The 57671-nt window shown below is 64.3% G+C and carries 50 protein-coding genes, 6 tRNA genes, 2 pseudogenes and 1 other annotated feature (2 of these 59 cut by a window edge); of the genes and pseudogenes, 8 read left to right on the top strand and 50 right to left on the bottom strand.

Features of this window, described 5'->3' with window-relative positions:
• A protein-coding gene (locus NUV99_01985) for a TSCPD domain-containing protein (GenBank protein ID MCR4418902.1) crosses the window boundary here: on the bottom strand, positions 1 to 1745 show its 5' portion. 1648 nt of this gene lie to the left of the window's left edge; the window shows 1745 of its 3393 coding nt (coding positions 1–1745); the start codon lies at positions 1743 to 1745; the stop codon falls past the left edge of the window.
• The gene (locus NUV99_01980) at positions 1684 to 2115 is read right to left on the bottom strand and encodes a hypothetical protein (GenBank protein MCR4418901.1); all 432 of its coding nucleotides are present in this window, start codon (positions 2113 to 2115) and stop codon (positions 1684 to 1686) included. The genes NUV99_01985 and NUV99_01980 overlap by 62 nt, the downstream gene beginning before the upstream one ends.
• A 132-nt stretch (positions 2116 to 2247) precedes the next feature.
• Here NUV99_01980 and NUV99_01975 point away from each other — a divergent pair, with 132 nt between their 5' ends.
• The gene (locus NUV99_01975; GenBank protein MCR4418900.1) at positions 2248 to 2736 is read left to right on the top strand and encodes a DUF523 domain-containing protein; all 489 of its coding nucleotides are present in this window, start codon (positions 2248 to 2250) and stop codon (positions 2734 to 2736) included.
• A gap of 61 nt (positions 2737 to 2797) precedes the next feature.
• Here the strand turns inward: NUV99_01975 and NUV99_01970 are convergent, their stop codons facing one another.
• From NUV99_01970 to fusA, 11 genes are all read right to left on the bottom strand, one after another.
• A complete protein-coding gene (locus NUV99_01970; protein MCR4418899.1) occupies positions 2798 to 4555 on the bottom strand; it encodes an ABC-ATPase domain-containing protein in 1758 nt (585 codons plus the stop codon).
• A 76-nt stretch (positions 4556 to 4631) separates the two neighbouring features.
• Positions 4632 to 5588 carry a D-alanine--D-alanine ligase gene (locus NUV99_01965; GenBank protein ID MCR4418898.1) on the bottom strand — a complete coding sequence of 319 codons (957 nt, stop codon included), beginning with the start codon at positions 5586 to 5588 and terminating at the stop codon, positions 4632 to 4634.
• Between the two features lie 25 nt (positions 5589 to 5613).
• On the bottom strand, positions 5614 to 7593 hold the full coding sequence (locus NUV99_01960; GenBank protein ID MCR4418897.1) for a DUF5693 family protein: 1980 nt from the start codon (positions 7591 to 7593) through the stop codon (positions 5614 to 5616).
• A gap of 182 nt (positions 7594 to 7775) precedes the next feature.
• Entirely contained in the window at positions 7776 to 10931 is a 3156-nt protein-coding gene (locus tag NUV99_01955) for a type I restriction endonuclease subunit R (protein ID MCR4418896.1), read from the bottom strand.
• Positions 10928 to 12637, bottom strand: coding sequence for an AAA family ATPase (locus tag NUV99_01950; protein ID MCR4418895.1), 1710 nt, complete (start codon positions 12635 to 12637; stop codon positions 10928 to 10930). Before NUV99_01950 ends, NUV99_01955 begins: the two co-directional genes overlap by 4 nt.
• 148 nt (positions 12638 to 12785) lie before the next feature.
• Positions 12786 to 14087: a restriction endonuclease subunit S gene (locus NUV99_01945; protein MCR4418894.1), complete on the bottom strand. Its 1302-nt coding sequence runs from the start codon at positions 14085 to 14087 to the stop codon at positions 12786 to 12788.
• A 10-nt stretch (positions 14088 to 14097) separates the two neighbouring features.
• A complete protein-coding gene (locus NUV99_01940) occupies positions 14098 to 15588 on the bottom strand; it encodes a type I restriction-modification system subunit M (protein ID MCR4418893.1) in 1491 nt (496 codons plus the stop codon).
• A gap of 430 nt (positions 15589 to 16018) precedes the next feature.
• The gene (locus NUV99_01935; protein MCR4418892.1) at positions 16019 to 16240 is read right to left on the bottom strand and encodes a type II toxin-antitoxin system HicA family toxin; all 222 of its coding nucleotides are present in this window, start codon (positions 16238 to 16240) and stop codon (positions 16019 to 16021) included.
• Between the two features lie 7 nt (positions 16241 to 16247).
• On the bottom strand, positions 16248 to 16475 hold the full coding sequence (locus NUV99_01930; protein MCR4418891.1) for a type II toxin-antitoxin system HicB family antitoxin: 228 nt from the start codon (positions 16473 to 16475) through the stop codon (positions 16248 to 16250).
• Between the two features lie 374 nt (positions 16476 to 16849).
• Positions 16850 to 16925, bottom strand: a tRNA-Trp gene (locus NUV99_01925).
• A 194-nt stretch (positions 16926 to 17119) separates the two neighbouring features.
• Positions 17120 to 19174, bottom strand: coding sequence for an elongation factor G (fusA, locus tag NUV99_01920; protein MCR4418890.1), 2055 nt, complete (start codon positions 19172 to 19174; stop codon positions 17120 to 17122).
• Between the two features lie 151 nt (positions 19175 to 19325).
• On the opposite strand from fusA, the gene NUV99_01915 reads away from it, so the two are divergent.
• On the top strand, positions 19326 to 20879 hold the full coding sequence (locus NUV99_01915; GenBank protein ID MCR4418889.1) for a polysaccharide biosynthesis protein: 1554 nt from the start codon (positions 19326 to 19328) through the stop codon (positions 20877 to 20879).
• Positions 20880 to 20906: 27 nt separating this feature from the next.
• On the opposite strand, the pseudogene surE reads toward NUV99_01915, so the two are convergent.
• From surE to NUV99_01895, 4 genes and pseudogenes are all read right to left on the bottom strand, one after another.
• Positions 20907 to 21653, bottom strand: a pseudogene (gene surE, locus NUV99_01910) (5'/3'-nucleotidase SurE).
• An 11-nt stretch (positions 21654 to 21664) separates the two neighbouring features.
• Positions 21665 to 22231 (bottom strand): GTP cyclohydrolase I FolE, encoded by a 567-nt coding sequence (gene folE, locus NUV99_01905; GenBank protein MCR4418888.1) that lies wholly within the window; start codon positions 22229 to 22231, stop codon positions 21665 to 21667.
• Between the two features lie 76 nt (positions 22232 to 22307).
• Complete coding sequence (locus NUV99_01900) at positions 22308 to 22757, bottom strand: transcriptional repressor (GenBank protein ID MCR4418887.1); 450 nt, start codon at positions 22755 to 22757, stop codon at positions 22308 to 22310.
• An 89-nt stretch (positions 22758 to 22846) separates the two neighbouring features.
• Positions 22847 to 23806, bottom strand: a complete 960-nt coding sequence (locus NUV99_01895; GenBank protein MCR4418886.1) for an acyl-CoA dehydratase activase — start codon at positions 23804 to 23806, stop codon at positions 22847 to 22849.
• 130 nt (positions 23807 to 23936) lie between these two features.
• Here NUV99_01895 and NUV99_01890 point away from each other — a divergent pair, with 130 nt between their 5' ends.
• Positions 23937 to 24317, top strand: a complete 381-nt coding sequence (locus NUV99_01890; GenBank protein ID MCR4418885.1) for a TIGR04086 family membrane protein — start codon at positions 23937 to 23939, stop codon at positions 24315 to 24317.
• Between the two features lies 1 nt (position 24318).
• Here NUV99_01890 and NUV99_01885 read toward each other — a convergent pair whose 3' ends face one another.
• From NUV99_01885 to NUV99_01825, 13 genes are all read right to left on the bottom strand, one after another.
• Positions 24319 to 25119, bottom strand: coding sequence for a hypothetical protein (locus tag NUV99_01885; GenBank protein MCR4418884.1), 801 nt, complete (start codon positions 25117 to 25119; stop codon positions 24319 to 24321).
• 202 nt (positions 25120 to 25321) lie between these two features.
• Positions 25322 to 26863, bottom strand: a complete 1542-nt coding sequence (locus NUV99_01880; GenBank protein ID MCR4418883.1) for an acyl-CoA carboxylase subunit beta — start codon at positions 26861 to 26863, stop codon at positions 25322 to 25324.
• Between the two features lie 73 nt (positions 26864 to 26936).
• Positions 26937 to 27947: a thiamine-phosphate kinase gene (gene thiL, locus NUV99_01875; GenBank protein MCR4418882.1), complete on the bottom strand. Its 1011-nt coding sequence runs from the start codon at positions 27945 to 27947 to the stop codon at positions 26937 to 26939.
• A complete protein-coding gene (locus tag NUV99_01870; GenBank protein MCR4418881.1) occupies positions 27919 to 28842 on the bottom strand; it encodes a quinate 5-dehydrogenase in 924 nt (307 codons plus the stop codon). The genes thiL and NUV99_01870 overlap by 29 nt, the downstream gene beginning before the upstream one ends.
• Complete coding sequence (locus tag NUV99_01865; protein ID MCR4418880.1) at positions 28839 to 29231, bottom strand: secondary thiamine-phosphate synthase enzyme YjbQ; 393 nt, start codon at positions 29229 to 29231, stop codon at positions 28839 to 28841. Before NUV99_01865 ends, NUV99_01870 begins: the two co-directional genes overlap by 4 nt.
• 21 nt (positions 29232 to 29252) lie before the next feature.
• Complete coding sequence (locus tag NUV99_01860; GenBank protein ID MCR4418879.1) at positions 29253 to 29894, bottom strand: DUF3786 domain-containing protein; 642 nt, start codon at positions 29892 to 29894, stop codon at positions 29253 to 29255.
• Positions 29884 to 30438 carry a flavin reductase family protein gene (locus NUV99_01855; protein ID MCR4418878.1) on the bottom strand — a complete coding sequence of 185 codons (555 nt, stop codon included), beginning with the start codon at positions 30436 to 30438 and terminating at the stop codon, positions 29884 to 29886. Before NUV99_01855 ends, NUV99_01860 begins: the two co-directional genes overlap by 11 nt.
• 148 nt (positions 30439 to 30586) lie before the next feature.
• Complete coding sequence (locus NUV99_01850) at positions 30587 to 31033, bottom strand: (deoxy)nucleoside triphosphate pyrophosphohydrolase (protein MCR4418877.1); 447 nt, start codon at positions 31031 to 31033, stop codon at positions 30587 to 30589.
• A 468-nt stretch (positions 31034 to 31501) separates the two neighbouring features.
• Positions 31502 to 31577, bottom strand: a tRNA-Lys gene (locus NUV99_01845).
• A gap of 18 nt (positions 31578 to 31595) precedes the next feature.
• Positions 31596 to 31670 (bottom strand) — tRNA-Arg (locus tag NUV99_01840).
• A gap of 97 nt (positions 31671 to 31767) precedes the next feature.
• Positions 31768 to 32013 (bottom strand): hypothetical protein, encoded by a 246-nt coding sequence (locus NUV99_01835; GenBank protein MCR4418876.1) that lies wholly within the window; start codon positions 32011 to 32013, stop codon positions 31768 to 31770.
• Between the two features lie 67 nt (positions 32014 to 32080).
• The gene (locus tag NUV99_01830) at positions 32081 to 32887 is read right to left on the bottom strand and encodes an ATP-binding protein (GenBank protein MCR4418875.1); all 807 of its coding nucleotides are present in this window, start codon (positions 32885 to 32887) and stop codon (positions 32081 to 32083) included.
• Positions 32888 to 32902: 15 nt separating this feature from the next.
• The gene (locus tag NUV99_01825; protein ID MCR4418874.1) at positions 32903 to 33631 is read right to left on the bottom strand and encodes a DnaD domain protein; all 729 of its coding nucleotides are present in this window, start codon (positions 33629 to 33631) and stop codon (positions 32903 to 32905) included.
• Between the two features lie 115 nt (positions 33632 to 33746).
• Between NUV99_01825 and NUV99_01820 the strand changes: the two genes are divergently transcribed.
• Entirely contained in the window at positions 33747 to 34637 is an 891-nt protein-coding gene (locus tag NUV99_01820; protein ID MCR4418873.1) for an Asp23/Gls24 family envelope stress response protein, read from the top strand.
• Here NUV99_01820 and NUV99_01815 read toward each other — a convergent pair.
• The 15 genes from NUV99_01815 to NUV99_01745 all read right to left on the bottom strand — a co-directional run bounded on the left by NUV99_01815 (position 34561) and on the right by NUV99_01745 (position 53775).
• Positions 34561 to 35757, bottom strand: a complete 1197-nt coding sequence (locus NUV99_01815) for an aminotransferase class I/II-fold pyridoxal phosphate-dependent enzyme (protein ID MCR4418872.1) — start codon at positions 35755 to 35757, stop codon at positions 34561 to 34563. The two genes, NUV99_01820 and NUV99_01815, sit on opposite strands and share 77 nt — an antisense overlap.
• Positions 35754 to 36236 (bottom strand): Lrp/AsnC family transcriptional regulator, encoded by a 483-nt coding sequence (locus NUV99_01810; GenBank protein MCR4418871.1) that lies wholly within the window; start codon positions 36234 to 36236, stop codon positions 35754 to 35756. The genes NUV99_01815 and NUV99_01810 overlap by 4 nt, the downstream gene beginning before the upstream one ends.
• Positions 36237 to 36273: 37 nt before the next feature.
• Positions 36274 to 36484 (bottom strand) — a binding site (T-box leader).
• Between the two features lie 166 nt (positions 36485 to 36650).
• Positions 36651 to 37352: a hypothetical protein gene (locus NUV99_01805; GenBank protein MCR4418870.1), complete on the bottom strand. Its 702-nt coding sequence runs from the start codon at positions 37350 to 37352 to the stop codon at positions 36651 to 36653.
• A gap of 74 nt (positions 37353 to 37426) precedes the next feature.
• On the bottom strand, positions 37427 to 38338 hold the full coding sequence (locus NUV99_01800; protein MCR4418869.1) for a methylenetetrahydrofolate reductase: 912 nt from the start codon (positions 38336 to 38338) through the stop codon (positions 37427 to 37429).
• A 2-nt stretch (positions 38339 to 38340) separates the two neighbouring features.
• A complete protein-coding gene (locus NUV99_01795; GenBank protein ID MCR4418868.1) occupies positions 38341 to 39012 on the bottom strand; it encodes a methylenetetrahydrofolate reductase C-terminal domain-containing protein in 672 nt (223 codons plus the stop codon).
• A 32-nt stretch (positions 39013 to 39044) separates the two neighbouring features.
• Positions 39045 to 39485, bottom strand: a complete 441-nt coding sequence (locus NUV99_01790; protein ID MCR4418867.1) for a hydrogenase iron-sulfur subunit — start codon at positions 39483 to 39485, stop codon at positions 39045 to 39047.
• Between the two features lie 16 nt (positions 39486 to 39501).
• On the bottom strand, positions 39502 to 43899 hold the full coding sequence (locus NUV99_01785; GenBank protein ID MCR4418866.1) for an FAD-dependent oxidoreductase: 4398 nt from the start codon (positions 43897 to 43899) through the stop codon (positions 39502 to 39504).
• A 49-nt stretch (positions 43900 to 43948) separates the two neighbouring features.
• Entirely contained in the window at positions 43949 to 44821 is an 873-nt protein-coding gene (locus NUV99_01780) for a CoB--CoM heterodisulfide reductase iron-sulfur subunit B family protein (GenBank protein ID MCR4418865.1), read from the bottom strand.
• Positions 44808 to 45416 (bottom strand): 4Fe-4S dicluster domain-containing protein, encoded by a 609-nt coding sequence (locus NUV99_01775; GenBank protein MCR4418864.1) that lies wholly within the window; start codon positions 45414 to 45416, stop codon positions 44808 to 44810. The genes NUV99_01780 and NUV99_01775 overlap by 14 nt, the downstream gene beginning before the upstream one ends.
• 85 nt (positions 45417 to 45501) lie before the next feature.
• On the bottom strand, positions 45502 to 46290 hold the full coding sequence (locus tag NUV99_01770; GenBank protein MCR4418863.1) for a methyltetrahydrofolate cobalamin methyltransferase: 789 nt from the start codon (positions 46288 to 46290) through the stop codon (positions 45502 to 45504).
• A 20-nt stretch (positions 46291 to 46310) separates the two neighbouring features.
• Positions 46311 to 47282 (bottom strand): acetyl-CoA decarbonylase/synthase complex subunit delta, encoded by a 972-nt coding sequence (locus NUV99_01765; GenBank protein MCR4418862.1) that lies wholly within the window; start codon positions 47280 to 47282, stop codon positions 46311 to 46313.
• Positions 47283 to 47335: 53 nt separating this feature from the next.
• Positions 47336 to 48673, bottom strand: coding sequence for an acetyl-CoA decarbonylase/synthase complex subunit gamma (gene acsC, locus NUV99_01760; GenBank protein ID MCR4418861.1), 1338 nt, complete (start codon positions 48671 to 48673; stop codon positions 47336 to 47338).
• A 29-nt stretch (positions 48674 to 48702) separates the two neighbouring features.
• On the bottom strand, positions 48703 to 50895 hold the full coding sequence (acsB, locus tag NUV99_01755) for an acetyl-CoA decarbonylase/synthase complex subunit alpha/beta (protein MCR4418860.1): 2193 nt from the start codon (positions 50893 to 50895) through the stop codon (positions 48703 to 48705).
• A 21-nt stretch (positions 50896 to 50916) separates the two neighbouring features.
• The gene (gene cooS, locus NUV99_01750; GenBank protein ID MCR4418859.1) at positions 50917 to 52941 is read right to left on the bottom strand and encodes an anaerobic carbon-monoxide dehydrogenase catalytic subunit; all 2025 of its coding nucleotides are present in this window, start codon (positions 52939 to 52941) and stop codon (positions 50917 to 50919) included.
• A 57-nt stretch (positions 52942 to 52998) separates the two neighbouring features.
• On the bottom strand, positions 52999 to 53775 hold the full coding sequence (locus tag NUV99_01745) for an AAA family ATPase (GenBank protein MCR4418858.1): 777 nt from the start codon (positions 53773 to 53775) through the stop codon (positions 52999 to 53001).
• 545 nt (positions 53776 to 54320) lie between these two features.
• Between NUV99_01745 and NUV99_01740 the strand changes: the two genes are divergently transcribed.
• Positions 54321 to 54397 (top strand) — tRNA-Pro (locus NUV99_01740).
• 1 nt (position 54398) lies between these two features.
• Positions 54399 to 54473, top strand: a tRNA-Thr gene (locus NUV99_01735).
• A 113-nt stretch (positions 54474 to 54586) separates the two neighbouring features.
• On the opposite strand, the gene NUV99_01730 is transcribed toward NUV99_01735, so the two are convergent.
• The 3 genes from NUV99_01730 to NUV99_01720 all read right to left on the bottom strand — a co-directional run bounded on the left by NUV99_01730 (position 54587) and on the right by NUV99_01720 (position 55228).
• Positions 54587 to 54802 (bottom strand): type II toxin-antitoxin system HicB family antitoxin, encoded by a 216-nt coding sequence (locus tag NUV99_01730; protein ID MCR4418857.1) that lies wholly within the window; start codon positions 54800 to 54802, stop codon positions 54587 to 54589.
• Between the two features lies 1 nt (position 54803).
• A complete protein-coding gene (locus NUV99_01725; GenBank protein ID MCR4418856.1) occupies positions 54804 to 54971 on the bottom strand; it encodes a type II toxin-antitoxin system HicA family toxin in 168 nt (55 codons plus the stop codon).
• A gap of 169 nt (positions 54972 to 55140) precedes the next feature.
• Positions 55141 to 55228 (bottom strand) — tRNA-Leu (locus NUV99_01720).
• A 206-nt stretch (positions 55229 to 55434) separates the two neighbouring features.
• Between NUV99_01720 and NUV99_01715 the strand changes: the two genes are divergently transcribed.
• Positions 55435 to 56412, top strand: a complete 978-nt coding sequence (locus NUV99_01715; protein MCR4418855.1) for a hypothetical protein — start codon at positions 55435 to 55437, stop codon at positions 56410 to 56412.
• Here NUV99_01715 and NUV99_01710 read toward each other — a convergent pair.
• Entirely contained in the window at positions 56405 to 56578 is a 174-nt protein-coding gene (locus tag NUV99_01710; GenBank protein MCR4418854.1) for an amidohydrolase family protein, read from the bottom strand. The genes NUV99_01715 and NUV99_01710 overlap by 8 nt on opposite strands.
• A gap of 293 nt (positions 56579 to 56871) precedes the next feature.
• Between NUV99_01710 and NUV99_01705 the strand changes: the two are divergent.
• Positions 56872 to 57457: pseudogene (locus tag NUV99_01705) on the top strand (DUF1614 domain-containing protein).
• 24 nt (positions 57458 to 57481) lie between these two features.
• Here the strand turns inward: NUV99_01705 and NUV99_01700 are convergent.
• A protein-coding gene (locus NUV99_01700) for an acylphosphatase (protein ID MCR4418853.1) crosses the window boundary here: on the bottom strand, positions 57482 to 57671 show its 3' portion. It continues 95 nt past the right edge of the window; the window shows 190 of its 285 coding nt (coding positions 96–285); its start codon lies beyond the right edge, outside the window; its stop codon occupies positions 57482 to 57484.

Raw genomic sequence — 57671 nt, 5'->3', positions numbered from 1 at the left:
CGTGCCGCAAAGGCAGCCAGGTTATCCCCTGAGATAACCAGTTCATGCTGGGCCTTTGCGTCATAATCGCGCTTGCCTCCCTTGCCATCCGGCATGGGTCTTGCGCCGACCGGACGTCGTTCCTCATATACGGTGCTCACAATCCCCAGGCGAAGGAGCATACGCTGGACGGCCTTGAGAAGCTCAAGGTTGCTTTGAGCAAGACGAATACTAGCGCCTTTTTCCTGACTTCCCTGCACCGAGCCGTCGCTGTCGAAGAGGCCACGCAAGAAACCCCGGTAACCCTCGGATGAGGCGCGTTCTATTTCCCGGGTAACCGTCTTCTTGCCCGGGCGCAGGCCCATGCGCTCGGCCAGCGTCTTCAGAGGCGCGGATTTAAGGCGGAATTCACTGCGCCCGGAAATCGGAAACCAGCCGCGAAAGCCGGAACGGTGAGGCAGGTTCACAGCATAGCTCAAGGCCAGTTCCATAATTGAGCCCGCGCCACTCTCTGAGGTCAAGCCGGGCACTGCCTGTTCTCTTGCCCAAACCGAAAGAACGGCGGTGTCCTCTTTCAGTACCCCGTCCCCCACCAGGAGGCCGAGTAGGTACCCTTCGCCCTCGGTAAGTTCGCCGGGCCAGCCCGCCAGGGACCGGTGGTTATGCAGGAGTATCTGGTCGCCGGGCTTCAGCTCCTTGACCGGTACCCACTCGTAACTGATACGGTAGCGGGTGCGGTCAACTACGCGCAAGAGCCGGTGGTCTGAGGTCAGGCGCAGGCTATAACCTTCCCGGGTACGTAGCCTCACGACCGGTTTTACCGCCGTGCGGAAAAAGCCTTCCCTGCCCGAGCGGTAAGCTGCCCCATTAACCACCGCCTCAAAGGGACGGCCCACCAGCTCGCACACCTGGCGGGGGCCTTCACTGGTGGTTACCCACGTATCCCCGGTCACGCAGGGGTTGGTGGCCTCGATCTCGCCCAGTTCGGGGGTGGGGTTGCCCTCGTTCAGCCGGTCCAGGAACACTATGCCCGGCTCGCCGTTGGCCCAGGCATGCTCAACGATGAGGTCGAACACCTCACGGGCTTTCAGCCGGTCGTATACCCGCCCGTTGAACTTGAGCTCGTAGTAGTCGTCGTTTTCCAGCGCCTGCATGAATTCCCCGGTGAGGGCAACCGAGATGTTAAAGTTGGTCAGTTCCCGGTTATCCCGCTTGCTTCGAATGAACTCCAGAACGTCCGGGTGGTCCACCCGCAGCATGCCCATGTTGGCACCGCGGCGCGTGCCCCCCTGCTTTATGGCCTCGGTGGCGGCGTTGAAGACCTTCATGAAGGAAACCGGGCCCGATGCCACCCCGCCGGTGCTGCGCACCGGGCTGTTCTTGGGGCGCAGCCGGGAGAAGCTGAAGCCCGTGCCGCCGCCGGACTTATGTATGAGGGCGGCGTCCTTGAGCGCGGTAAAAATCTCTTCCATGCTATCCCCTACCGGGAGGACAAAGCAGGCGGAAAGCTGCCCCAGTTCCCTACCGGCGTTCATGAGGGTGGGGCTGTTGGGCAGGAAGTCGAGTTCGGTCATCAGCGTGTAGAACTTGTCTTCGATCGCGGCCAGTTCTGCTTCGCCAATGTCCGGCCGGAATATGCGCTCGGCGGCCGCCACCGCCCGGGCTACCCTCCGGAACATCTCCTCGGGCGTTTCCACCAGCCGGTTATTCTCTCTCCTTAAGTAGCGCTTCTCCAATATAGTAAGTGCGTTGGGCGTAAGCTTCATACCTGCTCGTCCTCCTCGCCTTTACCGCCATTCCCGCCACTCTCACCGCAGCCGCCATCGCCAGGACAGCGAGACCCGCCCGCAACAACGAGTCTGCCCAATCCGGGCCTGAACCCCACCCTATCCCGGCTGCGGCCAGTTCTCCCGCCGCCGCCAGGCCCATTGCCGCCAGGGCTACCCGCTCGGCCGGGTAGGAAAAGCGGATCCCGCGTGCCTTCGCCTGCGCCACCGAGCAGCCGGCAAAGACCGCTACCACCCAGCCCACGGTTCCCAGCACCCGTTCTCCTTGCGGCCAATAGGGAAGAACTGCCGCTTCCCCCGCCGCCCAACCTATGGCTATAATAAGCATGGTGATCAGTCCGGCACGCACGGGGCGTGGTCTTCGCTGACTGGAAAATAACGTCATATCCGGTCACCTTTGGTCAATAATTGGATGCTGCCCCGCCCTTGTGCACAAGCTTTTCCACTTTTCCACAGTCAAGAACCAAGCGAGGGCAAAATCGTGACTACACTGATCGTCAGCGCCTGCCTGCTGGGCTACCCCTGCCGCTACGACGGTCGCGCCCGCCCCTCCCCGGAAGTGCGGGCCCTGGCGGAAACTGCAGGTTTGCGCTGTCTTCCCCTATGCCCCGAGCTGCTCGCCCGTCTGCCCGTGCCGAGGCCTCCGGCCGAAATAGCCGGGGGCGACGGGCACCAGGTGCTGGACGGCTGCGCCCGGGTGGTCAACGCCGCCGGCCAGGATCTGACCGGCGCCTTTCTCACTGCGGCCGACCGCACTCTGCGGATGGTCCGCATCTTCAGACCCGGCGCGGCGATAATGAAGGAGCGCAGCCCTTCCTGCGGCAAGACCTGCGTCTACGACGGCACCTTCCGCGGCATTCTCCGCCCCGGGCCGGGCGTTACCACCGCCGCCCTGCTGCGCCGGGGCGTGCCGGTGTTCACCGAGGAGGAAATCCCCGCCCTAAGGGAGCAACTGGCCCTCTGGCGTTAGGCCTGTCGGCCGCGCTCCGACCTCGCCCCTGCGCCTCCCGGCGTCCGCCGGCCACCCCTAACTATTCGCCACCGGCCGCCTCCTTCCTTCTCCCCTCCCCGTCCGCGACCGCCACCCGCAGCGAGCGGAGCCGGTTCACGGCTGCGGCCAGTTCGAAGGGCCGGGGCCGGGCCAGGTCACCCGGAGGGCCGTTCCGGCGAGAGGAGAGCACCTCCAGGCCGTACCGGTCCACGTCCGCCATTACCCGGGCCACGGCCTGGGCCAGGGTGAGCCGGCCGGCGTATTTCTGCGCGAGATAAAGCATGGCGGCGGCGATGGCCCGCGTCTGGGCGGGGTCCACCAGTTGCTCCACGTACTGGAGGAGCACGGTCTCCTCTCCGAAACGGATGCTGTGCAGACCCTTGGCCTCTACCTTTACCTTTCCGTGGCGCAGGGGATGGAAGCCTTCCGGCAGAGGGATTCGCGCCGGCACCGAGCCGAAGCCGGCCCCGCCTTCGGGCTGTCGTCGGGTCGGATATTCCCGCACGACTTCTCTTGCCCGTGCGGTGACGTCCCGAGGCCGGTATTCGTCCATCATGATTACGGTATCGGCCACGTCCAGGTAGTCTCCGGAGCCCCCGACGACCAGGATGCTGGAAACGCCCCGTTCCCGGTATAGCTGGCGCACCTTGTCCAGGAAAGGAGTGATCGGCTCCTTCTCTTTGACCACCAGCCGCTGCATGCGCTCGTCCCGGATCATGAAGTTGGTGGCGCTGGTGTCCTCGTCGATGAGCAGGAGTTTCGCCCCCAGTTCCAGAGCCTCCATGATGTTGGCCGCCTGCGAGGTGCTGCCGCTGGCTTCTTCGGTGCTGAAGCGCCGGGTGTCCTGCCCGAAGGGGAGGTTGCGGATGAAGGGGCTGATGTCCACCTTCTCCACCCGCCGGCCGTCCTCGGCGCGGATCTTTACCGCCTCGGCCACGGTAACGACCCACTCGCGGCCGTCGCCGGGAATGTGGTTATAGACGCCCCTTTCCAGGGCGCGGAGCAGGGTAGACTTGCCGTGGTAGCCGCCACCCACGATCAGGGTGACTCCCGCCGGGATTCCCATGCCCCGCACCCGGCCGTGGTTGGGCGTTTGGAACTCCACCGTCAGGCCGGGCGGGGGCGCGAAGGGCACCGCCTTCTCCCGCGGCATGGGGGCATCGCTGATACCCGACCGCCGGGGGAGAACAGCCCCCTCGCCCACGAAGGCCACCAGGCCCAGGTGGGGCAACTCGCGGCGGATGTACTCCTGGTCCTCGTAGAGCGCCACGTGTTCGGCCAGGGCCTGGCCGTCGAGGGCAGAATACAGGAGCGAGCCCCGCACTATAGCCGGAAGCTCCTCGAAAAACATGGCCCTGGCCTCGCGGGCCAGAACCGTGCGCCCGGCCGCAGGAAGACCCAGGAAAAGCCTCGCCTCAAGCCATTCCTCGTCTATGGCCACCGCCGTCCGTTCCAGGACCTCCTGCCCGCCCTCGTCTATGGCTATGAGCCCGCTGTGTCCCGTACCCCGGTGCCCTTTGGCCAGCTTCCTGATTGCCGCGGCGACCTGCCGGGCCAGGAAATCCGCAGTGGCAACCCTCCGCTCCCGGCCGTCCAGCAGGTGGGGTGGCAGCCGGTGCTTGTCCCTGCCCAGCCTCACCCGCACCCGGGAAGGGCCGGCAAAGGGGTCGCCCTGAACGTGGTCGATGAAAAGCTCGAAATCCGGAAAGGCGTAGGCCCCGGCCAGACTCTGGTAGGCCTTGTAGGCCCGCCCGTCTATGGCCCCCAGCCTTTCCGACAAGCGCTCCGCTCCTTGCAAGGCAACTCCTCCCGGTCTAAGGCGGCCTCCGGAGCCGGGGCCGCCTCCAAACCTAGTTTTCCCGGCCCCGCCTTGATTATCTTTGCGCTCTTCTTTCCAGGGCCAGCTCCACCAACTCGGCCACCAGATCGGGAAATTCAATTCCCGCCGCCCGGGCGGAGTCCGGCACCAGGCTGGTCTCCGTAAACCCGGGCACGGTGTTAACCTCCAGGATCATGGGCCGGCCGGTTTCATCGAGCTTGAAATCTATGCGGGCGCACCCGGCGCAGCCCAGGAGCCGGTAGGCGGCCAGGGCCAGTTCCTCTACCTCCCTCTGCAGCGCGGGCTCCACCCGGGGGGGGATGATGTGCCGGCTCCCGCCCGGCGTGTACTTGGCCTCGTAGTCGTAGCACCCCTTGGCCGGCAGGATCTCGATTAGAGGCAGCACGCGCGGCTGCCGGTTGCCGAGCACCGGTGCGGTGAGTTCCACCCCCGGCAGGTGTTTCTCCACCAGCACCTCGGGGCCCTCGGCCAGGCCGTGGAGCAGGGCCGTCGCGGTTTCTTCAACCGTGCCCGCCCAGTACACCCCGATGCTCGAGCCCCCCTCGGGTACCTTCACCACCAGGCGACCCCTGAATTGTACCAGCAGTTCGGCCGCCAGTTCCGCTACCCGTCCCGGCTCCAGTTCATCCGCGCGAACTACCCGGAAGGCGGCCGTAGGCAGGCCGGCCTGCAGCAGCACGCGCTTGGTCATGATCTTGTCCATGGCCAGGGCGCTGGCCAGCACCCCGGAACCGGTGTAGGGAAGGTCCAAGAGCTCGAGCAGCCCCTGCACGGTTCCGTCTTCGCCGAAGCGGCCGTGAAGGGCGATGAAGACCACGTCCGGCCGGTCTTGCAGCAACTCCCTTATGAAGTCTCCCCCGGCGTCTATCTTCCAGGCCGTGTAGCCCTTCTGCAGCAGGGCCCGGTAGACCGCCTCCCCGCTGCGCAGGGAGACCTCGCGCTCGGAGGAGCGTCCTCCCAGCAGTACCGCCACCCGCAAACCGTTTCCCACGCTTCGCGCCCTCCCCAGATCATTCCTATGGCTTTTCCGGGGTACAAATACCGCCCTCGGTTCCTCCCCTGCGGGCCCGGTGCCTCCTGTAGCCTTCGAGGAGGCAGATCAGGATCAACCCTGCTATGGCCCCCAGCCAGAGCCCGTGCGCCGTGCGCAGAAGGCTCACCGCGAGGGGCGTGTGCACGTGGGCGAAGGTGTTGACCACCGAGGCCTGCCCGATGCTCCCGGCCGCCCACAGCAGCCAGTACCGCCGCGGCCGACCCAGTCGATAGCTGAGAAGCAGCAGGGGATGCCCCAGAAGGAATTCCTTGGTGCGCGGCCGCACCAGCAACAGTTGGTCCAGGTACTGGCGCAAGGCTCTCTCCCAGGAGGAAACGAAGGCCGTGCCCTCGTTTCCGGTGCGCATCAGGTAAACGTATCCCGCCAGCGCCAGCACCACCAGCGCCACTAGGGCCAGCCAGCTGACCGGCGAGGCCAGGCGCCGCCGGAGTTCTTCCCGGCTCCCCGGCCCCCAGAGCGCCGCCGCCACGAGTACCGGGGGCGCGAGGTGGGCCACCTTGGTCCCCAGGAACTGGTCCACGGCGAGCATGAACCCCACCTCGCCCAGCAGCCCCACCACCAGGGCGGCACCGACCAGGGAAAGCGCAGCCGTTACGGCGAAACGGCCGAGCGCCTGCGGGACCGAGCACGGTTCCTCGCGGCGCCAGAGCAGGACGCCCAGGGTCGGGAAGGAGATGGCGGCCACGGCCGCCGCCGCCTGCCGCGCGAGGACAGAGTCGGCGCGGAGGAGCAGCAGGTAGCCGGCAAGGCCGAGAGCAGAGAGGCCGATCAGCATCCGGCCTCTAAGACCCAGCTCGCGCAGGAGCAGTACCGCCGCCGCCCAGGCTCCCAGGCCGATGAGGCCGAAGAGCGCCCCCGGCAGCGGGAAGGGGGTAAAGGGACGCGGATCGCCCGGGGCAAGGCCCTGCGCCGCCAGGCCCTCTTTGAGAAACTCCAGATACCTTCTTGCCGAGGCCGCGGCGTCGGAGGATGCCATACCCCCCTCTGCCGCCAAGGCAAAGCGCACCACCAGGATGCGCACGTTACGCTCTCCTGCGGCCAGGCCGAACCGGGCCACGGCCTGCGCCGGCGAAAGGGTCTCGGCCTCCTCGGCCCGGATGCTGTGCAGGCGGACGGCCCGTTTTCCGGTGAGCTTCACCAGGGAGGCCAGTCCCTGCTGCTGGGTGAACTCGATAATGGCCACCGGCACGTCCAGCTCCTGGACCCCCCGGCCCAGGTCGGACACAAAGCGCGGGTAACCGGGAACCCGGTCTCCGTCGAAGGCAAGGGCAGAAAGATCATCCCTATGTGGGTACAGTTCTTCCAGGGTGGCGCGGACGGAGGCCGCATCCGCCGCCGGCCAGGGCCGCAGCTGCGGTATCACCTTTACGCCGGCCCGTTCTACTTCCTCCCAGGGGAAACCGGCGAGACCTATGCCCACCTTGAGCGCGGAGAGGTCCGACTTGGTCCATGAAAGCTCCACCAGAGAAAACTCCCCTGCCGGCAAGAGGCGTACCGAGCCGCCGGGAAGCCTGCGCCCCAGCTGCGCGGCCACTTCCTCGGCCACGCGGGGAGCGTCAAAGACCAGGTAGGAGTAATCCGGCCGCAGTTGGGCTGCTGCTTCGGGCTCCAGGTAGGGCGCGGCCGCCAACTCCCGGCCCAGCCGGAGCCAGACGGGGTAAATCCCCCACAGTAGTTCCCCGTCCAGTTCCGATACTAAGGGCTCCTTTACCAGGATCGCCCCTGCCCCGGCCTCCCGCAGGCTTGCCAGCAACTCCGCCCGGGGAACCCCCAAGGCGCGGCTCAAAAGGCTTACCTGTCCGAAGTCCAGCGCCACCTGCACCGTACGATTTGCCTGCTCCGAGCGGTAGCGGCCCGCAGCCACCACAAGCGACAGCACGACCGCCAGGATCACCAGTCCTACCAGAACGCGCTTTGCTACCCGCAGAACCCGGGAACTCAAGAGGCTTCACCCTTCTCAGAGACCTTCTTCAAACGCTCTGCACATAAGTATACCACGACCTGGCGGGCGCTCGAGGGACATTATCCGTAAACAGACAGATCCAGCCCCTCCGCCGGTCCCTTTCTGCGGAAACTCATCGGAATCCTGCTGCTAAGGGCAAGAACCCGCTTTGGTGGGGAGAACTAGTCCCGTGCCCAGGCCTCGGAGAGAGCTTCGGCCTGCTCCAGCACGGTTTCCGTGGCTTTGTCCTGTTTATCAGGTGGGTAGCCGTACTTGCGCAAAATGCGCTTGACAATAACACGCAGGCCGGCGCGGACGTTCTCGCGCGTGGTCCAGTCGATGCTTACATTGTTGCGCACGGCAACGGTAAGTTCGCGAGCAAGGGTACACAGGGTTTCGTCACCGAGGACCCTGGCGGCGTTACCGTTGGTTACCAGAGCATCGTAGAAGGCCAACTCCTCGTCGGTGAGGCCTAGTTGTTCGCCACGTTCGTTTGCGCGGCGCATTTCTCTGGCCAAGGCAATGAGCTCTTCGATTACCTGCGCTGCTTCTATAACGCGATTCTGGTAACCACGGATGGCCCGCTCAAGCATCGCCGCAAAGGAGCGCGCCTGTACCAGGTTCTTGCGACTCCGCGCCCTGATCTCACCGGAAATGAGCTTGCGCAGCAATTCGACGGCCAGGTTCTTCTGCGGCATGGCGCGCACTTCGGAGAGGAATTCATCCGAGAGGATGGAAATATCCGGCTTCTTCAGACCTGCGGCGGCAAAGATGTCAACCACCCCTTCCGGGGCAATGGCACGAGAGACGATTTGCCTGATGGCGTGGTCGAGTTCCTCTTCGGGCCTGCGCTCGCCCGGGGCGCCTTTAGCCAGCACGGAGCGCACCGCCTGGAAGAAGCCCACGTCGTCGCGGATGCGCAGCGCCTCCTTGTGCGGCACGGCCAGGGCAAAGGCTCTGGAAAGCTCGGTGACGGCCTCGAGCAACCTTTCCTTGCCTTTCTCCTGGGCCAGGATGTGTTCCTGGGCGGCCGGCAGTAGCGTCAGGCGCTCTTCCGGCGTCCCGGTTACCCACCTTGACCAGTCGAACCCGTGGAAGAGGCCCAGGCAGACTTCGTATTTCTCGAGCATGACCGCTACCGCCTCAGACTGGTCAATGGCCGTTCGCCCGGTGCCGCCGCTGGCGGTATAGGTCGTAAGCGCCTCGCGGAGTTCATTGGCCAGCCCGATGTAGTCCACCACCAGGCCGCCGGGCTTGTCGCGGAAAACGCGGTTGACGCGCGCGATGGCTTGCAGCAGGCCGTGGCCGCGCATCGGTTTGTCCACGTACATGGTGTGCAGGCATGGCGCATCGAAGCCGGTCAGCCACATATCGCGCACGATGACGATCTTGAAGGGGTCTTTGGGGTCGCGGAATCGCTGGGCAAGCGCCTCGCGGCGGGGTTTGTTGCGGATATGCTGCTGCCACTCGGCGGGGTCGGAAGCCCTGCCGGTCATTACCACCTTGATGACGCCCTTGTGGTCATCCTCGCGGTGCCATTCCGGGCGCAGCGCCACAATCTGGTTATAAAGGTCCACGCAGATGCGGCGGCTCATGCACACTACCATGGCCTTGCCGTCCATTGCTTCAAGGCGCCGCTCGAAGTGTTCCACTAGGTCCCGGGCAACGAGACGCAAGCGCTTCTCGGTACCGACCAGCGCCTCAAGCTGCGCCCACTTGCGCTTTAGCCGCTCCTTGCGCTCTACCTCCTCACCCTCGGTGACCTCCTCGAATTCCGGGTCGATCCGCGGGCGTTCGGCCGCGTCAAGCTCGATCTTTGCCAGGCGGCTCTCATAGTAGATTGGTACGGTAGCCCCGTCTCTCACCGCCTGCTGGATGTCGTAGATGCTGATGTAATCGCCAAACACGGCCCGCGTGTTGCGGTCGGTGAGCTCGATAGGCGTGCCGGTAAAGGCGATAAAAGACGCGTTCGGCAGGGCGTCGCGCATGTGGCGGGCAAAACCGTCAACGAAGTCATACTGGCTGCGGTGGGCCTCGTCGGCGATGACCACGATGTTGTGACGTTCGGAGAGGAGCGGGTAGCGGTCCCCTTCCTCTTCGGGCAGGAACTTCTGGATGGTGGTGAATATTACCCCGCCCGAATCCACCTGGAGTTTGGCCCGCAGGTCGGCGCGGCTTTCGGCCTGCACGGGTGCCTGGCGCAGGATTTCCTGGCAACGGGCGAAAGTACCGAAAAGCTGATCGTCCAGGTCGTTGCGGTCGGTAATCACCACAATGGTCGGATTCTCCATCGCCGGGTGAAGGATGAGGCGCCCCGCGTAGAAGACCATCGTCAGGCTTTTGCCCGAACCCTGGGTGTGCCAGATAACGCCTATGCGCCCGTCTCCAGGGTTGCCGCCGGGCTGGTAGCCAGCCTCGTAGCGCCCGGCCTGCTCGCGAAACTCTTGTTCGGCCTTTGGACGGCGCAATGCCCGGAACGTTTCCTGTACGGCGACGTTAACCGCGTGGAACTGGTGGTAGCCGGCCATTTTCTTTGCTATGGCCCCGCCCGGCAGGTCCTCAAAGACGATGAAGTAACGCAAAAGGTCGAGGAAGCGGCGCTTCTCGAAGACCCCGCGCAGCAGCACCTCCAGTTGAGGCAGGGTATCCGGCGCCACCGTGTCGCCCTCAATGGTGCGCCAGGGCATAAACCGTTCCCAGTCGGCCGTGATGGTGCCGATGCGGGCCTCGACGCCGTCCGAAACGACCAGGGCTGCGTTGTAGGCGAAGAGCGAAGGGATCTCGTTCTTGTAGGTTTGGATCTGCTGGAAGGCCGTCCAGATCGTCGCCTCCTCATCGGCGGGGTTCTTCAGTTCGATGACGGCAAGCGGCAGACCATTGACGAACACTACGATGTCCGGGCGGCGGGTGTGCTTGCTCTCCGAGACCGCAAACTGGTTGACGGCCAGCCAGTCGTTGTTATCGGGATTGTCGAAGTCGATTACGCGCACCTGGACGGCACTGATGCTGCCGTCCGGCCGGCGGTACTCAGAGGTGACGCCGTCGACGATCATGCGGTGAATGAGGCGGTTGCGAGCAGTCAGGCTCGGGGCGTCGGCGCGGGTCAGCTTACGGAACGCCTCGTCCAGCGCCTCCGCGGGGGCGTCCGGGTTGAGGCTTTCCAGCGCCCGGCGCAAGCGTTCCTCCAGCACCACCTGGGCATAGTCGTCGCGTTCCGCTTGGGGTTCGCCCGGGGCGATGGAGGGGCCGAAGCTAACCGCGTACCTCAGGTTTTCAAGCCAGGCAAGGGAGGCTTGCTCAACAACGAATTCGGAGAAGGTGGAACCACCGCCGTTCACCTTAATCCCCACCCACCATTGGCTACTCGAGTCTGGACTTCACCAGGAGAAATCACTTCCGTACTTTCACATGTATTGCTCTCAAATAGCATATTGACCACGGCAACTAGTTCCTTCGGAATTTCATCCAAGTTCATACTACGAACTCTCTCTACTACCTTCTGAGGCTTATCCTTAGCATTTCTTCCAATATTTAGGGCCGCCTCCAATGATGGTTTGATTAGCAATACTCGGTCCTGTCCACCAGCTGCTTCTAGTATCCGCGCATTCTCTGCTTGAGCGACCTCGTTCTCCTTGGCTTGCCTAGCCGGATCTTGACCCTTATCTTCCGGCCAAATGTCCTCGTCATGTAGGACCAAGAAGGGTATTCCCAAATCGGTACAAACACTAGCAACTAGTGGAATACCATTCTTGCCGCCACAGTCTATAACAGTAATACCCTCGGCATCGATGTCTAGATTCATCCGCTCAGCTACTATTAGGACTGCGCTACGATCAGCAGGCCCTTCAACAAGTAGTGCCTTCTTGGCGAAGAAAACCTCATTTCTTGCTGGGTTGAACTGTCCTGCCAGTTTTTGGCGTTCCCTTTCCTTAGCCAAACGTTCATAGTTTTCCACTGAGACATACGTAACGCTCGATGACTGGCCAGGATCCTTACGGACAAGACGAAGTGTCTCATATAAGTTAACGTCCGCAAAAATAGGCGAGTGTGTCGAGTAGATCACTTGGCATTGTGAAGCTTCGACCATCTCTCTGAGCAATCGGTAGAAATAACGTTGTGCCTGTGGATGTAAGTACATTTCCGGTTCTTCTATAACGATTGTCTGAAATTCACCACCAAGCTGGCGAAAAGCATCGAACAGCCCCACTACAATTGCACTTTGAATTCCAAGCCCAAGTTCTTCAGCTGGAACCTCAAGGTCGCCCTCCCTGTATTGAAGTCTCAGCGAATTGAAAGGATTTGAAGGATCTGCGAACCCAAACCCGATTTCGATTGACTTGGCAACGCCCCTGCCAAGAAACCCTAGCATGCGCTTAGCGGTATCTTGAATGCGCTTCTCTAACTCACGAACCTGTTCGGTTCTAAGGCACTCCATCGCAGTTTCATAGGCTTTCCGAAAGTCAGCTTCTGCTGTGAACTCACGACGCGCTGGCTCTAAGAGCTTGGCCAGGATGGACCCCCTAACAGTCGGCAAGTGCTGGAGAACGCTACGTCTATGATCAACAAACAGGACACGGTTCTGTTCACGAAGTGCAGTCCCAACTGGTAAGGGGCGAAATTGAGGCTTTACACCCTTGCGTCGGGGCGTTACGGGAATAAGGGGCACGTCCCCTTCAGCGTTTAGAGGCTCAAGGTCGACGTGCAAGTCTCCTGCGGTCCCCCACTTACCAGATCTCTGGTACGGCTTGCAGGATAATCGGACAGCGTTAACCTGGTGCCTGTTATCGAAGTCATCCTCGTGAACATATGGAGGGTCGAACCAGACGATTATCTCTATTCCCCGTGATGTGTCGAATGCGTAGAAATCCTGGGGAATCCGAAAACTCCGCATGGACGGCCAGACCTCGCCAAACACCATATCTATGGCCCGGAGAATTGCAGTCTTTCCAGAACCGTTTGGCCCAACAATAGCGGTCAGTGGCCCAAGCGGGACGTCAACATCCTCGAGACAACGAAAGTTCTTGCATTGGAGACTGGTCAACATGTAATCGTACCCTCCTTCTCAAAGTCCCGGTGCTTCCGAAACAAAACTCGGCAACTGCTCGCGGCCTAACTCACGTAATCCTCCTCGATTTCCCCCTCCCCCTCAAACCTGGAAGCACCTGAGAGACAAGGTTTCAATCGCCGGAAAATCATACCTGCTTCGGAAGCACCTCAAAGTCCCTAATAATCCGCGACGATACCCGCAGTTCACCGGAGATAAGCTTGGGTAGTAGCGTATCACGCAGGGCGGCGAGGGTATAGGATTCGCGCTTCTTTATCAGGGTTGTCTCCAGCATGGGTGCCACTATTCTTTCGAATGCTGCGAGCAACGGACGCTCTGGTAGGACCGTAGCTATACTAAGTACGGCTTCGGGCTGTGCGCGTTGATGACTCTTAGATGTACCAGTTACTAAACCTTCAAGCTCACGTCGGAAGTTAGACGACTGAACCAAGCAGTAGACAAAAGACTTGGTAAACGGCGGTTGTGCAAGAAGAACAAGAAACTCAGTTGAACAGATAGCGCGGTCATTATCGCTTATATCCACCAGCCAAACGCGCTTAATCTCGGGATTTAGCTTGGATAGTAGAACAGCTCCGGCGGGTACCCGGAACTTGAAACTCTTAATTGCTTCACCGCGTTCTCGCTTTGGCATTACGCCTTCGTCGAACGCAGGAATGCTGAAATGCAAGAACTCTGCATCCGGCGTATCCAGCGGGTTTACTCCGTCCTTTACAAGGTTGACAACCTCTCGGAGTGTACCAACCCTCCACCCCTTTGGTATCCACCCCAACTCTCTCTCCTCGAACTCATCGGGGAACAGCTTTGCCAGGGGCTCCGGTAACCCGGCGGGGTGGCCCTCGGCTCGGGTGCGGGCGAGAACTTCGCGCCGGCGGGCGGCTTTCTCCTCCAGTTCGCTCGGGATTGTATTACCTACCTTGAGCGCATTGTCAATTACCGGGTCAAAGTCTAAGAACCACGACTTGAAGATGGCGCGCGCTATTGCCTCTAGCGTTTCGTTCATGCGCCGGTTAAGCTCGATCTTGTCGTCCAACGTGCCAAGTATGTGGGCGATGGCGCGTTGCTCTTCGATACTTGGGACCGCGACAGGTAGTTGGTAGAAAGCTTCTCTGCTGGTAGAAGGGATTGCCGAACCACTATCCATGCTATTGATGTCGCGGTTCAACAATTCATAATAAGCCCAACGCATATCAAACTCTACACGAGGCTCAAGGTAGAAAGCTGTATCAATCACGAAGCAGGGCTCAGGTGAATAGTGAATGCCACGGTAAGCTCCCTTACGGCCGACAATTACGGTCGGATGATTACACAGCGGCTCATGGTGCCAACCTATTGGCCCGTCGGTACCATAGACTCGGTAATGGGCCTCAACATTCTCGTAGCCTCGAAGCCTCTTGCCATATTTCAGGGTGGCGAGATCGCCCCAGCGCATCTTACGCCCCTCACTCACCAAACCCCAACTCCTTCAGATTGCGCCTAATGGCCGCGTCGAGTTTAGCGGCTTCTTCCCGCTGCCGGCACAGTTCGGCCACCAGCCGCGCCATCTTCTCCTCGAAAGGCTCGCCGTCGTCCTCGGCTTGTTCAACCCCGACGTAGCGCCCTGGAGTAAGCACGTAGCCGTTTTCACGAATCTCCTTCAGCGTCGCCGCCTTGCAGAAGCCCGGTACGTCCCGGTATTCTCCGTCGCCGTCCCCGCGCCAGTTGTGGTAGGTGTCGGCAATCTTGCGGATGTCCTCGGGGGTCAGTTCGCGGTGTACGCGGTCCACCATGACGCCAAGCTTGCGGGCGTCAATGAAGAGTACCTGCCCAGAGCGGTCGCGCAGGGGCCTGCCCGAAAGCCCTGTGCCGCCCTTCTTGTTGCGGGCGATAAACCATAGGCAGGCGGGGATCTGCGTGGAGTAAAAGAGCTGGCCTGGCAGGGCCACCATACAGTCCACCAGATCGGCCTCAATGATGTTCTTGCGGATTTCTCCCTCGCCGGACTGGTTGGAGGACATGGAGCCGTTAGCAAGTACGAACCCGGCAATCCCATTCGGCGCAAGGTGATATACAAAGTGCTGTACCCACGCGAAATTCGCGTTCGATACGGGCGGGATGCCGAACTTCCAGCGTTTGTCCTCGCGCAACAGTTCTCCCCGCCAGTCGCTGTCGTTGAAAGGCGGATTGGCGAGGATGTAGTCGGCTTTGAGGTCCGGGAACTGGTCGTTGTGAAAACTGTCGCCGTGGGCGATGTGGCCGTCAATGCCGCGGATGGCCAAGTTCATCTTGCAGAGCCGCCAAGTGGTGTAGTTGGATTCCTGGCCGTATATGCTGATCTGCCTCCTGGCGCGGCCACCGTTGCCGTTGCCTGTAGCATGGGCCTCAATGAATTTAGCCGACTGCACGAACATGCCGCCGGAGCCGCAGCAGGGGTCGTAAACCCGGCCTTTATAAGGAGCAATCATTTCGACGAGTAACTCTACTACACAGCGGGGGGTGTAAAACTGGCCGCCCTTCTTGCCCTCCGCGCTGGCGAACTGCTGGAGGAAGTACTCATAGACACGCCCCAGAATGTCCTTCGAGCGGTTCTCACTGCCTCCCAGGCCGATGCTGCTAATCAGGTCGATCAACTGGCCCAGGCGCATCTTGTCGAGGTTCGGTCGGGCGTACTCCTTGGGAAGCACTCCCTTGAGCGAGGGATTGTCCCGCTCGATGGCAATCATTGCTTCGTCCACCAGTTGACCGATGTTAGGCTGTTTGGCGTTGGCCTTTAGATGAGACCAGCGGGCTTCAAGCGGCACCCAGAAAATGTTGACGGCGCGGTACTCGTCGGGGTCCTCAGGGTCGGCGTAGGGCTCCGTCTGGAGCTTGGCGTAATGCTCCTCGAAGGCGTCGGAGATGTACTTGAGGAAAATGAGGCCGAGCACCACGTGCTTGTACTCGGCGGCGTCCATGTTGTTACGCAGGGCATCGGCGGCCTTCCACAACTGGGCCTCGAATCCGAGGTTCGCAGACGTATCGCTTTCTGGCTTCCTGGCCACGCCTCCTTCACCTCTATCGGCTGCTAACAGTCAGGATCGGTAGCCTTAATCCATAATAATAGTTAGTACAAGAATAGTTCTCCGTCTGGACCGGGAAATCCTTCCTGGGAGGTCCATCCCATGGACAGTGGCAAGTTGCCAGCCGATGCCATGTTCGGCGGGCGGCACATGGCCCGACCCTGCACGGATACGCGGAGTGGATCGTGCGGAATCTCCTGCCATACGGTGAGAGTCTTACTAGCCCTAGTGACCGGCACATAGAAAACGCAACCTCCCTTAGGATGGCCCTTGGGAGGCTTGCTTACGATGGCAAGTCCAGGCAGAAGCTCGGCCAATGAAGCGGCTAGCCGAGAAGTTCTCTAAACTCGTCAACCGATAGCCCCGCCTGGTCCAGGATGCTCCTGAGCAGTTTGGGCCTCAAGATTTCGCCGGTATGCACGGGAACCGTAACCAGCTGCCCAGAGCCCGACCGGCGCAAGTGGTAGTGGCTTCCCTGCACCCTTACCACGACAAAGCCAGCCTTCCTTAAGGCAGCAACGGCTTCCTTGCCTGTGACCCTGGGCAGCCTCTCATTAAGCTATCTCTACCTGTACTTCGGCTATTTCAACATCTTTGCTGGGTAAAGGCAAGCCCTCCTGGGCCAAGGCCGCAAGGTGGCCGGCTATAGCCTCTTTGGCCCTTTCTAGGGCCTCCTCAACGGTGTCTCCTTGCGTGAAACACCCAGGCAAGGCGGGAACGGAGACAACATATCCCCTTCCTTCTTCATCCCACTCCAAGATGACTTTGTATCGATAAAGCATCTTGCTATACCTCCCCAGAGTCAACGCTTTCTGCACGCAAGGCATAGAGCAGGAATATTTCTCAACGCTTAACTAGTATGTCCTAGCGAAGTACGACTTGGCTCTTCAGTGGGCAAAATCCTGCTCAAGCGGACAGGTTGTAGGACGGTCTTACGCTGTCGAGAGACCTCTAGGAGCACCGTGGGCCGGCTTCCTCAAAGATAGACTCTTCCTGCGGTGTTTCCTGCCATGCGGGGGGAGCAGTTTCTAAAATCAAACCTCCCTTCGGCTTCTGGCCGGCAGGAGGCTTTCTCGTCAACAACGGGCTTGCGGTCTACAAAGTATCTCTTGAACGCCTGAACACCCACAGCCGCAAAGCGTCCATTCATAAAAAATGGCAGGGGCGGCAGGACTTGAACCCGCAACCAACGGATTTGGAGTCCGCTACTCTGCCAGTTGAGCTACGCCCCTGCACCGAATTGATTATACCATCGTTGCTTATCCCACACAAGCCCGATACGCGCCGATTTTACCCGACCGGGCGCCGGCAGGCCGACCTGCAAAGCCCTTAAAAGCCCTACTCTCGCCCCAATCGGTCCGGGCCGGCGCCGGCGGAGGTCATCGGCCTCGGCCCGGTTAGGCCAGCTTCCTCCGGCGTACCGCCCCTATTTCTCCTCGCTCTGGCGGGCCGCGCGGGCCTGCTCGATTATCTTATCCGCTATGCCCGCCGGTACCTCCTCGTAGTGGTCGAACTGCATCTTGAAGGAGCCGCGGCCCTGGGTGATGGACTTGAGATCGATGGCATAGCGGTACATCTCTGCCAGGGGTGCCATGGCGCGGATGACCTGGTGCTTGCCGTCCGCCTCCATCCCCAGGATGCGTCCCCGCTTGCTGTTCAGGTCTCCGATGATGTCGCCCATAAACTCCTCGGGCACCCGTACTTCCACCATCATGATGGGCTCCAGCAGCACCGGCTTGGCCTGCTCCATGGCCTTCTTGAAGGCCAGGCTGGCGGCGATCTTGAAGGCCATTTCCGAGGAGTCTACGGGGTGGTAGGAGCCGTCCACCAGGGTGACCTTGAGATTGGTCACCGGATAGCCCGCCAGGATGCCCTCCTGCATGGCCTCGCGGATACCCTTCTCCACCGCCGGGATGTACTGCTTGGGCACCGCGCCGCCGAAGATGGTCTCGTTGAACTCGAATTCCTGCTCCGGCAAGGGGGCCATGTCGATAAAGACGTGCCCGTACTGGCCGTGACCGCCGGTTTGCTTCTTGTGCTTGCCCTCGATGCGGTTCACCGCCGCCCGGATGGTTTCCCGGTAGGGCACCTTGGGCGCCTCCAGGGTTACCCCTACCCCGAACTTCCGCTGCAGCCGTTCTACGGTAATGTCGAGGTGCATCTCGCCCATGCCGGTAAGGATGATCTGCTTGGTTTCCGTGTTCTTTTCCAGCCGGAGGGTAGTGTCTTCGTCCATGAGCCGGGCCAGGGCGTTGCTGAGCTTATCTTCGTCCCCCTTGCTCTTGGGCGCCACCGCCACCGGCAGGGTGGGCTCGGGGAACTCAATGCCCTCCAGCTTCTGCGGACTGGCCTTCACGGTGAGGGTATCGCCGGTAGCGGTAGTCTGGAGCTTGGCTACCGCCGCCAGGTCTCCCGGCCGCACCTCGTCCACCGGGTCCTGGTTCTTGCCGCAGAGGGTGAAGACCTGGCCGACCCGCTCTTCGGCTTCCTTGTTGGCATTGAAGACCACGCTGTCCGGACGGAATACGCCCTGGTAGACCCGGAACAGGTTCAGCCGGCCGACGTAGGGGTCGGTGAGGGTCTTGAATACCAGGGCCGCCAGGGGTTTGCCGGCCAGCTCCTCCTCCGTGGCCTCGGCCCGGGCCAGCGGCGAGGGCGCCAAGGCCAGGATCTGGTCCAGCAACAGGTCTACACCCATGTTCTGCAGGGCGGAGCCGCAGAGGACCGGCACCACCTTTGCCGCCAGTACGCCCTTCTGCAGGCCGGATTTGATCTCTTCCAGCGACAGTTCCTCGCCTTCCAGATAGCGGGCCAGCAACTCGTCGTCGTTCTCCGCCGCCGCCTCGATCAGCTTCTCCCGGTGGGAGTCCAGCGCCTCCGCTACCTCCCCCGGGATCTCCCCGGGCTCGGCCTTACCGTTGCGGTAGTAGTAGGCCTTCTTTTCCAGTACGTCCACCACGCCCTTAAAGGTTTCTGCCGCCCCGATGGGAAGGAGAAGGGGCACTACGGCGGCATCGGTAAAGGCCTTCTGCATCTGCTCCAGTACGCGGTAGAAGCTGGCATTTTCCCGCTCCATCTTGTTGATGAAGGCGAGCCTCGGCAGTCCCTGCCTGGCGGCGAACTCCCAGACCACCTCGGTCTGAACTTCTACGCCGGCTACGGCGCAGACCACTACCAGGCCCACGTCGGCCACCCGGAGGGCGCTCTTTACCTCGCCGATGAAGTCGGCGTAACCCGGCGTATCCAGGACGTTTATCTTATAACCCCGCCACTGGCAGGGAGCCAGCGCCAGGGTGGTGGTCACCTTGCGCTTGATTTCCTCGGGAAGATAATCGGTGGTGGTGGTACCCTCGTCCACCCTGCCCAACCGTTTGGTCGCCCCGCTGCTGAACAGCATGGCCTCGGCCAGGGAGGTCTTGCCCGCGCCGCCGTGAGCGATCAGGGCGACGTTTCTGATCTTTGCGCTGGGATATACTTGCATGCTACTCCTCCTAACCAGAGAGTTCTGCCCGCACTACCTAAGTATAACTTTAATCGGCGCCGCGGAAAACCCCTTTTTGGCCCCTAATATTTTTCATCCTGCCCTTTCTTAATACCCCCGGCCGCCGCATATAAACTAGGGGTGAGTAGGTTTGGCGCGCTCTTCCCTGGCCGGTGGTGTGGCCGCGCTGTTCGCGGCCAACCTGTTCAGCCGCATCTTGGGCTTCGCCTACCGTGCCATGGCGGTTCGCCTTATAGGCGCGGAAGGCATGGGGCTGTACCAGATGGTCTTTCCCGTCTACGGCCTGGTGCTGGTTATCACCACCGCCGGCCTGCCCCTGGCCCTGGCCCGGGTCACCGCCGAGGCCAGGCCCCGCGGGGACTACGGCCAGATTCGTCGCGCTTTCGCCGTCACCGCCGCCGTCCTGACCCTTGCGGGCGTCGCCTCCGTGCTCGCGGTTGGCCGGCTTGTCCCGGTTCTTTCCCAAACCGTTCTGCCCGATCCCCGAACCCAGGTAATACTATCGGCGGCGGTTCCGGCCCTGATGGTGGTCCCGGTTGCCTCCGCCTTTAGAGGCCTGTTCCAGGGCCTGGGCCGGCTGGACCGGCCGGCCCAGGCCCTGATGGTCGAGCAGGTAGCCAGGGTGGCGGTGGGCCTGTACCTGGCCGCCCGGCTCCTGCCCCGCGGCCTGGCCGTGGCCGCCGCCGGGTTGGCGACGGGCATGGTGGTGGGAGAGGCGGCGGGTCTGGCCTATCTGTTGTCCGCCTATGCGCGAGAGAAACCCTGGCGGAATGCCCTACCGCCCAGGGCCGGCCTGAGCATCGCCGCCACCTGGCACCGGCTCTGGCAGCTGGGCTGGCCCATAACCCTGGGCCGGGTGGTAGCCTCTGTGACCCTGGCCCTAGAGGCCGTACTCATACCCCAGCGCCTGCAGGCCGGCGGTTACGGCCTGCGGCAGGCTACCGAGCTTTACGGTCAGTTTTCCGGGGTGGCCATGGCCCTGCTTACCTTGCCCACGGTATTTACCCTCTCCCTGGCCGCCGCCGCGGTGCCGGGAGTGGCCGAGGCTGCCGCCGGTGCCCGCGACCGCCTGGCCAGATACCGTATCCGCGAAACCCTGCGCCTCACCCTGGTGGGAGGCCTGCCCTTTGCCGTGGCCTATCTCCTGTTTCCCCACCACCTGGCGCATTTTCTTTTCGGTGAGGCCCGCGCCGGGGACAGCCTGCGCCTCCTGGCCCTGGGTGCCGTGTTCGTCTACCTCCAGCAGAGCAGCACCGGCATCCTGCAGGGATTGGGCAGACCCGATCTGGCCACCCGTCATTCGGTTTTGGGCGCAGTGGTACTGCTGGTGGGAATATACTGGTTGACGGTCCTGCCCGGCTGGGGTATTGCCGGGGCCGCTGCAGCCGTCGTAGCCTCGGCCCTGGTCGGTTGCGCGTTGAATCTCCGCAGCATAACCCGCCTTTCCGGCAGCGGCCTCACGCCCGCCGACTGGGTGGCGGCCCTGGCCGCGGCATCGGCGATGATTGCCGCCTCGGCCTGGGCCTGGCGGAGGCTGGCGCCTTCCCTGACGGCCCCGGCAGCCGTGGCGGCCGCCCTACTGCTGGGTGCTGCGGTCTACGTCTTGCTGGCCCTGGCCCTGGGTGCCCTGTCCAGGCAGGATTTGGCCCGCCTCTTCGGGATGCTGGGCCGTCCGATCCGGTAGGGCCCCCTCCAGTTCTGCGCCCAGCCCCCGGGCTTTCAGCTCTTCCGCCAGCCGGTAGTCGGTGAGGTCAAAGTGGATGGGGGTGATGCTGATCTTTCCCTGCGCCAGGGCAGCTACGTCCGTTCCCGCCAGTTCGGTGTCGTCCCGGATATCACCGGCGATCCAGTAGTAAGGGCGGCCCCGCGGGTCCTCGCGCCGGTGAACGGCGTTTACGTAACGGCGCCACCCCAGGGTGGTGATCTCCACCCCGGCTATGCGCTCCGGAGGTAGGCCGGGAAGGTTGACGTTCAGGAGGGTGTGAGGCCCCACGCCGCAGGCCATCAGCGACCGGCACAGCGAGGCGGTAAACTCCGCGGCAAAAGGCAGAAGACCCGGGTCTTCCCCGTCCAGAGACACCGCCAGTGACGGGACTCCCTCGATTGCGCCTTCCAGGGCGGCGGACACCGTGCCCGAGTAGAGGACGTCCGTACCCAGGTTGGGACCCAGGTTTATGCCCGAAATCACCAAATCCGGCGGCTGCGGCAGCAGCACCTCCAGGGCCAGCTTGACGCAGTCCGCCGGCGTGCCGTTTACCGCCCAGACGGTTTCCCGGACCCCGTCGAGGGACACCCGGCTGGCCCGCAGCGGGCGGTGCAGGGTGATACTGTGGCCGCAGGCGCTGCGCTCGTGGTCCGGCGCCACTACGTAAACCTGGGCCATCGCGGCGAGGCGCCTCCTGAGCACGTGCAGGCCCTCGGCCAGGACGCCGTCGTCGTTACTGAGCAGAATAAGCATGCGCCTCTCCTCTACCCGCCCTTGATTAGGGCAAGGGCCTCCGCACGGGTGGCCTCGTTGCTCCGGAAAAGCCCGCGCACCGCCGAGGTCACGGTCTTGGCTCCGGGCTTTTTGATTCCCCGCATGGTCATGCACATGTGCTCGGCCTCAACCACCACCAGAACTCCGCGCGGCTCCAGGCCCGCCACCAAGGTATCCGCTATCTGCGAGGTGAGCCGCTCCTGCATCTGTGGCCGCTTGGCCAGTATCTCCACCACGCGGGCGATCTTGCTGAGACCGGTAATGCGGCCCTTGCGGGGAATATAGGCCACGTGGGCCAGACCGTAGAAGGGCAAGAGATGGTGCTCGCACATGGAGTAAAGGGGAATGTCCTTGACCAGGATCATTTCTTCGTGCTCTTCTTCGGTGAAAAGGGTTCCGAGCACCGAGAGCGGATCGTCCTCCAGTCCGTGGAAAATCTCCGCGTACATCCTGGCCACGCGGCCAGGGGTATTTTTCAGCCCCTCGCGCCCGAGGTCCTCCCCCAGCCCTTCCAGTATCAGGCGTACTCCCCGCTCGATCTTCTCTAGGTCCGGCACGGGCATCGCTCCTCGACCGTAGCCTTGGCGGTTTCTCCTCGGTGAGGGCCGGCCTGGTGTCTTCCTCCGGCCCCGGCTAATCCTCGCCGCCCTCAGCCTTTCGGCGGCAGTCCCCGCAGAACCCGTAGAACTTGAGATGGTGATCCAGCACCTGGAAATCCATATTGCGGGCTATGAGTTCCTCCAGGGTCTCCAGAAGGTCGTCCTCGAACTCCATGACCCGGCCGCACCTGAGGCAGATTAGATGGTGGTGATGGTGAACGGCCTCGTCGTTCAGCTCGTAGCGACGCCGGCCGTCGTTGAAATTCATGCGCTGGAGGATGTCCAGATCTGCCAGCAGCTCCAGCGTGCGGTATACCGTAGCCAGCCCGATTTCCGGGTACTTTTCCTTCACCATGTTGTAGATTTCCTCGGCGCTCAGATGCCGCTCCGGGTGCTCCGTCAGGACTTCGAGTATAACCTGGCGCTGGGGAGTAACCTTGTAGTCGTGTTCGTGCAGCCTCCGGCAGATTACTTCTAACGCCAGCTGAGGCACAGCGCTACCTCCCGGGGAACTCCCGCCTCTTTGCTCCCATTATAGGCTACCCCGTGCTCCGGCGTCAATTTTCCCCGCCTTCAGCCGGCCATGACCTCCCACTTGCCGCAGCGGTCGCCCCATCGGGCCACCACTTCTTCTCCCAGGCAGATGTTGATAACCTCGCAGCAGTTGGAGCAGCCCTGGCACTCGAAGCTGCTGGCCCGGAAATCCATCTCGGCCGCCTCGAAACCGCGGAAGCTGGTGGCCTTGCGGTCCTTCATGGCCTCCTGCGCCAGCAGCGCGGCGCCGATGGCGCCCATGACGCCGAAATAAGGCGGCACGATTATCTCCATGCCGAGGGCCTTGGCAAAGGCCGCCCTGAGGCCCAGATTGGCCGCCACCCCGCCCTGGAAGACCACCGGGGGCCGGATTTCCTTGCCTTTGCCCACGTTGTTAAGGTAGTTCCGCACCAGGGCCTCGCACAGGCCGGCAATAATGTCCTCCAGATTGTGCCCCATCTGCTGCTTGTGGATCATGTCCGACTCGGCAAACACCGTGCAGCGGCCGGCAATGCGCACCGGCGACTTGGACTTGAGGGCCAGGGCCCCGAATTCCTCGATGGGTATGTTCAGGCGGGCGGCCTGCTGGTCCAGGAAGGAGCCGGTTCCGGCGGCGCAGACGGTGTTCATGGCGAAGTCCACCACCACTCCGTTGCGCAGGATGATGATTTTGGAGTCCTGGCCGCCGATCTCGAAAATGGTCTGGCAGCCGGGCACCATCCGCGAGGCGGCCACGGCGTGGGCGGTGATCTCGTTCTTGACCACGTCCGCCCCCACTATGGCGCCGGTGAGCGTGCGCGCGCTGCCCGTAGCTCCCACTCCCAGGACCTTTACCCCTGCCGGCAGCTGCTCGGCGATGAGTTTCAGCCCTTCCTTCACCGCCTGGATGGGCTGCCCGCGGGTGCGGATGTAGAGGCTGGCCTTAACCTCCCCTTCCGGGTTCAGGAAGACCAGGTTGGTGCTTACCGAGCCTACGTCGATACCCAGGTAGCCTTCCACTGGTTACAACACCCTCCAATTGTAACTCTAGCCAGCATAGTCTTCGACGCGGCCCTCGCCGTTCCCTCCAGGTCTAGCCCGGCGGGGCCCGGCATAGAGTAAACCGAAACCGCTGAAGGGGGAAGAGAGCATGCGCGAAGCGACCGGCGGAAAAACCGGCCGGTGGCCGGTGCTCATGGGCTTGGCGGTGGCCCTGGTGGTCATTCTGGTGCTCGGACTGCTGCTGGGCATCCTCCTCTACCTCACTCCCCTGCCGGAATTGTACCTGGAAAGCTACGCCCTGGCCATCCTTACCGTGGGCGTGTTCCTGGGGGCCTTCTGCGCGGCCAGGACGGCCCAATGCCGGGGGCTCGTCCACGGTCTGCTGGTGGCCGCCTCGGTGCTGGCGGTGATGGCGATCCTCACCTGGATAGCGCCGGCCGAGTTCTGCCCGGCCGCGCTGGTGCGCTTCCTGGTTGCCGCACTGGCCGCGGGCGTGGTGGGCGGCATGATAGGGGTTTCCTGGCACTAGGCTACTTGGCCGCCTCCCAGTGGCCGTAGATCTCGGCCACCAACCAGCCGTCCTCGGTCCGGACCAGTTCCACCACTACCGGCGTCTCCCTTTCCTCCCAGGTCAGAGGCCGCCAGAGCACGTCCGCCTCCACCCAGGCCCGCTCTTGACCCTGTACGAAGTCCCGTATGTGTACCACCAGGTATACTCCGCCCAGGGACCGGGCCCATTCTTCCTGGAGCGCCGAGAGAACGCCCCGCGAGACCAGCCGGCTCCAGTAGTCGGGCTCGGTCAGGCGGCGCACGGCCAACCAGTCTCCGCCGTTTACCGCCCGGTAGAATTCCCAGACCACCTCTACCGCGGAGCGGCTGTCGATGCGGGCCAGGCGCCACCTTCCGGCGGAGAACTCCAGGAAGACCGTCTGCACCGTGTTGGCCGGCCGACCGCGTCCCCCGGTCCATTGTGCCTCGCCTAATGCCCAGGCCCGGTCACGGTGCTGGTCTATGGCGAAGGCTTGGACCAGGAAAAGCGAGAAGGAAACCGTCGGGTCTATCCGCCGGCGTTCCTGCCATTCTCTGATCCGTCCGCTTTCCAGCAGGTAATTCCACAGGGCAGGCGTGCAGAAAGACCGGGCGGTTTCCCAGTCGTTGGCGGCAAGGGCGCCGTAGAACCGGTAAACGCTGTTGAAGGGAGCAGCGCTCCCCGGGCTTACCGCCTCGCCCTGGACCGGCGTACCGGGTCCGGGCCGGTAAACCCAGAACATACAGGCCAGGGCCAGGGCCCCGGCGGCAACGAACAGCAGCGGTCGGCGCCGTGCGCGCATGGTTCCCCCTCCTCTTAAAGTTTAGTGGGCAAGAGGAGGTGGTAGACCCAAATCGTTTGCCGGCGCCGACGGCTCACCCTAGGCCTGGCGAAGCATCCGTTTCAGGATCCTTCTCAGCAGGCCGGGCAGAGGGATAAAGTACACCCGCACGAGCGTCACCTCGCAAACTCGGGTCTCGGGCTCATTTCTATACTATGGAGCATCACAGCGGAATGTTACCGTGTTTTTTCTCCGGCCTGCTCTCACGTTTGTTCCGGAGGGCTTCCAGGGCTTCGATCAGGTAGGAGCGCGTCTCCCGGGGAGAGATGACCGCGTCCACGTAACCCCGAGAGGCGGCGGTATAGGGGTTGGCGAAAATACGCCGGTACTCTTCCGCCTTTTCCCGCTTCGCCCTTTCCGGATCGGGGGCAGAACTGATCTCCCGCCGGAAGATGATGTCCGCCGCTCCCTCCGGCCCCATAACCGCGATCTCCGCCCCGGGCCAGGCGAAGACCTGGTCCGCTCCCAGGGCCCGGGAGCACATGGCCAGGTAGGCCCCTCCGTAGGCCTTGCGCAGGATTACGGTGAGCTTGGGCACCGTGGCCTCGGCATAGGCGTAAAGCAGCTTGGCGCCGTGCCGGATGATGCCGCCGTGCTCCTGCTGCCTACCGGGAAGGTAACCGGTGGTATCCACCAGGGTGAGCAGGGGAAGGTTGAAGGCGTCGCAAAAGCGGACGAAGCGGGCCGCCTTGTCCGAGGCATTAATGTCCAGGCAGCCGGCCAGAAACCGAGGCTGGTTGGCGATGACCCCAATGGCGTAACCGTTGAGCCGCGCCAGGGCGCAGACTATGTTGGTGGCGTACTCGGCCTGCACCTCCAGGAAATAGCCGCCGTCCACCAGCCGGGCGATGACCGCCCGAACGTCGTAGGACTGCTTGGGATCGGCCGGCACCAGGACCTCCAGGTCCTGGCCGTCGGCGGCAGGATGCACGGGGGCAACCCGCGGGGGATGCTCTCCGCAGTGGGAGGGCAGGTAGCCCAGCACCCGGCGCACCAGGTCGAGGCATTCCTCTTCGCCGGCGCAGACGAAGTGGGCCACGCCGCTGCGGGCGGCGTGAACCCGGCCGCCGCCCAACTGCTCCGGAGATACCTCCTCACCGGTTACCGCCCTCACCACCTGGGGGCCGGTGATGAACATGCGCGAGATGCCCTCCACCATGAACACCAGATCGGTAAGGGCGGGAGAGTAAACCGCGCCGCCGGCGCAGGGTCCCAGGATGACCGAGATCTGCGGCACCACCCCAGAAAGGTGGGTATTGCGGCGGAAAATCTCGCCGTAGCCGTTAAGGGCATCCACCCCCTCCTGGATGCGCGCGCCTCCGGAGTCGTTGATGCCGATCAGCGGTGCCCGCGACCTGGCCGCCAGGTCCATCACCTTGCAGATCTTCTGCGCGTGCATTTCCCCGAGCGTGCCCCCCAGGGCGGTGAAGTCCTGGGAAAACACGAAAACCGTGCGTCCGGCAATCCGGCCGTAACCCGTTATCACTCCGTCGCCCGGGATCTCCACCCGGTCGAGCCCGAAGTTGGTGCAGCGGTGGCTGACGTTCTGATCGATCTCGATGAAGCTCCCCGGGTCCAGGAGCAGCGCCAGTCTTTCCCGCGCCGAAAGCTTGTGCGGTTGCTGCCGCCTCTGGGCCTCAGAGGAAGCCCGCTCTTTTTCGCTTGGAAGGGCGCGCTCGGCGCGCCGGGCTAAATGTTCGGGTATGGACACCCGCCTCCACCTCCGCGGTTGGCCGTGGCAAAGTTACTGGTAAAATTATATCACCTACTACCATAACTTAGCCATAAGTAGACCGAAAATGCTCGTACCCCTTGCCCAGGGTCAGGCGGCTCTGTCCGCGGCAGAGCACGATACCCGCCTCCCGGGGCAGCAGGCAACCTACGGCGGTGACCGGGGTGCCGCAGGCGTTCCGAATCCGGTCCCGCAGGGCGGCAAACTCCGAGGGCCGAACGCTGAAGAGCAGCTCGTAGTCTTCCCCGCCGTACAGGGCCCACTCCAGGGGGTCCCGGCCGTGGCCCCGTGCCACCTCCCGGGTAAAGGCCGAAACCGGCAGGCGCTCGGCGTACACTTCCGCCCCCAGGCCGCAGGCGGTGGCCACCTCCCAGGCGCCGCGCGCCAGGCCGTCGCTGAGATCTATTACCGCCCCGATGCCCGGGGTCCCGGCCAGGATCGCCCCTTCCCGCACCCGGGGAGCCGGCAGCAGGTGGCGCCTCAATACCGATGACCGGGCCGCGCTGCTCACGGGGCCGGGGTTCTCCAGCTCGTGCAGGCCGGCCGCCGCCGCGCCCAGGTCGCCGGTGACGGCAAGGATGTCTCCCGGCCTCCCGGCAGCCCGGGTAAGGGCCCTGCCCGCCTCGACCTCTCCCAGGAGGGTGACGGTTACCACCACCTGGGGCGCGGCCACGGTGTCCCCGCCCACGATTTTTATCCCCCAGCGTAGGGCGCAGCGCTCCAGACCCTGATAGAAACCTTCCACCCAGGCGGCGCTGAGTTCTCCCGGAAGGGCCAGCGAGATCAGGGCGTAGGTGGGCGAGCCGCCCATGGCGGCTATGTCGCTCACGTTCACCGCCAGCGACTTGTAGCCCACCTGCCAGGCCTCGGCCCAGTCCGACCGGAAGTGCACCCCCTCCACCAGGATATCGGTGGTGGCCAGCAGCCAGCGGCCGGGCGTGATCTCCAGGGCGGCGGCGTCGTCTCCCGGACCCACCGGCGTTCCGGTCGAGCCGATGCGCTCCAGAAGCCTGGCTACCAGGGCGATCTCACCGAGATGGGAAACCTTGGCGTTCACGAAACACCTCCACCTTGGGCCGCAGACCGGCATCCATGAGCAGCCGGGCCAGTCCCTCGCCGGAATACCGGTACAGGGCGTCGCCCAGTGCGGCGTGCAGCGCGGCCTCCCAGGCGTTGGCCGACCAGGAGCGGCCCTCAACCGGGGGCATGGTGGTCGCGACTCCGGCCGCACCCCTGGCCCGCAACAGGCGCTCTTCCTCCGGCCACAGGCTGTTTACCAGTACCATCCGACCCCGAAGATCCTCCGGCAGGCGGTGCAGCAGGAGGTGGCAGTCTCCCGCCAGCACCTGAACCCCTTTGAGCCTCAACCCTGCCCGGCCCGGCCGGTCCTGCTCCGCGCCCAAGGGGTAAAGCCACGTGAGGGGAACGAGGCGCAGCGCGGGCAGGAGCGCGCGGGCGACGAGGCCGAACGCGCCCAAATCGAGAAACGGTCCCGGGAGGTGGAGGGCAAAGAAAACGTCTCCCGCCAGGACCCTCGCCCCCCGCCGGTGCATTTCCTCGGCCAGGCCGAACCGGTCCAGCACCGAGGCGACCAGTACCGAACTCTCCCTCCACCGGAGGCCGTGCTCTTCCTCGAGATGGCCCACCACCCAGCGCTCCAGGGTATCCTTGAGGAACGAACCGTCCACCAGGGGAGTGCCGCGCACCAGCCGGCGCAGGCGGGCGGCCTGGGGCACGGGGTAGCTGCGGCCGGCCACCCGGTAGGCGAAGTTCAATCCTCCCAGGCCGATGGCCTCCACCCGCCCGTCCAGCTCCCGCAACAGCGCAGCCAGGCGTTCCACGCTGCCGTCGCAGCCGATGCGCCGGACTTCCACCTCCCGGCCCGCGATCCGCACCCGGGAGGTGAAGTCCCGCCGGGAGGTGCCGAGGCTTACGCTGACCGCCCGCTTCAACGTACCCCCACCATGAGCGTCCGCCGCCTGGGGCCGTCGAACTCGCAGAAGAACACACCCTGCCAGGTGCCCAGGGCCAGGCGGCCGTCCTGCACCGGGATCAGGGCGCTGTGGCCCACCAGCGAGGCCTTGACGTGGGCGTCGGCGTTACCCTCCCGGTGGTGGTAGGGGCCGCTCCTGGGAACCAGGCGGGCCAGCGCAGCCAGGAGGTCGCGCCGCACGTCCGGATCGGCGTTCTCGTTGACGGTAATTCCGGCGGTGGTGTGGGGTACGTAAAGGCAGCACACCCCCTCACCCACTCCCGCCCGGCGGACGGCCTCGCCCACCAGGGCGGTAACGTCTACCAGTTCCTCACGAGACCGGGTTTCAACCGCTATCCTCTGCCACACGGTTGTCGCCCCCTTGTCCGGCTACTTCAGCCGCAGTTCCGGGGGTGCCGTCTGGGGCCGGCCCGAGGCCGCACCGACGAGGTACATGGCCGCCAGCTGCGCCAGGGTGGCGCAGTCCTCCAGCGGCAGGTAGCCGGTCACCCCGCGATCGAAGAGCACCGTGGCGTTGGCCGGGAATTCGTCGTCGCCCTGCCACAGGATGACCGCCAGGCTCACCCGGGGAAGGGCCGGCAGGGCGCAGGCCGCGTCCCCCAGGGCCAGCGGCTCCCCACCCAGGGCCGCGGCGGCACCGGCCAGGGCCGCCGGGTCGGTTCCGAAACGGCGAATCAGGGGCCGGAGGCAGCGCTGCCGGAAGGGCTGAAGGTAGATGGTTCCGCCCGGGATCTCGCCGAAGCTGATCCACTGCCGCTCGGGCGGAGCGCCGCCGGCGCAGACCAGGTAGTGAAGCAGCAGTATCTGTTCGCGCCGGGACAGCGGCGGCCCGGTCTCCGGCCTGCTCTCCCCGTCCGGGTGGCGCACCAGAACCGGGCGGCCGAAGTAGCGCAGGCGGAGCGTGCTCCGGTCGATCGGCTCCGCCCCGGCCCTCCCGGCCGCCTCCAGGGGATCGATCCGGGCGAAATCCTCCTGCGCCTTGGCCCAGGCGAAGTCCAGGTTAATCTCCATGTCGCGCCTCTTTCCGCGGGCCGCTGACGTAGTAGCGGCTGCCTCCCAGGTGATGGAGCGTGGAGGCCTCGGGCCGATCCACCCAGTAGGTGGAGAACAGCCCCTCCCGGGCAGCGGCCGCCACCACCTCGCCCACGAAGAAGGTGTGGTCGCCGGCCCGGTGGCGGGCCACCACCACGCACTCCAGGTGGGCAAGACATTCCTCAATCAGCGGAGGCCTTACCTTTCGGGCCGGGCCCGGAGTCAGTCCTGCCTTCCGGAACTTGTCCCCCTCGCGGCCGGAGATGCTCCCGCACAGATGCACCCTGGGCAGCAGCTCTGCTCCGGGAACGTTGACCACGAACTCCCCGCCGGATTCGATCAGCTCGTGGGTCAGGTGCGTGCTGGCAATGGACACGCCCACCAGCGGCGGCCGGGCCGAAAGCGGGGTCTGCCAGGCCACGGTCATCACGTTGGTGCGCCCGCCGGAAGCACTGGTGACCAGCACCACGCAGCCGTGATTTATCAGGCGGTGGGCAGATGCCGGAGGCACCTCGACCTTCAACTCATATCCCTCCCGGTGCGAACCATCCAAACCTTGGCTCTGCCATAGATTATAATTCCGCCCGGCCGCCCTGACAAACCCTTCGGCCAGACGCGGACGGGCGGGAACAATTCTTGGGCGGTTTCTGCCTGCCTGCAAAGGGGCTTCCTTAACCGGAGTGTTGCCCGGGTGGTGCCTCTCGCCCGAGCTTTTCCGCTATGGGCACGTCCGCCGGAGCCAGGTCGAGCCGGCCCAGCTCCTCCGCAGACACCCACCTGACCGCGCCGCTCGGGGCCGGGTCCGCCTCGGGCCGCCATCCCTCGGGCAGAGAGCAGGTGTAGGCGAGCAGCAGGATGGGCCCGGTCTCGTAGCGGTGGTAGACCGCGGCGAAGATATCCTCCACCCGCACCGCCAGGCCGAGTTCTTCCCTGATCTCGCGCGCCAGACACTGCTCCGGGCCTTCGCCCGGCTCCAGCTTCCCCCCGGGGAATTCCCATTTGCCCGCGAGGTGCCCGTGCCGCCGCCGGGCCACCAGCACCCTATCACCCCGGCGGATGACCGCGGCGGTAACGATGATTGGGTATTCTCTAGCGCCGTTGTTTGAAGAGGTACTCATCGTGTGAAGAGGTACTCATCGTGGTGGCGTGTGCTCCCCTGCGGCCTTCCCCGAGCCATGATGTGGCAAAACACAATGGCAACGGGCAAACAGTGCCTAGCGAGAAAGGCGGTATCTATTACGCCTGGCCTTGCCATGCCCGCTCATAACCGCCTCGACAAGCCCCTTGGCAATAAGACTGTGCAGGCTGGCATTCCGGCATGCGCCTCATGGTTTCAAGGACATGCTCCTGTAGCCTCTGAACTAGCTGGTGGCCAGGAATAGAGCTATCTGCTTCTTCCACGGAGAATTGCCGTCCTGCAGCTGCCCTACTGTCATATGATCCCCCGAGTATCGCGCGAAAAGCCCGTTGCCGCACACCAAGCCTCGCTCAGGTGAATGCCTCCTTTAAGACCGTGCCATCGGGGATACCCCGTCTAAAAGCCGACAAAAAAGGTTCAAGGAAAGCTCCCTGAACCCCGGATTTTCTGGTAGGCCCTCGGGGACTCGAACCCCGGACCCGCTGATTAAGAGTCAGCTGCTCTACCGACTGAGCTAAGGGCCTACCTTTATGCTGGTATCCTGGCGCGCCCGGCAGGACTCGAACCTGCGCTCCTGGCTCCGGAGGCCAGTGCTCTCTCCCCTGAGCTACGGGCGCGCGACCAAACATAGTATAACGCAGGCCGTGATCGCTGTCAAACCCCAGGAGCCGGTCGCGGGCAAGAATACATGCACCCTCGCAGTCCGAGGCTCCCTCAAAGGCCGTTGTCCAGCGGCAGATCCCGCTCCGGCGGCCGGATAGGCCTTTTCTGCCTGGAAACGTCGCACTCCACCATGCCCTGGTAGCATTCCTCGCAGAGGAACTCCCCGCAGGCAGGGCATATTCGCATCTCTTCCGGGTGCATGTCCAGGCAGTCGTAACACAGGCTGGTGTCGCAGTGACGGCATATGACCCCTTCGACGTTCCTGGCCTTGCAGCGGTCGCAAACCGGGATGCGCATTGGCTGTCCTCCTAACCTAGGCTGCTCCCATGCGCCTGACCCCTTCCGCAAAGGGGGCCGATGCATCCTATGTATCCGGGCCCTCAAACGGTGCGCCGGCCGCCCGGGTCGCCTTGACCCGCCGGATGTCCTGCCCGACCCGCAGGCGGTAAACCCGGCAGTGCTCCAGAATCCTGGAGGTGGTGCGCTCCCCCAGGTAGTACTCGAGCTGTTCCAGGCTGAGGTTGGTGGTGATCACCGTGGGCAGTTCGTGGTTTATCCGGTAGTTGAGCAGGGAGTACAGCGTGTTTCTGGTCCATTCGGTGTAGTTGTGGGCCCCGAGGTCGTCCAGCACCAGGACGGCGCCGGTGCGGGCCCGCCGCTCCATCTCGTTGTCGCCTTCGGAATCCGGCCGGATCCCGCTTCTTATGGCCTCCAGGAGTTCCGGGACCACCACGAAGAATACGTCGTGCCCCCTTTCCACCAGGGCGTTGGCGATGGCCGAGGCCAGGAAAGTCTTGCCGCTGCCCACCGGGCCGGTGAACAGGAGCCCCCGCCTCGCCCCGCCCTCCAGGCACTCCCGCACGAACTCCCTGGCGGCGGCCAGACTCCGCTTGGCAGTTTCCAGGAACTCGGGCTCATAGTAACCGAGCTCGAAGCGGGCGAAGGTCTGCCGCTGCAGGGCGGGGGTGAGTCCGGCGCTCTCCCGCCTTCTGGCCAGGCTCTTCTGGCGCATGCAGGAGCAGCGTACGGCCCGATCGTCCCTGAGGACCACTCCCCGACCGTGACAGTGCGGGCACGTGTCCTCCTCCGGCCGGTCCGGAACCGGGGCCGCAGCGGCGCGGCGCGCCGGCAGTGAGGTCAGTATGCGACCGAGCGGTTCCCAATCCGCCATGCGCGATCCCGCTCCCTAGCTGAGGTAGAGATCCTTATACTTGTCGTCCTTCCATTCCTCTTCCGAACCCTTGGACTGCTGGCTTCTCCGCTTGCGGCGCCGCTCGCGAAACTGCGCCTCCAGTTCCTGCGCTTCCCGCAGCGTGCGCACGTTCTTCTTTTCCCAGTCCCGCAGGATGGAGTCGATGTAGCGGAAGTTGTAGACTCCCCGCAGTACGGCCAGGCGCAGCGCCTCCCGGACCAGCTCCGGGGGATAGCGGCGGCACCACTCCACCAACTGGCCGCTCTCCAGGGGTGAGAGGGGCCGGCCGAACTCCTGCTCAAAGGCCTGGTACAGCTCGCCTTCCTCCGGCTCCGTCTGGGGCGAAGAGGGGTTGGCCGCCTGATCCGAGAGCCAGAGCCGGGCCAGGCCCAGCACCAGTTCCTCGCAGCTGTACCGGTAACCGGATCGGTGGGATTCTCCCTCGGGGACCACCTTAAGAAACTTCTTTTCCATGAGAGAGGCCATGAGTTCGCGCACCCTGGAGGCATCCACGGCCATGAAGCGGCTCAACTTCTCGGGAGTGGGAAAGTGATCGCCCTCCAGGGCTTCCAGGCGAAGGAGGTGAAGGATCACCATTACCTCGGGCTCGGTCAGGCCCAGCCGCGCGTAGTTGGCCAGCAGCAGGTTGGGAACCGCCACCGTCCCCTTTCCCCACAGGACCGAAGCAAAACCGGCCAGCAGATCCGGCGCGACCGACGACACCCCGTCCCCTCCCCCAGACCAGCGATTGCCTCCCCACCATTATAGCACGAACCAGGAGGGTCTGGTAAAAGAACCGGCCTTGGCATATAATTTCGCCAGAACGGGAGGCGAGGAAATGCGCGTAGTGGCCTTGATCGGGCCGAGCGGCAGCGGCAAGAGCCACCATGCCCAACTGGTGGCGCACGAATGCGGGGCCCAGGCCATCATCGACGACGGGCTGCTGATCGCCGACAACCGCATCCTGGCCGGAAGCTCGGCCAAGAAGCAGCCCACGCGGGTGGGCGCGATCCGGGCGGCCCTTTTCTCCGATCCGGAGCAGGCCGGGCCGGTCAAGACCAGGATAAGGGAACTGGGTGCGGAAAAGGTCCTGGTCCTGGCCACCTCGGAAGAAATGGCCCGGCGGATAGCGCGGAACCTGGAGCTGCCGGACCCCGAGGAGATAGTGGACATCTTTGAGGTGGCCTCCCCAGAAGCCATTGCCCGGGCAAGGCGGGCCCGCCGGTTCGGCCGGCACGTCATCCCCGCGCCTACCGTAGAGGTCAAGCCCCGGTTTTCCGGAACCGCCATCCAGCCCCTCCGGGCCCTGCTGAGGCGCCGCCCGGGGGAAACGGATACGCCCCACACCCTCTGGGTGGACCAGTCCATCGTGCGGCCCACCTTCACCTACCTGGGCCGCTTCTACATCGCCAACGAGGCTCTGGTGACCATCGCCACCGCCGGCGCCGCCGCCCTGGGCGTCCGCCTGGAGCGGGTGGAGGTGCTGACCCGGCCGGAAGGCGTGATCATCAGCGCCGACGTGGAGCTTCCGTACGGCGCGGTGCTCCCCCGGATCGCCCGGGAGGTTCAGGAGAAGGTGGCCCGGGCGGTAGAGCACATGACCGCCCTCAACGTGCTGGCGGTAAATCTGACCGTACGGCGCCTGTCCTTCCCTATCCCAGCCCGGCCTGCCACAGACGCTGCCGGTGCCGGGCGCAGAAACTCCCCAGCCGCCGTAAGGCTTCCATGAGGGTGGCGGTTGAGGCCGCGTAGGAAAGCCGGAAGTGGCCTTCCCCGCTCTCGCCGAAGGCCGTTCCCGGAACTATCGCCACCCGTTCTTCCTCCAGCAGCCGGGTGCAGAATTCCTCGGCGGTCCAGTCCACCAGCCCCCGGAAGGAGGGAAAGGCGTAGAACGCGCCCTGCGGTTCAAAGCACTCCAGGCCTATCTGCCGGAGCGTGTGGATCACCAGCCGCCGCCGGAGGTCGTACTCGCGCACCATTCTCTCTACCGCCTCCCGGCCGCGCCGCAGGGCCTCGACTGCCGCCTTCTGGCTCATGATGGGGGCGCAGAGCATGGTGTATTGGTGGATCTTGACCATTCCCCGGATCACGGGTGCCGGGCCGCAGGCGAACCCGATCCGCCAGCCGGTCATGGCAAAAGCTTTGGAGAAACCGCCGATCAGCACGGTACGCTCGCGCATCCCGGGCAGCGAGGCGATGGAGGTATGGGTGCCCTCGTAGGTGAGTTCGGCGTAGATCTCGTCGCTTATCACCAGCAGGTTCCGCCGTTCTGCCAGGCGCGCCAGCGGGATCAGGTCCTCCCGCCGCATCACCGCCCCGGTGGGGTTGTTGGGGTAGGAGAGAATGAGTACCCGGGAGCTGGGGCTGAGGTGAGGCTGCAGGTCGTCCACGGTGAGCTTGAACTGCCGGACGGCCCGGGTGGGCACCGCCACCGGGCGGCCCCCGGCCAGCACGCTGCAGGGCTTGTAGGAGACGTAGTTGGGCTCGGGCACCAGCACCTCGTCTTCGGGGCGCAGGACCGCCCGCAGGGCCAGGTCTACGGCCTCGCTGGCCCCCACGGTGACCAGCATCTCCTCTCCCGGGTCGTAATTCAGCCCGTATCGCCTCTCCAGGTAGGCGGCTATTTCCTGCCTCAGCTCGGGCAGGCCCCAGTTGGAGCTGTACATGGTGTACCCCTGCTCCAGGGCCTGAAAGCAGGCCTCCCGGATGAACCAGGGGGTGACGAAGTCCGGCTCGCCCACTCCCAGGGAGATGACCCCCCTGGTGTTCGCCGCCAGATCAAAAAATCTTCTGATTCCGGAAGGCGGAAGGTCCCGGACCACGGGATTCAGAAAATCCTCCGGGTTCACGGGCTGACCACCTGCCTGCGGTCGGTTTCCTGGTCCTCCAGGATTACCCCGTCCTGCTTGTAGGTCTTGAGGACAAAGTGGGTAACCGTACTTTGAACGTGCTCGAGGGTGGCCAGCTTCTCGGCCACGAAGCGGGCCACTTCCTTCAGGTCCTTGCCCTCCACCATCACCGAGAGGTCGTAGGAACCCGAAACCAGAAACACCGACCTGACCTCGGGAAAGCGGTAGATGCGGGCCGCCACCTGATCGAAGCCGAGGTCGCGCTGGGGCGTGACCTTCACCTCGATGAGCGCCGCTACGCCGCTATCGCCCACTTTTTCCCAGTTGATCAGCGTCTGGTACTTGACTATCACCCGCTCTTCTTCGAGACGGCGGACGACCGCCGCCACCTCCTCCGGCGGGGCGCCGATCATGGCCGCTATCTGCTCGGGCGTCAGCCGGGCGTCGCCGGCCAGGATTTCCAGTATGCGCTTCTCCATGATACCCTCCCCTGCACCAAAAAATCTCCCGCCCGATCTTAGGGACGGGAGATCTCCCGCGGTACCACCCTAGTTGGCTGCTACCAACCCTCTCCGGCCCGATAACGGGGGCAAACCGCCTCGGCCTACTGTTGCTTCGACCCGGGGCTCCGGGGCCGCCTTCGGCAGGGTCAGACTACCGGGCTCACATCCTCCCCGGCTTGCTGAGGAGCCGAGCCCCGCCTACTCTTCCCCTTCCTCGCCTTTTGCCGATCCTGCTTAGGCAGGATTTTACCACCCCGGCGCGCCCCGGTCAACAGTCAGTTCGCCTGACGCATCCCGGTTTGTCCTGCCGGCAGTCCAGGTTCCCCTCGTACCGGTCGCTCGGCCGGCCGAACCGGGGTTCGAGCTTCACGCTCCGGCGGGCCGTGACACCTACCCGACCGCAGTTCTGCCCAGGGCGCGGCGGATGAACCGGGCCGCCTGCCAGGCGTCTTCTGCGGTCGCCGGATCCAACACGACCAGGGTAATACCCTCCTGCCGGCAGAAGTACTCCTGCCGCACCGGCCTGACCCCGGGTCTTCCTTCCACTGCCAGCGCCAGGCGCTCCTGCGGCAGGAAGTAATCCAGCAGCGTGCCGTGGAACGCGTACCTTTCTCTGACCTCGCGTCCGGGGAAAAGCAGGGCCAGGGCGCGGCGCAGCGGGTCCCCGGCACCCTCCTCCCTCTCTCCGGGTTCTGCCGCCGGCGGGGCAGGCTCGCCGGCTTCGGCCTGCGCTTCTGCAAGCACCTCCGGAGAAGCGGCTTCCCTGGACTCGAGGCCGGTCCGGTAGCGCTCTATGCCCGAGCGGATGACCGACTGGAGCTCGCGCCGAAACCATTCCGAGGTCCTGACCCATTCTGTGCCGGCCAGACGCTGGGCCACCAGCTGCTCCAGGAGCCTTTCCAGAAGTTCGGTGCGGCCCTCCAGCAGTTCCACCGCCATTTCGGCCGCCTGGGCCATGAGTGCCGCTGCTTCCTCGCGTGGCCGGTCCGAAAGTTCACCTGAGGCACGACCCGACTCCACCACCAGCTCTACGGCCCGGTCCACCAGGGACAGCAGTCGGGTCTCCCATTCTCGGCTGAACCTGCGGGTCAAGGCAAGTAACACCTCCGCGCCTGCCCTCTTCGCAAGAATGTATATGCCCGCCCGCAGTTCTTATGCGCCCGGGCTCAGCAGGAGCGCAGCCCCGCCTTCTCCACGATGGTGGGGACGATTTCCTCCCACATCACCGCCATGATATGCACCCCGGCCACTCCCTCTATGGAGCGCAGGCGCCGTATTTGCTCCACGCATATTTCCACGCCTTCGGCCTTCGCGTCCGCCGCCTTCTTCATCCGCTCCACGATGGCATCGGGAACCACCATGCCCGGGACGGTTTGCATGTAGCGGGCCGCTCCGGCCGACTTCAGGGGGGTGACTCCGGCCAGGATGGCCGCCCGCTGGTGCAGCCCGCGCTCCCGCACCATGGCCATCCAGCGATCGAAACGGTCGAGGTCGAAGATGCACTGGGTCTGAATGAACTGGGCGCCGGCGTTAATCTTCTTTTCCAGGCGCAGGACGCGGAATTCGAAGGGATCGGCGAAGGGGTTGGCCACCGCGCCGATGAAGAAACGCGGCTCGTGCTCCTTGATCTCCTCACCGCACAGGAACTTCTTCTCGTCCCGCATCATCTTCACCGTGGCAATAAGCTGCACGGAGTCGATGTCGAAGACGTTCCGGGCGGTGGGGTGGTTGCCGAAAGACTGGTGGTCGCCGGACAGGCAGAGCACGTTGCGGACCCCCAGGCTGTAGGCACCGAGGAGATCGCTTTGCAGGGCGATGCGGTTTCGGTCCCGGACCGTCATCTGCACTATGGGCTCCACGCCTTTTTGCAGGCAGTGTACCGCCGCGGCGATGCTGGAAAGCCGGACTACCGCCGTCTGGTTGTCGGTGATGTTTACCGCGTCCACGTAGTCCTTGAGAAGCTCGGCGTGGTGCCGGATACCCTCGGCGGAGGCGTGTTTCGGCGGCCCGATCTCCGCCGTCACCACGAACCTGCCCTCGCTGAGGAGTTTTTCCAGCTTGCTCTCCGTGGTGGGCACGCTCACGGCAGCATCACCTCTTCCTTCAGCACCTTCCGCGGCCCGCCGTCCTTGGCCTTGGACCAGTCCTTAACCGGTTCTACCTGCAGAAGCTGATCCAGCCGGCCCAGCAGCTTCAGCCGGTCGTAGATGAGCTGCCAGGCGCAAGGCGTTTCCTTGTTCACTTCGCACTTTCCGTCTTGGGATCCGCCGCAGGGGCCGTTCATCAGGCTCTTGGCGCAGCGGATGACCGGGCAGATGCCGCCGGTGCGGTGCAGCACGCAGTCCCCGCAGAGCCCGCAGCGCTCCTCCCATTGGCCGTGCGCTACCGTGCCGCCGGCGAACTTGGTGTTTAGAGCCGGGAAAACGGGCTTGGGGTAACGTTCGGCCAGGAACTGCACGCCGACGCCGCAGCCCAGGGAAAGGATGCAGTCCACATCGTCGGTAACGAAGCGCTCGAGCTGATCCACGTATTCCGGGTCGCACTGCCTGGTCAGCGTGACCTCTACGGTTTCCAGGGGCTCACCGGCCAGCTGGCGCTTCATCCGCAGGGCGGCGGCCAGGATACCGGTCTCCTTCTCCCCGCCGGCCAGACACACGGTCACGCAGCCGCCACAGCCCACCACCAGTACCTTCCTGGCCCCGGCTATCATTTGGTAGACCTCTTCCAGGGGCTTTCCCTCGGCAACGATCATTTCCTCGTCCCCCGCTTTCTCCTCTAGGCCTTTCATGACCGAGCCGCGCCGCTCTTCCCGGCCGCCCGGTTCAGCGGGCTGGGCCCGAGGGCGCGGATGCGCTCCGTCATCTCCCTGGCGATCTCGGCAAAGCGCGGCCCCATGGAGCCGGACAGGTTGAACATCTCCAGGCGCTCGGGCTCCAGGCCGATCTCCGCCAGGAGCTTCTTCACCGCCGCGACCCGCTTCTTGGCCCGGTAGTTGCCTCTGAGGAAGTGGCAGTCGCCCTCAAGGCAGCCGGCCACGTAGACGCCGTCCGCACCCTGCTCGAAGGCCTCCAGGATCACCCGGGCGTCGATCTTGCCGGAGCAGGGCATCTCCACCAGGCGTATGTTGGGCGGATAGGGCAGCCGCATGGAACCGGCCAGGTCGGCGGCCGCATAGGCGCAGTAGTAGCAGCAGAAGGCCACGATCTTGGGCTCGAACTCGCTCATGCCTTGCCCACCCCCTCTAGGCCGAGAAGAGCCCGGTGACCTTGGCCATGAGCTGCTCGTCGCGATAGTGTTCGAGCTGAATGGCCTTGGCCGGGCATTCGCCGGCGCAGGTCCCGCAGCCCTGGCACTGCACGGGGTTGATCTCGGCCACGTTTTGGGCGCTGATCCGCGGAACGCCGTAAGGGCAGACGCGCACGCAGGTCAAACAGGCGGCGCACTTTTCCGGCTCGACCACGGCCACTACGCCGCCCACCAGGAGTTCCGGTTGGGATAGGACGGTAGCCGCCCGGGCGGCCGCGCCCTGGGCCTGGGCGATCGCTTCTCCCAGGTTCTTGGGTGCGTGGGCGCTGCCGCAGAGGAAAATGCCGGGCGAGGGACAGTCCATGGGCCCCAGCTTGGCGTGCATTTCCACGAAGAACCCGTCCTCGTTGCGGGTCAGCTTGAGCTGGTTGGCCAGCTTCTCCACCCCTGCCGGCGCCACCGCCCCGGTGGCCAGAACCAGGGCGTCGGGCTGCAGCCTGATCTCCTCTCCGAGGCTGCGGTCGAAGACCCGCACCCGCAGGGCGTCGTCCCGGCGCTCCACCTCGGGCGGCCGGTCGTCCGGGTAGGGAACGAAGATCACTCCCCTGGCCCGGGCCTGACGGTAGTAGTGCTCGAGGAAGCCGTAGGCGCGGAGGTCGCGGAAGAGCACGAACACGTCGGTGCCGGGGCTGCTGGCCTTGAGGCGCAGGGCGTTCTTCAGGCTGTGGCTGCAGCAAACCCGGCTGCAGTAAGGGCGCTCGGCGTTGCGCGAGCCCACGCACTGGATGAAGACCACCTGGCCGTAGGCCTGGGCCACGGTAGGGGAAGCGGCCATCAGTTGCTCGAACTCGGTGTTGGTGAGCACGCGCGGGTCCTGACCGAGCAGATACTCCCGCGGACGGTTCTCCTCGGTGCCCGTGGCCACGATTACTACCCCGTGCTCGAGCCTAACCGTGCGGCGCACGTGTTCCCGGCCCGCCTCGCCCACCGAGATGGTGGTGACGAAGTGCCCCTGGTGGCCGCCGAAGTCCTCCACCCGGGCGCGGGTATAGATCTTGATCAGCGGATGCTCGCGCACCTTTTGCAGCAGACCGAGCAGGAAGATCTGGAGATCGTCACCCTCCAGGCTGTAGCGCAGGAAGCGCAGCCGGCCGCCCAGCTCTGCCTCCTTCTCCACCACGAAAGTCTCGTAGCCCTGCTCGGCGAGGCTCAGGGCGGCGGTCAGCCCGGCCGCGCCTCCGCCCACCACCAGCGCCTTCTGAACCACCGGTACCGGGCTTAGGTGCAGCGGGCGGTGTGTCTTTACCTTGGCCACGGCCATGGCCACCAGGTCCTTTGCCTTGGCGGTGGCCTCTTCCGGCTCCAGTCGGTGCACCCAGGAGCACTGGTCGCGGATGTTGGCCATCTCGAACAGGAACTGGTTCAGCCCGACCTCCCGCAGCGCCTCGCGGAAGAGGGGCTGGTGGGTGCGGATGGTGCAGGAGGCCACCACCACCCGGTTCAGCCTTTCCCGCTCGATGATCTCCTGGATGCGCTTCAGGCTGTCCTGCGAGCAGGTGTAGAGGTTGTGCTCCGCGTAGACCACTCCGGGGAGTTCCCGCGCGAATTGGGTTACCGCTTCCACGTCCACCACCGAGGCGATGTTCAGGCCGCAGTGGCAGACGAATACCCCCACCCGGGGCTCTTCCGAGGAGACGTCCCGCTCGGGCGGGTACTCCTTGGCCCGCACCCGCTGACCCCGCGCCGGCGCCAGGAACTCTGCCGCGGCGGCAGCGGCCGCGCTGGCGTTCATGACGGTTTCCGGTATGTCCCTCGGGCCCTGGAAGGCTCCGGCCGCGAAGATGCCCTCGCGGGTGGTGAAGACCGGCCTGAGGGGATCGGTAAGGGCGAAACCGTACCGGTTCAGCTCGATACCCAGGGCGCGGGCCAGTTCGCGGGCTGCCGCCGGCGGCCGCAGGCCCACGGACAGAACTACCAGGTCGAACTCTTCCTCTCTTATCTCTCCGTCCGCAACGTACCTGATGATCAGGTTCCTGGTTACCGGGTCTTCCTTCACCGCCGAAATCATGGACCGGAGATAGCGGACACCGGCCACCTTGGCGGTATCGACGTACCGGTCGAAATTCTTCCCGTAGGAGCGCATGTCCAGATAGAAGATGGTGGGCTCGATATTGGGGTCGTGCTCGCGGGCAATAAGCGCCTCCTTGGTGGCGTACATGCAGCAGACGGCGGAGCAGTACTCTGCCGCCCGCGCCTCGTCGCGGGACCCCACGCACTGGATAAAGGCCAGCCGCCGCACGTGCGCGCCGTCGCCGGGTCGTACGATCTCGCCCTGAGTGGGCCCGGTGGAACTCAGCAGACGCTCGAACTCCATGCTGGTCATGACGTTGGGGTAGACCCCGTACCCGTATTCCCCGGCGGCCCGGCCCTCGTAGAGAGAGTAGCCGGGAGCGGCAATCACCGCGCCCACTTCAATCTCTACCATCTCTTCCCGCTGGTCGTGCTCTATGGCCTTCTTCTGGCAGGCGGCTGCGCACTGCAGGCACTCCGAGCATATGCCGCAATTGAGGCATCGCCTGGCCTCCTCAATGGCCTCCTCGCGGGTATACCCCGGGCTCACCTCGCCGAAGCCGGTCCGGCGCTCGGCGGGGGACAAGAGGCGCGGTTCCAGCCGCGGCCTGGGTTCCACCTTCACCTTGGGCGGGGGACCGAGCTTGTCGCCCGTCTCCTTCTGCCTGCCGGCGGCCATGTCCTCGCCGCGCAGGTAGCGGCTGACGGAAAGGGCGGCCTCGTGGGCCGAGCCCACCGCCTCCACCACCGAGCTAGGACCCAGCACCACGTCGCCGCAGGCGAAGACCCCGGCTGCGGTGGTGGCCATGGTCACCGGGTCCACCTTGATGGTGCCGTCGCGCCGCACCTCCACCCCGCTCTCCGGACCCAGGAAGGAAAGGTCGGTCGCCTGGCCGACGGCCAGGATCACCGTGTCCGCCGGGAACACCCGCTCCGAGCCGGGTATCTCCCTGGGGGCGAACCGGCCTTCCGCATCCACCGCCGGCTCCACCCGGATGAACTCCATCCCGGTAACCCGGCCGTTCTCGCCCAGGATGCGGCGCGGGACCCAGCAGGTGTGAACCACCACTCCTTCTTCCTCCGCCTCGGCGATCTCCCAGGCGTGGGCCGGCATCTGCTCCTTGGTGCGCCGGTACACTATCTCCACCGTTTCCGCACCCAGCCGCAGGGCGGTCCGCGCCGCATCTACGGCCACGTTGCCGCCGCCGATCACCAGCACTTTACTGCCCACCTGCGGGCGGTCTCCCAGGGCGGCCTCCCGGAGGAAGGAAAGCCCCGGCCAGACGCCCTCAAGGTCGGTTCCCGGGACGTCGAGGCCCCGGCTGGCGCCGGCGCCCACGGCTATGAGAACCGCCTGATACTCGCGGCGCAGGTCTTCAAAGCTCACGTCCTGCCCTACCCTGACGCCGAGTTTCAGCTCTGCCCCGCCGGCCAGCAACCAGGCCAGGTCCCGCTCGACCGCCGCTTCGGGGAGGCGGTAGCGCGGGATGCCGGCGCGCAGCAGGCCCCCGGCCACATTGAGGGCGTCGAAGACCGTTACCCGGAAGCCTTCCTGGGCCAGGTCAAAGGCGGCCACCAGGCCCGCGGGCCCGGCGCCGATGACCGCCACCTTTTCCGGCCGGCGCTCTGCCGGCGGTGCGGGCGGCCTGTCCTCGCCGAAATCGGCCGCGGCCCGCTTGAGCCACTGGATGGCCACCGGAGCATCGAACTCGGCCCGGTTGCATTCCTCCTCGCAGGGGTGGTGGCAGATACGGCCGCACACCGCGGCGAAGGGCATGCGCCTGCGCACCACCTCCAGGGCTTCGGTAAACTTGCCCTGAGAAATGAGAGCCACATAACCCTGCACGTTGGTTCCGGCCGGGCAGGTGGAGCGGCAGGGAGGGGTGCCCCGCTTCTCTATGAGGTACTTGTTGGGCACGGCCTGCGGGAAGAGCTTGTAGACCGCCTTGCGCGTGTTCATCTCTTCGTTGAACAGGTCGGGTACCTCCACGGGGCAGACCTGTTCGCAGTCGCCGCAGGCGGTACATTCCCGGAGGTTGATGTAGCGAGGCCTCTTCCTGACCTTCACCCGGAACTGACCGGGCCTGCCGGTCACGCCCTCCACGTTGCTGCAGGTGTGGATGGCGATGTTGGGGTGGTTTAGGGTATCGGTCATGCGCGGACCCAAAAGGCACATGGCACAGTCGTTGGTGGGGAAGGTTTTGTCCAGCTGGGTCATGCGCCCGCCCAGGGAAGGGCTGTCGGTTACCAGGTGAACGTAAAAACCCGAAGAGGCCAGGTCCAGCGCGGCCTGCATTCCGGCAATGCCCCCGCCGACTACCATCACCGCCCCCACGCGCTCGCTCGCGCTCACTTCCTTCACCACCCTTTCTCTACGCCGGTACCGCCGGGCGCCGCGCCCGCAGCAGCGGCCGCGGATCCACCAGGTGATGCGCCAGCCACGACTCGGTCTCTCTAAGGCCCAGGGCCGCGCCGACCAGTTCGGAAATAAAGAAGACCGGCAGTTCCTGTCCCTCTTCCTGGCGACCGTCCAGGTTGGACTGGCAGAGCGGGCAGGCGGTTACCAAAGCCTGGGCACCGGCCCGGCGCGCGGCCCGGACGATATCGTTTACCAGCCGCCCCACCAGGTCCGCCCGGGACACCCCCAGGGAGGCGCCGCAACAGTCGGTCTTGGCCGACCACCCCACCGGTCTTGCCCCCAGAACCCGGAGCAGCCTTTCCATGCTCTCCGGCTGCTCCGGGATCTCCTCGAAGCTGACCTGCCGCGGCCGGTTAAGAAGGCAGCCGTAGTAGGCGGCCACGGGAAGGTCTCCCAGAGGGGTGCGTACCGCCGTCTTCAGCAGCCTCAGCATGTCGGGATCGCTCAGGACCTCCAGTAGGTGCCGCACTCTTACCCGGCCCCGGTAGGGCCTGCCCGTGATCGCCTCAAGGTCCCGGTTCAGGCTATCGGCCTCCTCGCCGCCTTCGGCCATGAATTGCTGGGTAACCCGCAGCAGGTTGTAGCAGGCGGCGCAGGGCACCATCAGCTCCCGGTCCTTCGCCTCGGCCAGAACCAGATTGCGCAGGGGCAGGGCGTGGGCCAGGTAGGGGCTGAGGGCGTGACCGGAGCTGGCACCGCAGCAGTTCCAGTCCTCCAGCTCCTCCAGCTCCTGACCCAGGGCGGTCAGAACCGCCCGCGTGGAGAGGTCGTACTCGGCGGCCGTGGAGTGGAGCGAGCAGCCGGGGTAATAGCTATACCGCGCCATGCGACTTACCCTCCTGGGCCCTGGCAAAGAGGGCCTGGATTTCCCGCGTGCGCCTTACGCCTTCCGGCAGCAGCCTGAGCTTGCCGTGCCGCAACATGGCCAGCCCCAGGCGAAGATCCTGGGAAAGCTCGCTACCCTTAAAGCCGGCCTTGAGCTTGAACCGGAGCAGCATGGTCAGCTCGTGCATCCGCCCCCTGCTTCGCAGTGAGGAAAGGAAGGTCTGGTGAAAGGCCTGAACGGAAGGCTCCGGCGCTACCAGGCCGCGCCGCATTGCCTGCTGTTTGAGAACATCGGCCACGGCAGCAATATCGATACCGTTCGGGCAACGGGCGGCGCAGGTGCGGCAGGCGGCGCAGAGCCAGACGGTGCGGCTCTGCCAGACCCGTTCTTTCTGGCCCAGCTGAACGTAGCGGATGAGCCGGTGCGGCAGTACGTCCATGGCGAAGGCCAGAGGGCAGCCTCCGGAGCACTTCTGGCACTGATAGCAGAGGGAAACAGGCTGGGCGGACTCCCGCTCTACCTCCCGGGCCCAATCCGGGGACGGCACCAGCCGTGCTCCCGCGCCCGCTGCGGTGCCGGGAGGATTGACCGTCAACTTCCTCACCCCCCACCGCCAGGCTCGGCAGGTTTCGCCCGGCGGTCCGGGAGCACCTCTCCCTCTCCGCCGGGCCGCAGCCGGCCTACCTGGCACGGAACATCTTCACGTAGGAGTCGCAGTAGATGGTCTGATTTAGCAGCACCTCCGCGGCTGCCGCCACCTCGGTCAGAAGAGGATCGCAGGCGTCGGCAATGGCCGCGTCCAGGCCGCAGGCCATGGCCAGGGCCAGGAAGGTGCGATTCAGCAGCGAGCGGTCCTGGCAGCCCTGGGAAACATTGCTCAGTCCCAGTACGGTTCTGGGCGGCGGGCTGGCCAGCAGCTTGATCTGCTGCAAGGTCTTGAGTACCTCCGGCCCGTGATCCTGGCCCACGTTGGCCGGCAGGATCAGGGGGTCGAGGTAGAGGTCCTCCATGGGCAGGCCGAACTCGTCCGCCGCGGCCACCAGTTCCATGGCGAAGGCCAGGCGCGTGTCCGCATCCTTGGGGATGCCTTTGCGGTCCATGGTGAGACCGATCAGCTTGGCGCCGTACTTGACCGCCAGGGGGAAGGCCCGCTCGATCCTGTCCCTCTCGGCGTTGGTGGAGTTGATCATGGCCGGATTCCGGCAGACCTCAAGGCCGGCCTCGATGGCATCAAAGTTGGTGGAGTCCAGGCAGAGCATGAGGCCGGTCACTTCCTGGGTTGCCTCCACCAGCCACTTCATGGCCTCTATCTTGTCCTCCACCGCCGGTCCCACGTTGAGATCCAGGGCACGGGCGCCTCCCTCTTCCTGCTTCCTGGCCCACTCCTGCACCGGCCGCGGGTCCCGCTTCTGCAGGGCCTCCCGGATATCGGCAAACATCCCGTTTATGCGCTCGCCGATGATAAGCATTGCTCCTAACCTCCGTTAACCTAGAAATCGGTGGGGCGGGCCAATTCATCGATCAGGGCCTTGGTGAGGGTTGCCGCCCGGGGATGGCGCATAAGCAGAATATGCGCCCCGGCCTGCAGCAGGGCGGCGGCAGCCGTGGCCTCCCACATGACGCCCCGTTCGGCCTCCGCCCCCCATTCCGGGTATTCCGCTTCCGGCGCTGCCGCCTCTTTATGCCGCCACGTCTCCTGGCCCACGGTGCAGAGGACGGGCATGGCCAGCATGCGGTCGCCCTGCAGGGCACCGAGCCGCAGCCTCTCCATGATGGAGAAGGCGTACTCGATGCCGTAGCCCAGCCCGCCGATGGAGGGATCGATCACGATGCGGTTGGACTGCAGGTTCATGTCCGTGACCAGGATGTTGAGCTGCTTGCAGATGTTGATGTCCAGGGGCGACTTGGCGATTACGCTGTGGCCGTGGACCATGCAGGCGGCCACCAGGGTGCGGTAATTGTCCGGCTCGGCGTTGCCGAGCAGCAGCTTTTCGCCGGCTGCGGCCTCGGCTATGGCCTCCATGACCTGGTTGTCCTTCTCCGCCACCCCGCAGCCGACCACCACCAGGGGCGCTCCCACGGCGGCCAGCACCTGCTTCACCGTGGCCACGCATTCCTCCGGCGAACGGTTGCCCTTTTCCGGGTCGGCTCCTTCGAGTCTGAGGTAGACCAGGTCGGCCCGGTACTCTTCCACGCACTTCTTTGCCCACTGCGCCGGATCCTGCCAGACGTCCCGGTAGCAGCGGGCCAGCTCCTCCGGCCACTCCGGAACTGTGTCCACGACCTCCAGGGCTACCGCCGGGCGATTGACCGTTTCCCCCTCGAATTGGTGAAAGGGCAAGGCCGGATCCCCGCCCACCCGGAGGCTGTAGGCCCGGGTTCCCCCTTCTTCCCTGGTGGCTCCCAGGACCACTTCTCCCACCCGGCTCGGGTTTCTATCCTTGAGGATTTCTACGGCCATCTTCCTTACTCCCTTCCCCAGGTTTGGTGAACTCGCGGCTTTCGCTTCCCCGACTAGGCGGCAAAGTTGCTCTTGGCGAAGGCAGGGATTCCCGACGCCTCGCGCGGCCCTACCAGTACCTTCCAGCCGGTGAGTTCCTCCAGCTTCCCCTTCAGCACCGCGACCGCGCCCGGGATCACGATGGTGCGGTGTTTAACCTTACTCTCCAGGTCCACCTTCTTCATAACCTGGGCGATCTTTTCCGCGGTGAACCGGCCGTCCGCGTAGGCGGTCATTACCGAAAGCCCGTTCGTGTTAACCGAGAGGATGTAGCTGGGAATACGGGAACCTTCCACCTCGCCCTGGACGGAGTAATAGGTCAGGGAGAAGTTGGTGGTGACGTAGACCGGCGAGTCTTCGCTCGGAGTCCCGATCTCGTTGAGTTTCTCCTCCACCTGGATGGGGACCTGAGGATCGGTGTAGAGGTTCTGCCGCCAGGTGAGCAGGGGCAACAGGTGGGCCCGGGAGACGTTCTTGAGCACCACCACACCCGCGTACTTGGTCACGTACAGTGCGGCCTCCAGCGCTTCCTCCGCCGGATCCTCCGCGCCGGCGAACACCAGGCTGGGGTAGCCGAAGGGGCGGAAGCGCTTCTTAACGGCCAGCCGACGAATCTGGACCAGGTCGGCCACCGCCTGCGCCGGGCTCGTCGGCTGGGGATCCAGCACCAGGTCCTTGAAGCCGGCGGCGGTGATCTTCTGGGCCAGGCCGGCGAGTGCCTCCAGCCCGCGCGCCTTGACCGCCAGCACGCAGGGGTGGGCCTTGGCCAGCTCCAGCATGGCCTCCCAGTTGGTCTCGGTAGCGGCGTAGAGCAGCGGCCGATTCTGCCCGGCCGCTTCCAGGCCGGCGGCCATCAGCTTGGGATCGTCGGTCACCAGCATCAGGGCCAGCCCGGTGCCTGCGGCGGCGGCCACGGCCCTCTTGAAGGGATCAGCCTGGCCGGATTCGTTCTTCACCGCCGCCATCTGGACCCGGTACTCCAGACCTACCCGGTGGAACACCAGGTCCCGGATCGCGGCCAGCCGGGCCGATAACTCCGCCTCCGGCAGAGTATCGCTTATCAGGAAGGCCACGGCGGCGGGATTGTAGAAGCGCTTCTCGTGCCGGAAGAGTTCGGTCTCGCCGCCCAGCTTGACCGCAGCCTGCCCCGTGCCTACCGTGATCTCGGCCATGGGCGGTGCTGCGGCCGAGTCCAGGACTGCCCGCGCCTCATCGCTTACGTGGGGGCAGGCATCCAGCGACGCCTTGCCGCTGGCCAGGGCCATGGCAAAGGCTAGGCAGGTGGGGTGTCCGCAGTCCTTGCAGTTGGTCTTGGGAAGCTGCTTATAGATTTCCAAACCGGTCAGTGGCATCGGGCACAACTCCCCTCCTCGGATCTATTCTACATAAGGGGCTCCATACTCAGGGCCGGGTGCCCCTTCTCCTCCAGGAAAGGCAGGATTTCCTCCACGCCGGTGCCAATGGTCTCGTCCGCGATCGTGTCGGCAAAGCTGTCTCCGAAGCCTTCCTCCCTGCCGCGGGCGTTGAGCTCTTCGCGCAACTGCTCCTTGAGCTCCTTGGGCATCCATACCACCCGGCCCAGCCCGCCGTCCGCGCGGATGAACTTGCGGCTGACCAGGTACCGCCGCCCCACCCCCATGAAGCCGGGAGTCTGGGCGCCGCCGCCCACCATCCCCGCAAGGGTGGAGAAGGTCATGCCGCAGGGCGTCATGCCGCCGTACTCGCGGGTGGTGATCATTATGCCGTTGCACTCGGGCACTATCGCCATGATGCACTCGAAGCAGCCGCAGGAGGTCATGGGCCGATCCAGCATGGAGTACAGGTTGACTTCCTCCAGGTTGTGGTTGGTGGCGTTGTAGACGTACTCGTTGACGCTCCTCCACATGCCTTTCCATTCGTCGATAACGCCTTCCTTGGGTACCGGCTGGTTCGGCCCGGCGGGGTTAATCTCGTGGGAGGCCTTGGCGTCCAGCCAGCTCACGGCCCCGCAGAGACCCAGCCGCTCGGGAGTGACGATGCAGGTGTGGTTGGGGGCGAAGGACTGGCAGAGGTTGCAGGAGTAGAAGGTGTCCACCGCCTCGTCCGTGAGCCCTCGCAACCGCTCGTCGCGCAGCCGGTACCTCTCCCGGGCCAGGGGCAGCAGCCGCTCCACGTCTTCCTTGGTGGTGTAGACGGTAACCTGTACCCGGTCAACGATGGCGGGGAACTCTTCCTTCATCTTGGCCACCAGGATCTCCCCCAGGTGGCGGAACTTGACTCCCTTGGCCACCGCCTCCTTGCTAATGCGCAGCCATACAATGTCCCGCTGGGCGGTATGCCACAGCCCTTCACCGTAGTTCAGGAAGTCGTGGATGCGGCGTTCGAGAACCCCTTCGTAGTCCTCCTGCATCTTACGGCCGTATACGTCCACCACGTAGGCAAAGGGAAGGCGGTCCCCGGCCTGGAAGGCGTCGATTTCCGGGCCGACAACCTCCACCTTTCCGTCCTCGATTTCCTGCTCGCCCACGCTGCGCACCAGTTCGAAGGCCGTGGTGCGGCCGCCGCCCATCTCCACGTAGAGGGCGTCCTTGCGGATGCTCTCCCCCTCGAAGGCCGGGCCGAAGTTGATGGGCAGCTCCAGCTTCACCCGGGTGAGCTTGATGCCCCGAACCTCCAGGGCGATCTGGATCATCTTGTCGTAGTCATCCACGGTGAAAAACCAGTCGGGTATCTGCTGGTCCTCGGCCAGGGGCTGGTCGGTGATCACCGGGAACCCGGTGAAGATGGCCCCGAAGCAGGCGGCGGTCTTCACCATGTCGTGCTCGCCCAGGTAGAGCACGAAGGCCCGGATGCGCCGGCGCTGATAGTCCCTCTGTTCGTCCCGCAGACCCGGGGTGATACCGCCGAACATCATGCCCGCCCGCAGGGCGTAATTGGCGGCGTGCACGATCTGGGTGAAGTTGCCCAGGGGGTAGGCAATGTAGTCGACGCCCAGCTTCACGTCCTCCTCCAGCAACTGCTCCACTACTTCGTCGCAGAGGAAGATCATGAAGCCCATGCCCATGAGCTCCTGCACCATCCGGGCCAGCTTCTTGGGATCCCGGGCCCGGCCCAGGATTATCGCCTCTCCCGGGATGGTCCAGTCCACCATCTTCACCCCGAAACGCCGCACCACCGGATCGCCGATGAACCCGGTCCAGGGTTCGGGAGCTGGCGGGTTGTCCGGATCGTACTCTAGGTAACGCAGGGCCTCGATTATCTCCGCCGCGTACCAGGTGGATTCCCCGGCCAGCCGGGCGTTCTCGAAGGTCAGTTCAGACCTGATCTGGGCCCGCATGCGATTGAGGACGGGCGGGATGTCGCCCAGCCTCTTTACCTCTTCGCCGCTGTAACAGCGGATCACCGGCAGGTAGTAGGCCGTGTCCGGATAACCCACGGGGTGGTCGGGCCCGTAACGCCGGACGGCCTGATTGAGCAGGATTTCGGCGTAGCTGACCGCGGTTATGGCCCCGTGATATACCTCGCGAAAAAGCCGGGTGGGGTTCTTTCCCTCCGGGATTGCGCCTTCGAAGAGCTTGTCAAAGTCTACCGTCATGCATTACCCCTCCCCTCTGCCCTAGTAGCCTTGGTACAGCCTGGTCTCGAAGCGATCCGCCACCTGATGGTGCACGCCCAGTTTCCAGGTACGGTACTCCAGGGCGTTGAGCAGCTTGCGCGCCGCGACCTCCGGGTCCATCTCAAAGATGAAATGACCGCCGTAAACGTCGTGGGCGATCTGGGTGAGGATGCTGTAGATGAGATCGCTTCCCTCTACCGGCGGCATGCACCCCACGTGGGTGGGCAGTCCCAGGGCCACGCACCAGGTGCCGATGCTGGTGGCCTTGCCGCTCATCGCCTCCGGCGCCGAGGCTACAAAGGGCACTTTCGGGGTATCCACGCCCAGGTCGTTGGCCATGGCCATCAGAAGGTCCGAAGCCCGGGTATTGTCCACGCAGGAGCCCATGTGGAACACCGGGGGCAGGCCCACCTTGAGGTCGGCCCTCTCCTCCAGGCGGCGCAGGAAGCTCTTAAGCCCCTCGCCGCAGAGTTCGTCCACCCTGGCCGGGTCCATAAGACCCAGTTTGGCCGCCGCCTGCGCGGAGCAGCCCGTGGCCAGTACCAGCACGTTGTTCCCGAGCATTTCCTTCATTATGGTAATGTGGGAGTTGTCCTGGAAGGTCTTCAGGTTGTTGCACCCGGCCATGAGGATGACGCCGGCCAGTTCACCCTCCAGTATGGCCTGGTTGAGGGCCCGCACCGGATTTTCCGGATTCAGGCCCGCAAACAGGCGCATGAGCGCCTCCAGGCTCCAGCCGGCCACCACCGTATTCTTGATCTGAGGGATATATACGGCGCGGCCGCTCTCGCGGCGCTCCTTAAAGGCTTCGATGGCCAGCCGCACCGCCGTCCGGGCGTCGCGGGCTGCGTTCGTGGTCTGGTAATCGATGTGGTACGAGCCCGGGATTTTGACTATGTCCGAAGTGGTGATAATGCGGGTATGAAAGCACTCCGCCGTGCTCCGGATGGCCGGCATTATGCACTGGACGTCCACGCACATGGCGTCTACGGCGCCGGTGCAAATGGCCAGTTCCTGGGAGGCATAGGAAGTGACCAGGGGTATGCCCTGCCGCATAAGCACTTCGTTACCGGTGCAACAGATGCCCACCAGGTTGATTCCCCTGGCACCTGCGGCTACGGCCTCCGGTTCCAGTTCGCGGGCCGCCTGCACGATGATCTCGCTTAAAAGAGGGTTGTGGCCGTGCAGGACTATGTTGACCTTGTCGGCATCCAGAACCCCCATATTGGCCTCGCTTACTACCGGCTCCGGCGTTCCGAACAGTATGTCCGAAAGGTCGGTGGCGATGTGCATTCCCGCGTAGTCGGCCAGACCCACTCTTATGGCGCTGAAGACCAGGTTTACCGGGTCGTCATCCATTCCCACGTGAGCCTGGGTAACCAGATCCGAGATCGTCGCGTGGATGCCGTGGGGCATTACGGCGTGGGTGCGGAACTTCAGGTTGCGGCCGGGGGTAACGGTGGTGGCAACCCAGGTGGACTCTCCCATCCCCTTGAGCCGCGAGAAATCGTCCAAAGCCTTTTCGGCCAGTTCTCGGGCCAGGTCCAGCTCGCCACGGCCTTCGGTTTCGATTCCCACCCGCCTGCATACCCGCCTCAGCTTCTCCGGGTCTTTAATGCTGTAGTCCGGCGCGTGGCCCTCGGCCATTTCCAGCAGGGTTTGTGCCATATGGTTGCCGTGCTCGGCGTGTGAGGCACAGCCCGTGAGGATCATGAGCCCCACACTCCGGGCTACGATTGTCCACACCGACGCGCCGCAGATCCCGCGGCTTCCCGGTCCGTCCAGGGACCGGATGCGGCAGGGACCGGCCATACAGAAGCGGCAGCAGATACCAGTGTACCCGAACTGGCACTGAGGCTGCTGGGCCAAAAAGCGATCAAAGGCGGTGGTAACGTTGGCCTCCTGGGCCTTTTGCAGCATTTCTAATGCTGCCGGATCAATGGTGCGTTCGCGCTTCCTACGCTCCGGCACCCGCGGGGCGTCCGAGGGCCGCGCGGTGTGGGTGGGATCCCGAAACCTTGGCATTGTCTAACCCCCTCCGTGAGAGTATTCCCTGGTCCGACTGGCCTGCCAGGCCGGTCCCTAGATGCTCAAAGGCGGCGCGTAGGCCGCCAGGATCCGGTTGCCTATGGTTTCGAGGGCGGGGCGCAGGGACGGGGCTACGGTGCCCTCGGATAGACTGCGGCCGCGCGCCCATTCTCCTTCGTCAAACGGAAGGACTCCCAGCAGGGCGTCCGAAGGGAGGTGCTCTCTGAGAAAAGCTTCCTCTTCGTTGCTTCTCACCTTGTTCCCCACGTAGGCAACGTGCTGGATCTCCAGATCGCGGGCGAGGGCGGTGACGGTCCTGGCGGTATGCAGGCTTACCCGCGTGGGCTCGGTGACCACCAGGAGGAGGTTGACCCCCCGTGCAGTTCCGCGGGTGAGGGGCTCAATGCCGGCGCTAAAGTCCAGGATTACCACCTCGTCGCGCCGCAGAAGCAGGTGGCTGAGCAGGGCGTGCAGGACGCTGTTCTCCCGGCAGTAGCAGGAGGTCCCGCCTTGCTTTACTGTTCCCATTTTGAGGAAACGAACGTTGTCCGCCGCCACGCTGTACTGCTCTATCAGGCTTCCCACTTCCGGGTTAAGGGAGAAGAAGGCGCCTTCGCCGCCGGTGAGCGAGGCGATCACCTCGCGCATTTCCACGATCGGAAGCATGCCTGCCAATGCTTCCGGGTCCAGGCCCAGGGCCAGGCCCAGGCTGGCGTCGGGATCGGCGTCCACGGCATACACCGTGAAGCCTCGATCGGCAAAATAACGAACCAGACCGGCGGCCAGAGTGGTCTTCCCTACGCCCCCTTTTCCGGATATCGCCAGTTTCACCCTCTCACCATCCGTTTCGGTTGCCAATGGGGCGCATTGGCCCTTTGACCTCACCGTCACCGGCAGCAGCGTTTTTTAAGGTATTGTTCTTCTACACCAAATGGCAGTATCCTTCTAGTTTCTCTTGAAACCCGTGACGGTGAACTCCGGCGGCCCACCTGCGCCGACAAGTTGTTCTTGCCTTTGAACGGGTTCCTCGGGTGACCGTCTGCCGACTGCAAACTGTGTTCACTTGGCTGACCTAGAGCTGCCCATGCCATCATTGTAATCTATCCGTGCGAAATTTGCCATCCCAGGGCCCGACCACCGTGCAGGTTAACGGCGTTCATCAGAAAGAACTGAACCTCGCCGCGGGCCGCATATTATCTACGGGTGCCCTTCGCCCTCGCGGCGGACATACGTCGGTAGGACGGGTGCCGAGGTTTCCGACCCATTACGTTTCCCCCAACCCTGACCGGAATGCGGGCCGCCGATAGAGCTTGGTACAAACCCGCAGGAGGGTTGGAGTTGACCCTTCTCCGACCTGTGAGCTATAATCAAGCCGACGGGGCGTGGCGCAGGTTGGCAGCGCGCTTGGTTTGGGACCAAGAGGCCGGGGGTTCAAGTCCCCCCGCCCCGACCAGGCCGGCGTAGCTCAGCGGCAGAGCAGCCGACTTGTAATCGGCAGGTCGAGGGTTCGACCCCCTCCGCCGGCTCCAGAAATTACGAGGGTTTGCGAGTTTATACCTGCTTGCGCAAAGTCACGACGAACCTCACTCTGGCCCTCCTGCGCGAGGGCTTTCTTTTTCAGCTCTTGGTCCGGCCCGTCCCCCTACGGCAAGGCTACCTGAACATACTCCGCTGCGGCCTGCGGCTCGGGAATCGGCAGGCCGTCCTCCACAAGGCCCTTGATGTGCATTTCCAGGGCCTCCTGCATCTTCCGTCTGGCTTCTTCCGGCGTCTTGCCTGTAGCCACGCAGCCGGGAACGTCCGGCGAGTAGGCAGAGTAATTGCCTTCCGCCTTTTCGATTACAATAAGGTACTGCACTTTACTTCGCCTCCTTCTTGAGTTGGGCCTGCTTAAAGATGCTGTTAAGCGTCCCAGGCGCTAGGTCGTCGTTCGAATTGCCTGCTATGGTTACCCTCCCAGGCTTGGTAGGGTGCTTGAACTGCCTGTGGCTACCTTTTTGCCTGACGAGGTACCAGGCCCTTGTGATGGCTGTGTACGCGGCGCTACCGGTATGACCTACGGCGGCATAAAGGCCTCAGGTGGGCCCAACCACTCCAACAACGGAGGCTCCGACCTGGTCCTGCTTTCCTTCGGTGTGCCCTTCTTGCGGGAAAGAGGAAGGGGGGCTGACCGCCCCCCTGCTCATCAAAAGAATTTGGTGCGGCTGAAGGGATTTGAACCCCCACGGCCTTGACGGCCACTAGACCCTGAATCTAGCGCGTCTGCCAGTTCCGCCACAGCCGCACCTTCCGGATAAAATGATAGCATTAGACCGCCTCTGCGTCAAGTACTCGCGGCAACTCAGTTTAGGATGTAACACGTCTGATCACCCTTCCCGTTAGCCGCTGGGAGGCGGCCGACACACTGCTGCGGTCTGCCCAAGATTTGGCCCGTGCGGCCGCACCCCCGGTCCGGTCCTACCATATCCTGTCTCCCGAGGAGGAGCGGGCATGTGGATACGGGCGGACCTTCAAGTACACTGCAGTTTTCACGACGATGGCCGGTCTACGCCCGAACAACTCTGGCGCCATTACAGCGAGGCAGGCTATGACGCCGTCTACCTCACCCCTCACGCCGACCTGGTCGGTGGGCACTGGGCAGAACTCGTACGACTTTGCCGAAATCTCCCCCGCCGCGGTGCCCGGCTTTTCCCGGGGCTGGAGGTGGCCGTGAAGCATGATCGTGGGCATCTCCTCGCCTACGGGCTGCCGGATATTAGGAGCTTAGAAAATCAGGCCTTGGTCGGGCCGGTATTGGCCCAGCGGATAGTCGACAAGGCGCGGACGGCCTCTTTCTCCGTCGCCCACCCGTACGGCCCTCGCTCCTGGAACTGGGTGGAAAACCCGCTGACGGGTTCCTTCGGTCTGGAGATAATGTCCGGCTTCCAGAGGGACTTTTCTCTGGAAGGAGCGAGTATCCATCTGTGGCGCCGCCTGTGGCAAGATGGAGCGACGGTATCCGTGCGTACCGGCAGCGACTGGCACGGAAACCCCCTGCCTTTCCCGACCTACGCCACGTTCTTGCCGGTGCCGGTCCGCTGGCGAGAGATGGATTGGAGGGAGCAAAAACATCTGGTAGACCTGGCCCTCGCGCGCGGATGGACCGCGGTCAGCAAGAACGGCTCCCTGGCCGTGCTGAGGCTGAACCGTCACCCGCCGGGCGCAATTATTCCGCGACCAAGGTGGGGCACGAATCTGGCCTTCGACATATGGTTTAGACCGGGACCAAGGGGGAGTTACCGCCTTGCCCTTATACGGGACGATGCAATCGAGACGCCGCTGTGGGAAAAGGAGGTGCGGGTAGACGACCCTTCCTTCGGGCCGTACCTATGGGTAACGGCTATCTATTCGAGCCCGTCCCGACACTACTATTGGCTATACGGAGAAGGAAGTGACTATCTTTATACCACGCCTATCCTCGTTACGTAGGAAGGTCGGTCGTAAGGCCCAAGAGACGGGCAGCATTGCCCCCCAGTATTTTTTCCTTGGCCTCCGGGTCTAGCGGCAGACGGCGGATAGCCTCAACATTGGCCTTGATAGAAGGCACGGTAGGCCAATCCGACCCAAACAGAACCTTGTCGGCTATTAGCTCCATCTCGGGAAAGTATGTCGAGGGCAGGCTTTCCTTCGAAGGCGTAGACCTCAAGTGCTCCTTCTGCGGGCCGGATACCACCTTTTCCTCTGTCAGGACCTTTCCCTCCGTTTTTCGCCGGTCCGGGGAAACTTCCGCCGAGGGGGGTCCTTCAGGACGGGAAAAGTGGTACAATAGCGGTGGTTGACCCCGCCGGTTCGCTTTCGGGAGAAAGGAGTTGAAGGCACCCGCCGCCTCCCATGATCTTTCTAGGACCGTGGCTTCTTCTGTTCCTATTGCTGCCCCTGTTGTTCGTGATGCTCTTCTTCAACCTGGCTGCCGTCTCCTTCGCCCGGCTGGGTCTCTCTCCGGAGGCCGCCATAGCCTTCTTTCTGGCCTGTCTGATAGGGAGCGTGATCAATATCCCCATTTCCAGACGGCGGATATGGGTGCAGCGAAGGGCCGCCCTGCCCCTCTACGTCTTCTACTACCCTCCCACCGTGCAGGAACAGACCATCTGCATCAACCTGGGCGGGGCCATACTCCCGGCCGCGCTGTCCGTCTACCTGTTGGCCACCCAGGCGCCCCTGGTGCCCGCGCTGGTAGCTACGGCCGTCACCGCCCTCCTGGCCAAGCTCCTGGCCCGCCCCATGCCCGGGGTAGGAATCGCCATGCCGGCCTTTATCCCACCCTTCGTGGCCGCCGCCTGCGGCCTGCTCCTGGCTCCCCAAAGCCCCGGCTGCGGTTGCCTACGTCAGCGGTGCCCTGGGTACCCTCATCGGAGCCGACCTGCTGAACTACGGCGCCATACAGCGCCTGGGCGCCCAGGCCGTGAGCATCGGCGGGGCGGGGGTGTTCGACGGCATCTTCCTGGTCGGCGTAGTGGCGGCCTTCCTGGCTTAGCCGCCGTGACTGCGCGGCCGACCTCTACAGGGTGGCCGCAATCCTGAAGTCGCCGAACCGGCCTGAGGCCTCAAGGTATTCCTCCTGCACGCGGTCCACCCGGCCTACCGGGGCACGACGCAGCTCCGCGGTGAAGGCGGCCAGCGTGTCTTCCCTTCCTTCGGCCACCACCTCGACGCGCCCGTCGCTGAGGTTGCGAACGAAGCCCACCAGC

The sequence above is a fragment of the Clostridia bacterium genome, from assembly GCA_024653205.1.
Classification (GTDB): domain Bacteria; phylum Bacillota; class DSM-521; order Neomoorellales; family SLTJ01; genus JANLFO01.
Note: the sequence above shows the minus strand (reverse complement) of the source record. Positions and strands in the feature narration are given on the sequence as shown.

Bases quoted from the DNA above. Each gene is read 5' to 3' on its own strand.
- NUV99_01950 (MCR4418895.1), bottom strand. From the start codon at position 12,637: ATGTTGACCAGTCTCCAATGCAAGAACTTTCGTTGTCTCGAGGATGTT.
- NUV99_01945 (MCR4418894.1), bottom strand. From the start codon at position 14,087: ATGCGCTGGGGCGATCTCGCCACCCTGAAATATGGCAAGAGGCTTCGA.
- NUV99_01940 (MCR4418893.1), bottom strand. From the start codon at position 15,588: ATGGACGCCGCCGAGTACAAGCACGTGGTGCTCGGCCTCATTTTCCTC.
- NUV99_01930 (MCR4418891.1), bottom strand. From the start codon at position 16,475: ATGCTTTATCGATACAAAGTCATCTTGGAGTGGGATGAAGAAGGAAGG.
- fusA (MCR4418890.1), bottom strand. From the start codon at position 19,174: ATGCAAGTATATCCCAGCGCAAAGATCAGAAACGTCGCCCTGATCGCT.
- NUV99_01890 (MCR4418885.1), top strand. From the start codon at position 23,937: ATGCGCGAAGCGACCGGCGGAAAAACCGGCCGGTGGCCGGTGCTCATG.
- NUV99_01885 (MCR4418884.1), bottom strand. From the start codon at position 25,119: ATGCGCGCACGGCGCCGACCGCTGCTGTTCGTTGCCGCCGGGGCCCTG.
- NUV99_01860 (MCR4418879.1), bottom strand. From the start codon at position 29,894: ATGGAGATTAACCTGGACTTCGCCTGGGCCAAGGCGCAGGAGGATTTC.
- NUV99_01850 (MCR4418877.1), bottom strand. From the start codon at position 31,033: ATGAGTACCTCTTCAAACAACGGCGCTAGAGAATACCCAATCATCGTT.
- NUV99_01835 (MCR4418876.1), bottom strand. From the start codon at position 32,013: ATGCGCATCCCGGTTTGCGACCGCTGCAAGGCCAGGAACGTCGAAGGG.
- NUV99_01830 (MCR4418875.1), bottom strand. From the start codon at position 32,887: ATGGCGGATTGGGAACCGCTCGGTCGCATACTGACCTCACTGCCGGCG.
- NUV99_01820 (MCR4418873.1), top strand. From the start codon at position 33,747: ATGCGCGTAGTGGCCTTGATCGGGCCGAGCGGCAGCGGCAAGAGCCAC.
- NUV99_01810 (MCR4418871.1), bottom strand. From the start codon at position 36,236: ATGGAGAAGCGCATACTGGAAATCCTGGCCGGCGACGCCCGGCTGACG.
- NUV99_01795 (MCR4418868.1), bottom strand. From the start codon at position 39,012: ATGATCGTTGCCGAGGGAAAGCCCCTGGAAGAGGTCTACCAAATGATA.
- NUV99_01790 (MCR4418867.1), bottom strand. From the start codon at position 39,485: ATGAGCGAGTTCGAGCCCAAGATCGTGGCCTTCTGCTGCTACTACTGC.
- NUV99_01785 (MCR4418866.1), bottom strand. From the start codon at position 43,899: ATGGTAGTCGGCGGGGGCATTGCCGGAATGCAGGCCGCGCTGGACCTG.
- NUV99_01780 (MCR4418865.1), bottom strand. From the start codon at position 44,821: ATGGCGCGGTATAGCTATTACCCCGGCTGCTCGCTCCACTCCACGGCC.
- NUV99_01770 (MCR4418863.1), bottom strand. From the start codon at position 46,290: ATGCTTATCATCGGCGAGCGCATAAACGGGATGTTTGCCGATATCCGG.
- NUV99_01765 (MCR4418862.1), bottom strand. From the start codon at position 47,282: ATGGCCGTAGAAATCCTCAAGGATAGAAACCCGAGCCGGGTGGGAGAA.
- acsC (MCR4418861.1), bottom strand. From the start codon at position 48,673: ATGCCACTGACCGGTTTGGAAATCTATAAGCAGCTTCCCAAGACCAAC.
- acsB (MCR4418860.1), bottom strand. From the start codon at position 50,895: ATGACGGTAGACTTTGACAAGCTCTTCGAAGGCGCAATCCCGGAGGGA.
- cooS (MCR4418859.1), bottom strand. From the start codon at position 52,941: ATGCCAAGGTTTCGGGATCCCACCCACACCGCGCGGCCCTCGGACGCC.
- NUV99_01715 (MCR4418855.1), top strand. From the start codon at position 55,435: ATGTGGATACGGGCGGACCTTCAAGTACACTGCAGTTTTCACGACGAT.
- NUV99_01710 (MCR4418854.1), bottom strand. From the start codon at position 56,578: ATGGAGCTAATAGCCGACAAGGTTCTGTTTGGGTCGGATTGGCCTACC.